This window comes from Amycolatopsis sp. NPDC051716, from assembly GCF_040681595.1.
Lineage (GTDB): Bacteria > Actinomycetota > Actinomycetes > Mycobacteriales > Pseudonocardiaceae > Amycolatopsis.
The window spans coordinates 1-57,671 of the sequence record NZ_JBFAZA010000049.1 but is presented as its reverse complement, the minus strand read 5'-3'; the positions used below and the strand labels follow the sequence as shown (position 1 = coordinate 57,671).

47 protein-coding genes, 1 tRNA gene and 1 riboswitch (1 of these 49 running past the window's edge) are annotated in these 57,671 nt (G+C 70.8%); of the genes, 26 read left to right on the top strand and 22 right to left on the bottom strand.

The features are described 5' to 3' along the window. The 4 genes from rsmI to AB0M30_RS42590 form a co-directional block, all read left to right on the top strand. Nucleotides 1-152: the 3' end of a 16S rRNA (cytidine(1402)-2'-O)-methyltransferase gene (gene rsmI / locus AB0M30_RS42605; protein ID WP_364596839.1), read on the top strand. The gene continues 688 nt to the left of window position 1, outside the view; the window shows 152 of its 840 coding nt (coding positions 689-840); its start codon lies beyond the left edge, outside the window; the stop codon is at nucleotides 150-152. A gap of 228 nt (nucleotides 153-380) precedes the next feature. Beyond that, nucleotides 381-4,523, top strand: a complete 4,143-nt coding sequence (locus tag AB0M30_RS42600) for a LamG domain-containing protein (RefSeq protein WP_364596836.1) — start codon at nucleotides 381-383, stop codon at nucleotides 4,521-4,523. Nucleotides 4,524-4,568: 45 nt separating this feature from the next. Next, complete coding sequence (locus AB0M30_RS42595; protein WP_364596833.1) at nucleotides 4,569-11,342, top strand: RHS repeat-associated core domain-containing protein; 6,774 nt, start codon at nucleotides 4,569-4,571, stop codon at nucleotides 11,340-11,342. Further along, complete coding sequence (locus AB0M30_RS42590; RefSeq protein ID WP_364596830.1) at nucleotides 11,339-12,325, top strand: hypothetical protein; 987 nt, start codon at nucleotides 11,339-11,341, stop codon at nucleotides 12,323-12,325. Before AB0M30_RS42595 ends, AB0M30_RS42590 begins: the two co-directional genes overlap by 4 nt. 6 nt (nucleotides 12,326-12,331) lie before the next feature. Here the strand turns inward: AB0M30_RS42590 and AB0M30_RS42585 are convergent, their stop codons facing one another. Then, nucleotides 12,332-12,865: a QsdR family transcriptional regulator gene (locus tag AB0M30_RS42585; RefSeq protein ID WP_364596827.1), complete on the bottom strand. Its 534-nt coding sequence runs from the start codon at nucleotides 12,863-12,865 to the stop codon at nucleotides 12,332-12,334. A gap of 49 nt (nucleotides 12,866-12,914) precedes the next feature. Between AB0M30_RS42585 and AB0M30_RS42580 the strand changes: the two genes are divergently transcribed. Next, a complete protein-coding gene (locus AB0M30_RS42580; RefSeq protein WP_364596824.1) occupies nucleotides 12,915-13,871 on the top strand; it encodes a zinc-binding dehydrogenase in 957 nt (318 codons plus the stop codon). Here AB0M30_RS42580 and AB0M30_RS42575 read toward each other — a convergent pair. The 5 genes from AB0M30_RS42575 to AB0M30_RS42555 form a co-directional block, all read right to left on the bottom strand. After that, the gene (locus AB0M30_RS42575) at nucleotides 13,848-15,098 is read right to left on the bottom strand and encodes an aminodeoxychorismate synthase component I (RefSeq protein WP_364596821.1); all 1,251 of its coding nucleotides are present in this window, start codon (nucleotides 15,096-15,098) and stop codon (nucleotides 13,848-13,850) included. The two genes, AB0M30_RS42580 and AB0M30_RS42575, sit on opposite strands and share 24 nt — an antisense overlap. A 19-nt stretch (nucleotides 15,099-15,117) precedes the next feature. Then, nucleotides 15,118-15,732 (bottom strand): GH25 family lysozyme, encoded by a 615-nt coding sequence (locus AB0M30_RS42570; RefSeq protein ID WP_103336876.1) that lies wholly within the window; start codon nucleotides 15,730-15,732, stop codon nucleotides 15,118-15,120. 118 nt (nucleotides 15,733-15,850) lie between these two features. Next, nucleotides 15,851-16,615, bottom strand: a complete 765-nt coding sequence (locus tag AB0M30_RS42565) for an ABC transporter permease (RefSeq protein ID WP_364596818.1) — start codon at nucleotides 16,613-16,615, stop codon at nucleotides 15,851-15,853. Next, nucleotides 16,605-17,582 carry an ATP-binding cassette domain-containing protein gene (locus AB0M30_RS42560; RefSeq protein WP_364596815.1) on the bottom strand — a complete coding sequence of 326 codons (978 nt, stop codon included), beginning with the start codon at nucleotides 17,580-17,582 and terminating at the stop codon, nucleotides 16,605-16,607. The genes AB0M30_RS42565 and AB0M30_RS42560 overlap by 11 nt, the downstream gene beginning before the upstream one ends. 82 nt (nucleotides 17,583-17,664) lie before the next feature. Next, complete coding sequence (locus AB0M30_RS42555; RefSeq protein ID WP_364596812.1) at nucleotides 17,665-18,264, bottom strand: PadR family transcriptional regulator; 600 nt, start codon at nucleotides 18,262-18,264, stop codon at nucleotides 17,665-17,667. A gap of 52 nt (nucleotides 18,265-18,316) precedes the next feature. Here AB0M30_RS42555 and metG point away from each other — a divergent pair, with 52 nt between their 5' ends. From metG to AB0M30_RS42510, 9 genes are all read left to right on the top strand, one after another. After that, nucleotides 18,317-20,113 (top strand): methionine--tRNA ligase, encoded by a 1,797-nt coding sequence (gene metG, locus AB0M30_RS42550; protein ID WP_364596809.1) that lies wholly within the window; start codon nucleotides 18,317-18,319, stop codon nucleotides 20,111-20,113. A gap of 9 nt (nucleotides 20,114-20,122) precedes the next feature. After that, nucleotides 20,123-20,959 carry a TatD family hydrolase gene (locus AB0M30_RS42545; RefSeq protein WP_364596806.1) on the top strand — a complete coding sequence of 279 codons (837 nt, stop codon included), beginning with the start codon at nucleotides 20,123-20,125 and terminating at the stop codon, nucleotides 20,957-20,959. A gap of 209 nt (nucleotides 20,960-21,168) precedes the next feature. Further along, entirely contained in the window at nucleotides 21,169-22,596 is a 1,428-nt protein-coding gene (locus AB0M30_RS42540; RefSeq protein ID WP_364596803.1) for a transglycosylase family protein, read from the top strand. 185 nt (nucleotides 22,597-22,781) lie between these two features. Continuing rightward, a complete protein-coding gene (gene rsmA, locus AB0M30_RS42535; protein WP_364596800.1) occupies nucleotides 22,782-23,618 on the top strand; it encodes a 16S rRNA (adenine(1518)-N(6)/adenine(1519)-N(6))-dimethyltransferase RsmA in 837 nt (278 codons plus the stop codon). 129 nt (nucleotides 23,619-23,747) lie between these two features. Further along, nucleotides 23,748-23,838: riboswitch (SAM riboswitch) on the top strand. A gap of 207 nt (nucleotides 23,839-24,045) precedes the next feature. After that, a complete protein-coding gene (locus tag AB0M30_RS42530; protein WP_364596798.1) occupies nucleotides 24,046-25,059 on the top strand; it encodes an ATP-binding cassette domain-containing protein in 1,014 nt (337 codons plus the stop codon). A 69-nt stretch (nucleotides 25,060-25,128) separates the two neighbouring features. Then, a complete protein-coding gene (locus tag AB0M30_RS42525; protein ID WP_364596795.1) occupies nucleotides 25,129-26,091 on the top strand; it encodes a 4-(cytidine 5'-diphospho)-2-C-methyl-D-erythritol kinase in 963 nt (320 codons plus the stop codon). Then, a complete protein-coding gene (locus AB0M30_RS42520) occupies nucleotides 26,088-26,405 on the top strand; it encodes a hypothetical protein (protein ID WP_364596792.1) in 318 nt (105 codons plus the stop codon). The genes AB0M30_RS42525 and AB0M30_RS42520 overlap by 4 nt, the downstream gene beginning before the upstream one ends. A 4-nt stretch (nucleotides 26,406-26,409) precedes the next feature. Beyond that, the gene (locus AB0M30_RS42515; RefSeq protein WP_364596789.1) at nucleotides 26,410-28,176 is read left to right on the top strand and encodes an ABC-F family ATP-binding cassette domain-containing protein; all 1,767 of its coding nucleotides are present in this window, start codon (nucleotides 26,410-26,412) and stop codon (nucleotides 28,174-28,176) included. A 56-nt stretch (nucleotides 28,177-28,232) separates the two neighbouring features. After that, a complete protein-coding gene (locus AB0M30_RS42510; RefSeq protein WP_364596786.1) occupies nucleotides 28,233-29,921 on the top strand; it encodes a fatty acyl-AMP ligase in 1,689 nt (562 codons plus the stop codon). Nucleotides 29,922-30,048: 127 nt separating this feature from the next. Here the strand turns inward: AB0M30_RS42510 and AB0M30_RS42505 are convergent, their stop codons facing one another. From AB0M30_RS42505 to AB0M30_RS42490, 4 genes are all read right to left on the bottom strand, one after another. Further along, complete coding sequence (locus AB0M30_RS42505) at nucleotides 30,049-30,405, bottom strand: DivIVA domain-containing protein (protein ID WP_364596783.1); 357 nt, start codon at nucleotides 30,403-30,405, stop codon at nucleotides 30,049-30,051. Between the two features lie 212 nt (nucleotides 30,406-30,617). Further along, a complete protein-coding gene (locus tag AB0M30_RS42500; RefSeq protein WP_103336889.1) occupies nucleotides 30,618-30,935 on the bottom strand; it encodes a DivIVA domain-containing protein in 318 nt (105 codons plus the stop codon). A 21-nt stretch (nucleotides 30,936-30,956) separates the two neighbouring features. After that, entirely contained in the window at nucleotides 30,957-31,550 is a 594-nt protein-coding gene (pth, locus tag AB0M30_RS42495; protein ID WP_103336890.1) for an aminoacyl-tRNA hydrolase, read from the bottom strand. Between the two features lie 9 nt (nucleotides 31,551-31,559). Beyond that, the gene (locus AB0M30_RS42490) at nucleotides 31,560-32,162 is read right to left on the bottom strand and encodes a 50S ribosomal protein L25/general stress protein Ctc (protein ID WP_364596780.1); all 603 of its coding nucleotides are present in this window, start codon (nucleotides 32,160-32,162) and stop codon (nucleotides 31,560-31,562) included. A 351-nt stretch (nucleotides 32,163-32,513) separates the two neighbouring features. Between AB0M30_RS42490 and AB0M30_RS42485 the strand changes: the two genes are divergently transcribed. Together AB0M30_RS42485 and AB0M30_RS42480 are read left to right on the top strand one after the other, a co-directional pair. Continuing rightward, nucleotides 32,514-33,608, top strand: coding sequence for a hypothetical protein (locus AB0M30_RS42485; protein WP_364596777.1), 1,095 nt, complete (start codon nucleotides 32,514-32,516; stop codon nucleotides 33,606-33,608). A gap of 99 nt (nucleotides 33,609-33,707) precedes the next feature. Continuing rightward, entirely contained in the window at nucleotides 33,708-34,349 is a 642-nt protein-coding gene (locus tag AB0M30_RS42480) for an NAD(P)H-binding protein (protein WP_364596774.1), read from the top strand. Here AB0M30_RS42480 and AB0M30_RS42475 read toward each other — a convergent pair. The 5 genes from AB0M30_RS42475 to AB0M30_RS42455 all read right to left on the bottom strand — a co-directional run bounded on the left by AB0M30_RS42475 (nucleotide 34,343) and on the right by AB0M30_RS42455 (nucleotide 39,740). Then, entirely contained in the window at nucleotides 34,343-35,209 is an 867-nt protein-coding gene (locus tag AB0M30_RS42475) for a TIGR03621 family F420-dependent LLM class oxidoreductase (protein ID WP_364596771.1), read from the bottom strand. The genes AB0M30_RS42480 and AB0M30_RS42475 overlap by 7 nt on opposite strands. A 64-nt stretch (nucleotides 35,210-35,273) precedes the next feature. Next, nucleotides 35,274-36,254 (bottom strand): ribose-phosphate diphosphokinase, encoded by a 981-nt coding sequence (locus AB0M30_RS42470; protein ID WP_360163234.1) that lies wholly within the window; start codon nucleotides 36,252-36,254, stop codon nucleotides 35,274-35,276. After that, on the bottom strand, nucleotides 36,251-37,723 hold the full coding sequence (gene glmU, locus AB0M30_RS42465; protein WP_364596768.1) for a bifunctional UDP-N-acetylglucosamine diphosphorylase/glucosamine-1-phosphate N-acetyltransferase GlmU: 1,473 nt from the start codon (nucleotides 37,721-37,723) through the stop codon (nucleotides 36,251-36,253). The genes AB0M30_RS42470 and glmU overlap by 4 nt, the downstream gene beginning before the upstream one ends. 153 nt (nucleotides 37,724-37,876) lie before the next feature. After that, complete coding sequence (locus AB0M30_RS42460; protein ID WP_364596765.1) at nucleotides 37,877-39,631, bottom strand: GGDEF domain-containing protein; 1,755 nt, start codon at nucleotides 39,629-39,631, stop codon at nucleotides 37,877-37,879. Nucleotides 39,632-39,668: 37 nt separating this feature from the next. Further along, nucleotides 39,669-39,740: transfer RNA gene (locus AB0M30_RS42455), tRNA-Gln, on the bottom strand. 207 nt (nucleotides 39,741-39,947) lie between these two features. Here AB0M30_RS42455 and AB0M30_RS42450 point away from each other — a divergent pair. From AB0M30_RS42450 to AB0M30_RS42440, 3 genes are all read left to right on the top strand, one after another. After that, on the top strand, nucleotides 39,948-40,913 hold the full coding sequence (locus AB0M30_RS42450; protein WP_364596762.1) for an acyl-CoA desaturase: 966 nt from the start codon (nucleotides 39,948-39,950) through the stop codon (nucleotides 40,911-40,913). A gap of 92 nt (nucleotides 40,914-41,005) precedes the next feature. Further along, complete coding sequence (locus AB0M30_RS42445; RefSeq protein WP_103337115.1) at nucleotides 41,006-41,599, top strand: TetR/AcrR family transcriptional regulator; 594 nt, start codon at nucleotides 41,006-41,008, stop codon at nucleotides 41,597-41,599. Between the two features lie 297 nt (nucleotides 41,600-41,896). Then, nucleotides 41,897-42,559 carry a GNAT family N-acetyltransferase gene (locus tag AB0M30_RS42440; RefSeq protein WP_364596759.1) on the top strand — a complete coding sequence of 221 codons (663 nt, stop codon included), beginning with the start codon at nucleotides 41,897-41,899 and terminating at the stop codon, nucleotides 42,557-42,559. Here AB0M30_RS42440 and AB0M30_RS42435 read toward each other — a convergent pair. Together AB0M30_RS42435 and AB0M30_RS42430 are read right to left on the bottom strand one after the other, a co-directional pair. Beyond that, on the bottom strand, nucleotides 42,519-42,911 hold the full coding sequence (locus AB0M30_RS42435) for an NUDIX domain-containing protein (RefSeq protein ID WP_364596756.1): 393 nt from the start codon (nucleotides 42,909-42,911) through the stop codon (nucleotides 42,519-42,521). The genes AB0M30_RS42440 and AB0M30_RS42435 overlap by 41 nt on opposite strands. 232 nt (nucleotides 42,912-43,143) lie before the next feature. After that, entirely contained in the window at nucleotides 43,144-43,647 is a 504-nt protein-coding gene (locus tag AB0M30_RS42430) for an isochorismatase family protein (protein WP_364596753.1), read from the bottom strand. A 30-nt stretch (nucleotides 43,648-43,677) separates the two neighbouring features. Here AB0M30_RS42430 and AB0M30_RS42425 point away from each other — a divergent pair, with 30 nt between their 5' ends. After that, complete coding sequence (locus tag AB0M30_RS42425) at nucleotides 43,678-44,406, top strand: SDR family oxidoreductase (RefSeq protein WP_364596751.1); 729 nt, start codon at nucleotides 43,678-43,680, stop codon at nucleotides 44,404-44,406. Between the two features lie 151 nt (nucleotides 44,407-44,557). Further along, entirely contained in the window at nucleotides 44,558-45,442 is an 885-nt protein-coding gene (locus tag AB0M30_RS42420; RefSeq protein WP_364596748.1) for a serine hydrolase, read from the top strand. Nucleotides 45,443-45,688: 246 nt separating this feature from the next. On the opposite strand, the gene AB0M30_RS42415 is transcribed toward AB0M30_RS42420, so the two are convergent. The 4 genes from AB0M30_RS42415 to AB0M30_RS42400 all read right to left on the bottom strand — a co-directional run bounded on the left by AB0M30_RS42415 (nucleotide 45,689) and on the right by AB0M30_RS42400 (nucleotide 50,100). Next, entirely contained in the window at nucleotides 45,689-46,870 is a 1,182-nt protein-coding gene (locus AB0M30_RS42415) for a PQQ-dependent sugar dehydrogenase (RefSeq protein WP_364596745.1), read from the bottom strand. Nucleotides 46,871-46,886: 16 nt separating this feature from the next. Then, nucleotides 46,887-47,732: an alpha/beta fold hydrolase gene (locus AB0M30_RS42410; protein WP_364596742.1), complete on the bottom strand. Its 846-nt coding sequence runs from the start codon at nucleotides 47,730-47,732 to the stop codon at nucleotides 46,887-46,889. A 46-nt stretch (nucleotides 47,733-47,778) separates the two neighbouring features. Next, nucleotides 47,779-48,435, bottom strand: a complete 657-nt coding sequence (locus AB0M30_RS42405) for a response regulator transcription factor (protein WP_364596739.1) — start codon at nucleotides 48,433-48,435, stop codon at nucleotides 47,779-47,781. A gap of 567 nt (nucleotides 48,436-49,002) precedes the next feature. Then, a complete protein-coding gene (locus AB0M30_RS42400) occupies nucleotides 49,003-50,100 on the bottom strand; it encodes a histidine kinase (RefSeq protein WP_364596849.1) in 1,098 nt (365 codons plus the stop codon). Nucleotides 50,101-50,253: 153 nt separating this feature from the next. On the opposite strand from AB0M30_RS42400, the gene AB0M30_RS42395 reads away from it, so the two are divergent. Both AB0M30_RS42395 and AB0M30_RS42390 read left to right on the top strand, forming a co-directional pair. Beyond that, complete coding sequence (locus tag AB0M30_RS42395; protein WP_364596736.1) at nucleotides 50,254-50,850, top strand: methyltransferase domain-containing protein; 597 nt, start codon at nucleotides 50,254-50,256, stop codon at nucleotides 50,848-50,850. After that, entirely contained in the window at nucleotides 50,822-51,310 is a 489-nt protein-coding gene (locus tag AB0M30_RS42390) for a DedA family protein (RefSeq protein ID WP_364596733.1), read from the top strand. Before AB0M30_RS42395 ends, AB0M30_RS42390 begins: the two co-directional genes overlap by 29 nt. Here AB0M30_RS42390 and AB0M30_RS42385 read toward each other — a convergent pair. Beyond that, a complete protein-coding gene (locus AB0M30_RS42385) occupies nucleotides 51,286-52,059 on the bottom strand; it encodes a helix-turn-helix transcriptional regulator (RefSeq protein ID WP_364596730.1) in 774 nt (257 codons plus the stop codon). The two genes, AB0M30_RS42390 and AB0M30_RS42385, sit on opposite strands and share 25 nt — an antisense overlap. A 74-nt stretch (nucleotides 52,060-52,133) precedes the next feature. On the opposite strand from AB0M30_RS42385, the gene AB0M30_RS42380 reads away from it, so the two are divergent. The 3 genes from AB0M30_RS42380 (at nucleotide 52,134) to AB0M30_RS42370 (ending at nucleotide 57,607) form a co-directional block, all read left to right on the top strand. Further along, on the top strand, nucleotides 52,134-53,051 hold the full coding sequence (locus AB0M30_RS42380; protein WP_364596727.1) for an LLM class flavin-dependent oxidoreductase: 918 nt from the start codon (nucleotides 52,134-52,136) through the stop codon (nucleotides 53,049-53,051). 423 nt (nucleotides 53,052-53,474) lie between these two features. After that, nucleotides 53,475-57,029, top strand: a complete 3,555-nt coding sequence (gene mfd / locus AB0M30_RS42375; RefSeq protein WP_364596846.1) for a transcription-repair coupling factor — start codon at nucleotides 53,475-53,477, stop codon at nucleotides 57,027-57,029. A gap of 128 nt (nucleotides 57,030-57,157) precedes the next feature. Next, on the top strand, nucleotides 57,158-57,607 hold the full coding sequence (locus tag AB0M30_RS42370) for a Scr1 family TA system antitoxin-like transcriptional regulator (RefSeq protein ID WP_364596724.1): 450 nt from the start codon (nucleotides 57,158-57,160) through the stop codon (nucleotides 57,605-57,607). The last annotated feature ends 64 nt before the right edge of the window (nucleotides 57,608-57,671 follow it).

The following is a 57,671-nucleotide window of genomic DNA, read 5'->3' as shown; positions in this document are numbered from 1 at the left end:
CGGTGTCGGTGGCGGACCTGGTGGACGAGGTCGCGGCGCGGGTGGCTGCCGGCGAGCGCCTGAAGTCCGCGGCGGCGGAGGTCGCCGAAGCGACCGGAGTGTCCAAAAAGGAGCTGTACGACGCCGTGCTGGCGGCGCGGAAGTCGCAATGACTTCGCCTGGAGAACGCCGTTCTACTCTGCGTCGCACTGTCCGGGAAGTATGTCCTTTTTGTGGGGATAGGCGGCTCCGCCTGGATTAAGCCTTCTGGCCGCTGGCGCGCGAGGCGTTCATCGGAGATCGTTTCGGGGCGCGGTCCGGGGGTGGTCCGGCCGCACAACGAGGGGGTTCTTCGCGTGTCTTCGTCCTGCCCGAGATCCAGATCCGGCGCCGTTCTGCTCGTGCTGGCCGTGGCTTTCGGGATTCTCCCCGCCACGGCCTTTTCGCGTCCCGCGCCCGCCGCGGCCGACACCGTCGCGCAGGTGCCCGACACCGCGCCGGACGAGGCGACCGCCGCCCGCTACGCCGGACTGGCGCACAAGCGCGTCCAGGCGATGGACCAGACCACCGAGGCCGCCGAAACCTTCGCCAACCCGGACGGCACGTTCACCGCCACCCGTCACCTGCGGCCCGTGCGCGTCAAGCAGGGCGGCGGCTGGGCGGCGCCCGACTCGACGCTCGCACCGAAGGACGGCGTGCTCGCCCCGAAGGCCGCGACCACCGGGATCACCCTGTCGGCGGGCCGGCAGCGCGCGGTGAAGTCCGCCGGCGCGCAGCCCCTGCTGCGGCTGACGCGTGACGGCACGACGGCCGGGTTCGACTGGGCCGGCGCCCTGCCCGAGCCGGTCGTCACCGGCTCCACCGCCACCTACTCCGACGTCTTGCCCGGCGTCGACCTGCGGGTCGAGGTCGACGTCGACACCGTGCACGAGGTCGTCGTGGTCAAGACCCCCGAGGCCGCCGCGAAGGTCGAGACGCTCGGCTTCGGGCTGCCGGTGCAGAACGGCACCGTGGTCAAGGACGCCGACGGCAGCCTCCACGTACGGGACGCGAAGGGCGAAGAGAAGTTCAGCGCCCCGCCCGCGACCATGTGGGACTCGTCCGGCATCGACCCGGACGGCCGCGACTTCACCCGCGGGCCGGCGCCCGGCGGCCACCGGGCCGCGGTCGGCGTGGACCTCGCCGGGACGAAGCTCACCCTCACCCCGGACCGGAAGCTGCTGGCCGCGCCCGACACCGTCTACCCGGTCTACGTCGACCCGACCTGGCACGACATCTACTGCCAGAACTGCGGCCGCAACCACTACCTCGTCCAATACGCCTGCGGTTCGAACAAGTCGCCCGGCGACGCGGTCTGGGACAGCGACGACAACCTTCGCGCCGGGTACGTGAACGACTCGAAGTCGACCTGCAACGGGTCGCACCTCATCACCGCCCGCTCGTTCGTCGAGATGAACCTGGGCGGCCTCGCCGGGAAGAAGATCTACGGCGCCCAGCTGAATCTGGGCCTGACCAACCCGGGCAGCTGCGACCGGAACAACGACGTCGTCTGGTCCGGTGGCATCTCCGCGGGGATGGCGTTCAACAGCGGGCCGTCGTGGTGGAGCCCCATCAGGACCGTCGTGGGCTGCCCGGCGAACGCCGGCTTCGACATCACCGACGTCATCGCGAACGCGGTCGGCGGGAACTCGCCGACCTGGACCTTCGGCCTCGTCTCGCCGAACGAGGGCGATCAGGCGACCTGGAAGCGCTATTCGACGCAGGTCGGGTTCTCCGTCATCTACAACTCCCCGCCGAACCAGCCGGCCAACCTCGCCGTTTTCAACGGCACCCAGCCCTACCCCTGCGTCCAGGGTGCCTCGCGCCCGGTGCTCGGCCCGACCAGCACCGGCTACGTGACCCGGGCCAACGTCTCCGACCCCGACGGCAACGCGCTCGACGCCCGGTTCCGCATCTACAAGGGACTCGTCAGCAAGGGGTCCGGCAACTACACCTGGGACGGCCGGGAGTTCGGCTCGGACAACATCCTGAGCGACGGCAACCAGGCGAACCGGAACGCGGTCACGACCCTGCCCAAGGACGAGATGAACGCCGACGGGTTCTACTCGTGGGACGTCCACTCGTTCGACGGCAAGGACACGTCGTGGGCGGTGCCGTGCGAGGCCGAGGTCGAGCTGACCCCGCCCGCGGTTCCCGGGGTGGCGTCGCAGACCTACCCGTCGGGCGCCTACGGCGGCGGCCCCGGCCGCGCCGGTGACTTCACCTTCACCCCGGCCGGCACCGCGGCCCCGGTCGACCACTACGTCTGGCGGCTGGACAACACGGCCTCGCCGAGCTGCAACGGCACCGAAGCCGGCACGGTGACGCCGAAGGCCCTCAACGGGCCCGGCACCACGGCGATCGCCCCGGGCAGCTCGGGACCGCACGTGCTCAGCGCGTGGTCGTGCAACCGGGCGAAGACCCCGTCGAACCGGGTCGACTACGCGTTCACGGTGAAGGACGCGGCGGCGCCGGCGGCGTCCTGGCAGTTCGAGGGCGACGGCCGTTCGCAGGTCACCGGCCTGCGGTACGCGGGTGCGGGCACGGGCAACTTCGCGGCGGGCAAGCTCGGCCAGGCCGCGGTGCTCAGCGGCCAGTCCGGTGACTACTTCGCGACCCCGGCCCGGATCGTCGACACCGCGAAGTCCTTCTCGGTGTCGGCGTGGGTGAACGCGGCCGACCTGAGCGGCAGGCGCGCGTTCCTCTCCCAGGACGGCGACCAGACCAGCGGGTTCGCCCTGCAGTACCTGGAAACCGGCAAGTGGGCGTTCAGCCTGAGCGGCGCGGACGTGGCGAGCCCGGCGGTCACCTCGGCGGTGTCGGCGGCGGCTCCGGCGGCCGGGACGTGGACCCACCTGACCGGCGTCTACGACGCCACCGCGCACACCGCCGCGCTCTACGTCGGCGGTGCCCTCCAGCAGACGGTGTCCGCGACGGCGGCGAACGTGACCGGCCCGCTCGTGCTGGGCGGCGCGAAGTCGGGTGGTGCCCGCGCCTACCTGGCCAAGGGATCGATCGACGAGGCGGTCGTGGTCGGCCGGGCCCTGTCCGCGAGCGAGGTCACCACCCTGTACGGCGCCAACGGCGTCCCCGCCGGACTGAACGCCGCGCGAGAGTACACATTGGACGGTGACACGAAGGACGCCACCGGCACCGAGAACACCCTCGTGCTGCACAACCTCGCCTACGGCCCGGGGTATTCGGACTCGGCGGGCCAGTCGGCGACCGAGGACGGCATCGGCCACGGGAGCGGCCAGGCCCTGGTCGACCAGGGCCCCGGTTACGCCGCGACGTCAGCGCCGGCCGTCGACAGCTCGCAGAGCTTCTCGGTCTCGGCCTGGGTGAAGCTGAAGGACGCCAACCACTACACGATCCTCGCCCAGCAGGGTGTCCACGGCAACGCCGTCCAGATGAGCAGCTCGCCCGACAACATCGGGATCGGCATGAGCACCACCGACAGCGGCGATCCGAACGCGGCCGGGTGGCGCTGGGCCGCGGTGCCGATCACGCCTCACGTGGGACTGTGGACCCACGTGACCGGGGTCTACGACTCGGTGGCCGCGAAGGAACGGCTCTACCTCAACGGCGTGCTGGCCACCGAGGTGGCGATTCCCGCCGGCACCGTGTGGCGGGGCACCGGGCCGTTCACCGTGGGCAAGGTGGCGGACCAGGACCTGGGGGTCTTCAACGGCTCGATCGACCAGGTCCAGGTCTGGGACCGGGCGCTGCCCGCCACGGAGATCGCCGGGCTCGCCAACACCGCGGTGCTGCGGGCGAACTACCAGCTCGACGGCACGACGACCGACGCGGTGAGCGGCGTGACGGGCACGCCGTCGGGCAACGTCCAGCTGACCACCGACGAGAACGGGGCGAACGTCGCCCGCTACCCGTTCGCGTGGGGCTCGCAGATCGAAGGGCCGCGGCCGCAGAACTTCCGCAGTGACCGCAGCTTCACCGTCGAGGCGTGGGTCAAGAAGACCTGGACGGACGCCGACGCGGCGAAGGAGAAGCAGCGGGATCCGTCCGATCCCGCCGGCGTCGACAAGCCCGGCCGCACCGCGCTCGGGGCGAACGGCGCGTACTACTCGCCCTACCTGCTGGGCCACCGCGGCGTCCAGGACACGAGCGGCGCCTGGCACCCACGCTGGAGCTGGGCGATGTGGATGAAGGAGTCCACCCCGTCGACGCCGGTGTCCGTGCTGGTGACGCCGGACGGGGACGCCCAGCCGAACGTCTGGACGCACCTGGCCGGGACGTACGACGCGGTGCTCCACCGGGCTTGCCTGTACGCGACCACGGACGCCTACCGGTACACGACGAAGTGCGTCGGCAACGTCGTGGGCTGGAACGGTGCGAGCGACGTCGAGGACCTGTTCCTCGGCCGTGGCCGCTTCGAGGGCATGGACACCGACTACTGGTACGGCGACCTCCGCGGCATCCGGGTCTACAGCGGTGTGCTCGACGAGCAGCACATCAACGCGGACACCGTTCTCGACCACCCGTAATCCCGCCGGCTTCTCCCCGCGTTCGCAGAATTGGGCAGGTTTGTCATGCGCAGAAGTGCCAGTCGGGCCCGGCGGGTCCGCTTCTCCCGGGTCACCGCGGTGGTGCTCGCCGCCGTCATGCTCGGCTCCGGCGGCACGGCGGTCGCCGCGCCGATGGGACGGCCCGGAGGCTGGTCGGTCCCGCCGGCACCGAAGGAGAAGAGCATCCCGGTGCACCCGGTCGTGACCGGGAAACTGCCCGAGCTCAAGGTCGGCACGGCGCCGGCCGTGGCGCCGGTCTGGCCGGCCGCCGGGGAGTTCGACGTCGACCTGGCGCCGGCCGCGCAGCAGCAGCGCGTCGCGGACTCCCCGCTGCGGCTCGGCCGGGCCGCGGTGGCCGCCAAGCCCGGCAAGGCGCACGTCAAGGTCGCCGACCACAAGGCCGCCGAGGCGCTCGGGCTCGAGGGCGTCGTCCTGTCGGTCACCGGCGCCACCGACGGCCCCGTCCGGGTCGGGCTGGACTACAGCGGGTTCGCAGGCGCTTTCGGCGGCGGCTGGAGCGACCGGCTCCGGCTGTTCGCGCTGCCGGCGTGCGCACTGTCCACACCGGACAAACCGCAGTGCCGCACGCGCACGCCCATCGCCGGTTCGGCCAACGACGCCAAGGCGAAGCAGGTGAGCGCCGAGGTCGCGCCGAGCGGGCAGACGCAGGTGCTCGCGGCCACGGCCGCCGCGGCCGGTTCGGCCGGCTCGACGACGGCGATGCCGCTCTCGGCGGCCGGTGACTGGTCCGGCGGCGGATCGGGCGGCGACTTCTCCTACAGCTACCCGTTCACCGCGCCCAAGGCCCCGAACGGCGCCGCGCCCAACCTCGCGCTGAGCTACTCCTCGGGCAGCATCGACGGCCTGACCTCGGCGACGAACAACCAGGCTTCCTGGATCGGCGACGGGTGGGACTTCACGCCGGGCGGCTTCATCGAGCGCCACTACAAGGGCTGCAGCGAGGACCTGGGCGGCAACAACGGCCAGACGAAGACCGGGGACCAGTGCTGGGGCCCCGACAACGCGTCGCTCGTGCTCGGCGGCCGGTCGACGCAGCTGATCAAGATCAACGACACGCTGTGGCGGCCCAAGAGCGACGACGGGTCGAAGGTCGAGCTCCTGACCGGCGCGGCGAACGGCGTCTCCCGCGGTCAGCACTGGCGCGTCACCACCGGTGACGGCACCCAGTACTACTTCGGCCTCAACCACCTGCCCGGCTGGGCGAGCGGCAAGCCGGAGACGCAGTCCGCGTGGACGGTCCCGGTGTTCGGCAACAACGACGGCGAGGACTGCTACAAGCCGAACGACTTCGCGCACTCGTGGTGCCAGCAGGCGTGGCGCTGGAACCTCGACTACTCCGTCGACCCGCACGGCAACGTCAGCACCTTCTACTACCAGCCGGAGAAGAACTCCTACGGGCTGAACCTCAACGTCACCTCGGCCGGCACGCCGTACGTGGCGGGCGGCTACCCGCTGCGCGTCGAGTACGGCCTGCGGCTGGTGAACGGCAGCGTCTACGGCAGCGGCCCGACGAACCAGGTTCTGTTCGACACGGCCGAGCGGTGCATCCCGGACGCCTCCTTCGACTGCGCCCCGGCGAAGCTGACCGCCGCGAACGCGGCGCACTGGCCCGACGTCCCGTTCGACCAGATCTGCGCCGACGGCGCGACCTGCGATTACGGCGCGCCGGCCTTCTTCACCCGCAAGCGCCTGACGGCGGTCCGCACCCAGTACTTCACCGGCACCGCCCCGCACGACATCGACCAGTGGGACCTCGTCCAGTCCTACCCCGGGTCGGGGGACAACGCCCCGCCCGCGCCGTGGCTGAACTCGGTCACCCACACCGGCAAGGCGGGGGCCACGCCGATCACCCTGCCGCCGACCCAGTTCGACCGCTACATCTTCCCCAACCGCGTCGACACGCTCGGCGACAAGTACGCGGCGATCACCCGCAGCCGGCTCAAGGAGATCCGCACCGAGACCGGCAGCCGGATCTCCGTGATCTACTCGGCGCAGGACTGCGTCCCCGGCACGAAGATGCCGGCGTCGCCGCAGACGGACAAGTACCGCTGCTACGCCTCCTACTGGAGCCCGCCCGAGGCGAAGGACCCGGTGCTGGACTGGTTCCACAAGTACGTCGTCACCGACGTCACCGAGGACGACGGGCCCGGGGACGCGATCCCGGTCGAGACCCACTACAGCTACCCGGCGGACAGCGCGGCCTGGCACTACGACGACAGCCAGTTCACCCCGGACGACCGCCGCACCTGGAACCAGTGGCGCGGCTACAACGTGGTGACCACGTCCATCGGCGCCCCGGGCGCGACGCAGACCGTGACCGAGTCCCTCTACCTGCGGGGCATGGACGGCGAGGTGGTCACCGACTCCGACGGCGGCACGATCACCGACCAGGACCCGCTGCAGGGCTTCCTGCGCGAGTCGCGGACGAAGCTGGCCGACGGCCGGACCGTCGACTCGGCTTCGGTCAACGACCCGTGGCTGCGCGGCCCGACGGCGACCAGCTCCGACGGGCGCCTCAAGGCGTACCTGATCGACACCGCTTCGGTGCGCGGCCGGACGCTGCTCTCGGACGGCAAGACCTACCGGCGCACGCAGGTGAAGAAGGCGTTCAACGACAACGGGATGACCACCCAGGTCGAGGACCTCGGCGACACCTCGGTGCCCGGCGACGACACCTGCACCAACACGACCTACCTCGCGAACGACGCCGGCATGTTCGACCGGTCGAGCGAGGTCGTGATGTTCGGCGGTACCTGCGCCGGGACCCAGACGGCGGCGAACAGCATCACCGACGTCAAGGTGGCCTACGACCACCAGGCCGTCGGGACGCCGCCGACCAAGGGCGACATCACCGAGCAGGACACCCTCGACACCTGGGACGCCGCCGGTAAGCACTACGTCGCCACGGCGAAGAACGGCTACGACGACCTGGGCCGCGAAACCGAGGCGTGGGACGTCTTCGGCAACCTGACCAAGACCGAGTTCACCGGCGGCCCGGTCACCCAGATCAAGACGACCAACCCGCTCGGCTGGACGTCGACGACCACCCTGGAACCCGCGCGCGGCAACCCGACGACGTCCGCCGACGTCAACAGCGTCCGGACGGACGTCGACTACGACGCGCTCGGCCGGAAGACGGCGGTCTGGAACCCGGGCCGGACGAAGGGCAGCCAGACGGCGAGCGCGACGTTCGAATACGGGCTGAGCCAGACCGGCCCGATCTTCGTGCGCACGAAGACGTTGCAGGACACGAACTCCTACACCGATTCGTACACGATCTACGACAAGCTCGGCCGGCTCCGGCAGACGCAGGTGCCGGCGCAGGGCGGCGGCCGGATCATCGCCGACACCCTGTACGACTCCCGCGGCCTGCAGTTCAAGACGAACGCCCCGTTCTACAACGACGCTTCGGGGCCGAACGAGACCCTCGTCGGTGCCGCCGACGACGTGGTGATGGCGCAGACGGTCACCGAGTACGACCGCCGGGCGCGGCCGACCGCGTCGATCCTGATGTCCAAGGCCGTCGAGCAGTGGCGGACTTCCACCCGGTACGAGGGTGAGCGGACCACGACGATCCCGCCCGCGGGCGGCTCACCGTCCACAGTGGTCACCGACGCGCAGGGGCAGACCGTCCAGCGGCTGCAGTACACCAACGGCTACACCCCGGGCGGCGCGAACCCGGCCGACGTCACGACGTACGCCTACAACGCCGCCGGCGCGATGACGTCGCTGCAGGACTCGTCGGGCAACGTCTGGACGACGAAGTACGACCTGCGCGGCCGCAAGGTCGAGCAGAACGACCCGGACGCCGGGCGCTCGACGTTCACCTACGACCAGGCCGGGCAGCTCAAGACGACCACGGACGCCCGGAACCAGACGCTGGTCTACACCTACGACACGCTCGGCCGGAAGGTCCGCGAGAACAAGGATTCCGACACCGGTCCGCAGCTGGCGAGCTGGACCTACGACACAGTGCTGCACGGGCTCGGCCTGCCGGCTTCGTCGACGCGCTGGGACGGCTCCGACGGCTACACGAACCGCGTCGTCGCCTACGACGGGTTCAGCAGGCCGACCAAGACGGCCGTCGACATCCCCGCCAAGGAGGACGCACTCAAGGGCACTTACGAGTTCTCGACGGCATACACGGCGACGGGCGCCATCGCGAAGACCGTGAGCCCGGCGGCGGGGAACCTGCACCAGGAAAACATCATCCACGACTACACCGACCTGGGCCTGCCGTCGACGACGTACGCGCTCGACGCGTCGACCGGGGCGCGCACGGACCTGGTGTCGTCGACCGGGTACACGTCCCTCAACGAGATGTCGACGCTGCAGCTGGACGGCCTGACGTCGGTGGCGAACGTCGGCGTGACCCAGACCTACGACCAGGTCACCCGGCGCCCGCAGACCACGACGGTCACCCGGGAGACGCAGGTCGCGCCCGAGCTGTCGAAGCGGACCTACACCTACGACCCGGCGGGCAACGTCCGGAAGATCGCCGACACCCCGGCCGGCTCGACGGCCGACATCCAGTGCTTCGACTACGACTACCTGCAGCGGATGTCGGACGCGTGGACCCCGTCGTCGGGCGACTGCGCGACGGCGAAGTCGGCGTCCGCGCTGAGCGGGGCGGCGCCGTACTGGAACACCTACACCTTCGACAAGACCGGCAACCGCAAGACCCAGGTCGAGCACAAGGCGGCCGGCGACGTGACGACGACGTACACGTACCCGGCTTCGGGCGCCTCGGCCGTCCGGCCGCACGCGTTGCAGAAGACGGACACGGCGGGCCCGAACGGCACGGCCACGGCGGGGTACACCTACGACAAGGCCGGCTCGGTGGAGACGCGCAACGTCGGCGGCGACACGCAGACGTTCACCTACGACGCCGAAGGCCGCACGGCGACGGAGGCGGACAAGGGCGGCCAGAGCTCGTACGTCTACGACGCGGACGGCAACCGCCTGATCGCCCACGACCCGACGGGCGCGACCCTGTCGATCGGCGACCTGGAGGTCTTCCAGACGGCGGGCACGCACGCGGCGACGGCGATCCGCTTCTACGCGCACGGCGGCACGCAGGTGGCCGAGCGGGTGGGGACGTCGGGGCTGCGGTGGATGCTGGGCGACCTGCACGGCACGAACGGCCTGTCGATCACGCAGGGGACGCTGCAGCCGAACCAGCGCTACACGGACCCGTTCGGCAACGTGCGCGCGCAGACGTCGACGTGGCCGGACAAGCACGGTTTCGTGGGCGGTTACCAGGACACGACGGGCCTGACGCACCTGGGCGCGCGTGAGTACGACCCGGTGACGGGCCGGTTCACGAAGACGGACCCGGTGCTGACGCCGGACCTGCCGCAGACGTTGAACGCGTACGCGTACGCGAACAACTCGCCGGCGACGGAGTCGGACCCGTCGGGGCTGTCGGCGTGCCACAGCATGGGTTCGGACGGGCTGCTCTGCAACCCGGGTACCCCGCAGGCCGAGGGGTGTTCGTGGAACCCGAGCTGCAACGTGGTGGGCCACCACACGCAGCAGGAGATCGACAAGCGCAGCGGAAAGACCGCCCGCGACCAGTACCTGGCCGCCCACAACGTCAACACGGCGGCCTACCGCGACGCACAGGCGGTGGCGAAGAAGTCCAAGTGGGACGTGTTCGTCGAAGCGGCGGGCGAGCTGATCAAGGGCTTGATCGGCTGGGACGACATCAAGGACTGCGTGACGCAGGGCGCCTTCGGTGCGTGCGTCCGGACGGTCATCAACTTCATCCCCTGGGGCAAGATCCTCAAGGCCGGCGAGATCATCGCGGACTTCTGGAAGGGCGCAAAGGCCCTGATCACGTTCGGCAAGGAGGTGGAGAAGGCCGAGAAGGTCATCGTCGACACGGAGAAGGTCCTGGTCGACGCGGACAAGGCCGCGAATGCGGCGGCTGATGCCGAGCACGCGGTTTCGGAAGTGGCCCACGGGGCCGAGGGGGCCAAGGGCGCCGAAAGCGCAGGTGCCGCTGAGGCCAAGGCGGCGTCGGACGCCTGCAGTTTCCCGGCGAACGTGCTCGTCCTGCTCGCTGACGGCACGACCAAGCCGATCGCCGAGGTGCGTACGGGAGACGTGGTGGTCGCCACCGATCCGGAGACGGGCAGGACCGAGCCGCACGAAGTGGTCGGAACCGACGTCCACGGCAACGAGGTCGAGCGGACGGAGATCACCGTCAGGTCCGGGGCCGGAGAGGGAACGATCTCCGCCACGGACTGGCATCCCTTCTGGGTGAACGACGAGAACAACTGGGTGGAGATCGGGGACCTCGCGGTCGGAGACCACCTGCGATCGGCCGACGGCAGTGATGCGGTCGTCGAATCCGTCCGGCATTTCGAGGACGACTCGCCGGTCTACGACCTCACGGTCGATGAGGTGCACGACTTCTACGTCACTGCCGGCGGCGCGTCCACCCTGGTGCACAACTGCCCGGCAGCTGGTGGCGGCCAGAGCCGGAACGCGCCGATCCTGGGCAAGAAGCAATCCGACCAGTTGGCGCGGGCGCTGGGCTACAGTCCGACCAAGGTCAACTCCGCAGGCAAGACCAAGATCTGGATCAACAAGAAGGCGCCTGCTGCCGAGCGTTACATCACCCAGGACCGGACTGCGCACGCCGGCGCGCTCTACAAGGCCGGCCCGACTGCCGAATCGCTGCAGACGACCGCAAGCACCCTCCGGAGCGGATCGTATGATCTCGGCTATTCAAGAGGTGTGGGTCCGTTCCTGACATGGGTGGCCAAGTGACGTCTGTGGTGCTAGTCGCCAAGTACGACGAGGCGGCGCGCAAAGGTGAGGTCGAGGACTGGACGTCGAACGACGACATCGGGGCCGGATTCGCCGGCGAGGTACTCTCGGCCGCCGAGTACTACCGGGTCGAGGATCGCTATGTCGACTTCGTCCGGTCACTCGCGATGTCTTGCGGCGTCACCGAGTTCGTCATCAGGGCCGCGATGGTGACGAAGGCACTGCCCCCCTGGGTCCCCTCGCTGCGAAGCGGGGTGGTAGTCGATCTGCGGACGGCCATGGAGCTCGTCCGGCGCATGCTTCGGATCGGCGACTTTTCGTGCGTGCTCTGTCATGACGAACTGTCGGTCAGTGTGGAAACGGATTTCTACCTCGCGGTGCAAGCCGACCACGCGAAGCTCGCAGGGTCTGCCCAGCGTTTCGACCTGCACCTGTATCCAGCTGATGGCTGGTCGTGGTTCGAGCTGGAGGACGACGCGGCCGTGCTCGGCAAGCTCGACCACCACCGTTTCCTGGACCACGTACGGCTTTCCCGTGGTGCGGACGAGCCGATCGTTCTCCTGGAACGCTGGGCCAATGGGCCCGGTGGGCAGCGCTGGCATCTCGTTCGTGGTCGCGACTCGCTCGACTGGGTGATGGAGCTACCTCCGGGGGTGGCTCTGGCGGCCCTGCCCGACGTGCGGATCAGGTGGGTCCCCCGGCGGGGCGTCGTCTCGGAAATCGGTGCCGAACTGGGCGATGACGAGCCTGTCGTGGTCGTCGCGCGGCCGCAGGCCGAGGTCGGTTCCGTGCTCGAGGCTGTCGTCCTTTCGGGTGGTGCCTACCAGGCAGAGGATGCCGATCTGCCGCCCGGCGGTGAGCTCGGGTGGTTCGCCTATCCGGACATCAGCGGAGCGGCCGGCCACTCACTCGCCGGAGTGACCTCGGAGCGGAACGGTGAGGTCGACGCACTGTGGGACACAGACCTCACGCTGATCCGCTGACCCGGCTCAGCTCAGCAACGCGGTCACCGCGGCATGCGCCTTCTCCGCATCAGGCGCATCCCCGGTGATCACGTCCGTGTACACAAAGGACTCGCCGATCCGCACCAGCAGGTAAGCCAGGTCCGGCACCGGCAACGGCGGCTCCAGCCGGCCCGCCTCGACCTCCGAGGTCAGCAGTTCGGCGAGCCGGGAGGTCGTCCGCTGCTGGCACACGCTCGCCCGCGTCGTCAGCAGCCGCAGGGCCCGCTCCGGCTCCCGCCGCAAGAAGTCCCGGAACGGCGGTGAGTCGTTCGCGAACCGGACATACCCGCTCACGAAGTCCGCTACTCCCGCGGCTCCACGCCCCGCGCAAGACGGCAACAGCCGAGCGATCGAAGCCGACGACAGCGACCACAGGATCTCCCCGAGCAGCAGGTCACGGGACCCCACTCGCCGGTGCAGCGTCGCCCGGCTGATCGACAGCGCCTCCGCCAGTTCGCCCATGTCGACCCGCCGGCCGGCCAGGAACCAGTCGCGTGCCAGTTCGAACGCGTGAGACATATGTCAGAATGTCTCACATCGAGCAGCGGACGGCGAGAGGGACAGCGACATGCGCGCAGTGCAGGTGACCGAGTTCGGCGGGCCCGAGGTGCTCACCCCCGTCGAGCTGCCCGACCCGGTGGCCGGCCCCGGCGAGGTGCTCATCGACGTCGAGCGCATCGGCGTCAACTACGCCGACACCCACCAGGCCGAGAACTCCTACCTCGCGCCGTCCCAGCTGCCGCTCGTCCCTGGCGGCGAGGTCGTGGGGACCCACGACGGCAAGCGCGTCGTCGCCCTGCTCAACGGCGGTGGCGGGTACGCCGAGAAGGCCGTCGCGCCCAAGGCCACGACCATTCCCGTCCCCGACGGCATCGACGACCTCACCGCGCTGTCCATGCTGGTCCAGGGCACCACCGCCTGGATCCTGCTCCGCAAGAACTCCCACCTCGAACCGGGCGAATCGGTTGTCGTGCACGCCGCGGCCGGCGGCGTGGGGACCGTCGCCGTTCAGCTCGCCAAGGCCTGGGGTGCCGGGCGCGTCATCGCCACCGCCAGCAGCGAGGAGAAGCGCGCGCTCGCCCTCGAGCTCGGCGCGGACGTCGCCATCGACTCGCGTGCCGAGGACATGACCGCCGCGCTCATCGAGGCGAACGACGGCCGCCGCGTCGACATCGTGCTCGACATGGTCGGCGGGACGACGACCGATCAGAGCATCGCCGCGCTCGCGCCGTTCGGGCGCCTCGCCTTCTACGGCATGGCCGGGCGCGAGAACCCGAAGCCGGTCGAACTGCGCAACGTCCTCGGCCACAGCACCACCATCAGCGGCATGTGGCTGCCGCACGTCTTCCGGCTGCCCGGCAACGTCTTCGGGACCGCCTTGACCGACCTGTTCGGGCTCGTCCGGGAAGGCAAGCTCAAGGCGATCCCGGGCGGCGAGTACGCGCTCTCGGACGCCCGGGGCGCGCACGAGGCCCTGCGCTCCCGCCAGACCGTCGGCAAGCTACTGCTCGACCCCGGCAAGTAGGCGTTCCAGGGGTGCCGCCTTGTGGAGGCACTCCTGCCACTCCGCCTCCGGGTCCGAATCCGCCGTGATCCCGCCGCCGACCCCCAGCGAAATGGCACCGGACGCGATCTCGAACGTCCGGATCGCGACGTTCAGCTCCAGCCCGGCCACCGGTGACACCAGCCCGATCGCGCCCGTGTAGACACCGCGTCCGCACGGCTCCAGTGCCGCGATCAGGTCCAGTGCGCGGATCTTCGGCGCGCCCGTCACCGAGCCGGGCGGGAACGTCGCGGAAAGCAGCGCCGAATCCGACACCGAGGGCCGGAGCACCCCGGTCACCGTCGAGTCCAGGTGCCAGACCCCCGGCGCCGGGCGGACCTGCAGCAGCGACGGCACCGTCACCGACCCCACCTCGCACACCCGGCCGAGGTCGTTGCGCACCAGGTCGGTGATCATCACGTTCTCCGCGACGTCCTTGGCGGACTGTCGCAGCAGGACGGCGTTCCCGTCGTCCTCCGGTCCGCGGCGGGGGAGCGTGCCCTTGATCGGCGTCGAGCGCACCGCGCGCCCGTGGCGCTCGAGGAACAGCTCCGGCGAGAACGAAACCACCGATCCCCACGACCCCGCCAAGTAGGCCGCGCGCCGGGGTGCCAAGGAACGCACCCCGGCGGCGAACAACGCCGCGGAAGACCCCGAGAACCGGCCCGTGAACCGCGCGCAGATGTTGGCCTGGAACAGCTCGCCGGCCTCGATCGCGTGCACGCACGCCTTCACCGCGTCCCGGTGCTCCGACGGCAGCGGCCGCCGCAGCGGCTCCGCCGTCCAGGAAAGCGCGGGCACGTCGGCGGCCAGCAGCGACTCCATTGTGGACACCGAGGGGCCGCCGCCGTCCAGGGATTCCAGGTAGCAGGTGCCCGAATCGGACCAGCGCAGCACGTGGTCCGCCCAGCCCCAGGCCGACGCCGGCAGCGCGCCGGTGCGGCCCGAAGGATCCGCCAGGTCGTAGGCCAGGTACCCGAACCACCCGCCGCCGAGCACGCCCGGCGGGGCGTCGACCTCCGGCGCGAAGGGCGGCAGCGCGGACGGGGAGACCGAAAGTGACGGCGCGATCACGGCCCGGGAAGAAAACCAATCCCCGGACAGCATCGCGGGTGGCGGCCACCCCCGGGAAGCGGCGTGGTGGGCGAGTACCGAGAAAGCGCGCGACGGCGTCAGGTTCGTCCGGAGCGGCCTGCTCGTCACGCGCATGGCGACATACCACCACACGTCAGAGCAGCAAGTCGCCCAATGTGAACGGGTACACGACGGCGTTCTGCTCCACCGGCGCGGCGATGCCGGGCACGTCCGGGGCGTACGCGTGCTGGTGCACGCCGAGCCGCGAGTGGAACCAGCCCGCCCGCCCCGGGATGCCGTTGTGCCGGACCAGCCACAGCACGACCTCGCTGTCGGCCCAGCGGTCCGGGTGCAGCCGGTGCTGCCAGCAGTCGAAGTCGGCGTAGACCAGCACCCGCTCGATGCGCGCCGCGTGCCGGACGTGCTTGATCCACGCCTTGACGAACCGGTCGTCGACGCTCGGGGCCGCCACCTCCAGCGCCGGCGCGAGCGAGCCCGGGGCGAACGCGCCGAGCCGGCTGGCCGTCCGCACGAAGAAGTCCGCCTGGTCGTGGACCGCGCCGGGCCGGGCGTAGTGCCGTCCGCCCGCGTGCAGCCCGGCTTCCTGGGCGCCGGCCAGGTTGCGCTCCGCGGCCGGGTTGCTCCAGTTGACGTTCTCGCTGATCGTCACCGACACGAACCGGGTCTGCGCGGCGCGCACGGCCTGCCAGTCGGCCACCTGCTCGCGGTGCGACAGCGAAATGCCGAGTTCACTCTCGGGCTCTGTCACGGTTCCGCCCCCGGCGCGTCGGTGGAGAGCACACCATACGTCGCCGGAGGCGGACCCGCAGTGAACACCCCGCGGTTGATCAGGCCTTTTGATCGGGCCCGTCGATCAGGCCCGTCGATCAGGCATTGTCGCGCTGGAAGGTCCGCGTCCCCCACCACAGGGACAACCCCGCCATCACCAGCACCACGACACTGCCGGTGAACAGGGCGTCCATCGAGAAGTCGCCGGCGAAGCTGTGCCGCTCGACGTCGACGACGTGCCGGAACGGGTTGATCCGCGAAACCGTGTACAGCCAGTCCGGTGCCTGCCCGGCGGTGATCGGCAGCAGGATCCCGGAGAGCAGCAGCAGCGGGATCAGGACCGCGTTGAGCAGGGCCGGGAACGTCTCCTCGCTCTTCAGCGTCAACGCCAGCGCGTAGGAGCACGACGCCAGCGACACCGCCAGCAGGAACACGATCACCAGGCTCAGCAGCACGCCGCCGACGGGGGCGTCGAGCGGGAACACCAGCGCGGCCAGCACGATGATCAGCACGGCCTGGACCACCGCCTGCAGCGCGCCGGCCAGCACCTTGCCCAGCAGCAGCGCGACCCGGCTGACCGGCGTCACGCGGAACCGCTCGACGACGCCGGCGCGGTATTCGGCCAGCAGCCCGAAGCCGACGAACGAGCTGCCGAACAGCGCCAGCTGGGCGATCAGCGCCGGGGTCAGCAGCATCCAGCCGTCCACTTCGGACAGGCCCTGGGCCTGCACGGCCCGGACCATCAGCGGCCCGAACAGGAACAGGTAGAGCAGCGGCTGCATGATCCCGATCAGCACCCAGGTCGGGTTGCGCAGCGCCGCCGTCATTTCGCGGCGGAAGATCAGCCAGGTGTCACGCAGCACGAGTGCCCTCCTCCGCTTCCCGCAGCGAACGCCCGGTCAGGGTCAGGAAAACGTCGTCGAGCGTCGGCCGGTGGACCTGGACCGACAGCATCGGGAGGCCCTTGGCGTCCAGGGCGCGCAGCAGCTCCGGCAGCGCGACGTCGCCGCGCGGCACCCGGAACCGGACCTTCCCGCCGTCGACGGACAGCTCCCGGGCGCCGGCGAGTCGTCCCGCGATCTCCGCGGCGTCCGTGGCCTGGCCGGGATCGAGGCCCACCTCGACGCGGTCGCCGTTGACCCGCGCCTTCAGCGCGTCCGGCGTCCCCTCGGCGACGATCCGGCCGTCGTCGATCACGATCAGCCGGTCCGACAGCGCGTCCGCCTCGTCGAGGTAGTGGGTGGTGAGGAAGACCGTGACGCCCTGGTCGGCGCGCAGCCGGCGGATGTGCTCCCACAGGTTGGCGCGGCTCTGCGGGTCGAGGCCGGTCGACGGCTCGTCGAGGAACACCAGGCCCGGCGAGTGGATCAGCCCGAGCGCGATGTCGAGCCGTCGCCGCTGGCCGCCCGACAGCGTCCTGGTCGGCCGCTGGTCCAGCCCGGTCAGGTCGAGCTGCTCGGCGAGGGCGGCGCCGCGCGCGATCGCGTCGGCCTTGCTCATCCGGTAGAGCCGGCCCTGCAGCTCCAGCTCGTCAGCGACCTTGCTCTCCGGCGCGCTGCCGCCGCCCTGGGCGACGTACCCGATGCGCTCGCGCACGCCCAGCGGGTCGGACAGCAGGTCGCGGCCGCCGACGGTCGCGGTGCCCGCGGTCGGCTCGAGCAGCGTGGTCAGCATGCGCAGCGTGGTCGTCTTCCCGGCGCCGTTCGGCCCGAAGAAGCCGACCAGCTCACCCGCTTCGACGTCGAGGTCGACGCCCTTGACCGCGTGGACTTCGCCCCCGGTGCGGCCTTTGCGGCGGAACCGCCGCTCGAGACCGCGTGCGGTGATCATGAGAACCCCTCTCGATGGGTAGTCAAGCTTGACTAGTCGAAGCGCACACTGTGCCCCAGCGGGATTCGCTAGTCAAACTTGATTACCGGCCGGGCGGTGCGCCGAAGACTTCGCCGGACTCGCCGGCCATCACGTAGTCGCCGGCTTCGAGCCGCTCGATCAGGCGCTGCAACCAGCTCAGGCTCGCGTCGGTGATCCCGCCCCACAGCCGGTACAGCTCGCCCACGTGCTCCGGCGTGCCCAGCCCCATGTTGACCTTCAGCTCCTCGAGCATCAGCCCCGCCTGCCGCTGCTCGGCCTCCAGGTGCACCAGCCGGTGCCGGAGCAGGTTGATCACGCGCGCCCGGGGCAGGGTGGTCATCAGCGAGATCGCGGCCGAGAGGTCGGGGTGGTTGAGCTGGGGATCGGACAGCGCCTTCGAGAGCAGGACCTGGTACTCCTGCTCGCCCTCGCCGGTGAGCCGGTAGGCGGTCCGGTCCGGCCCGCCCTCGCCCGGTTCGACGTCGACCTGCTCCAGCAGGTCTTCGGCGGTCATCTTCTTCAGCGCGTGGTAGATCGACCCGGGCTGGACGTTGGCCCACTTGTCCGCCGACCAGGTCAGCAGCTCGCGCCGCACCTGGTAGCCGTGCGCGCGGCCGTACATCCGCACCACCCCGAGCACGAGCAACCGTGTCGCCGACAACCGGGCCTCCCTCTCGACAATGCGCGTGACGCCCTCCGTAGGCTAATAAGGTATGAGCACCCCTGTGTTGACCGCGGTGGCCTGGCCCTACGCCAACGGCCCCCGCCACATCGGCCACGTGTCCGGATTCGGCGTCCCGTCCGACGTCTTCTCCCGCTACCAGCGAATGGCCGGCAACCGGGTGCTCATGGTCTCCGGCACCGACGAACACGGCACCCCGATCACGGTCCAGGCCGACAAGGAGAACTCCACCCCGCAGCTGACGGCGGACAAGTACACCCGCCAGATCGGCACCGACCTGCAGGGCCTCGGCCTCTCCTACGACCTGTTCACCCGGACCACGACCGGCAACCACGCCGAGGTGACGCAGCAGATCTTCCTGGCGCTGCACCGCAACGGCTACGTCGCGCCGAAGACCACGCGCGGGGCGATCAGCCCGTCCACCGGCCGCACGCTGCCCGACCGCTACGTCGAGGGCACCTGCCCGATCTGCGGGTACGACGGCGCGCGCGGCGACCAGTGCGACAACTGCGGCAACCAGCTCGACGCCGCCGAGCTGATCAACCCGAAGTCGCGGATCAACGGCGAGACGCCGAAGTTCGTCGAGACCGAGCACTACTTCCTCGACCTGCCGGCGTTCACCAAGACCCTCGGCGACTGGCTGGGCACCAAGACCGACTGGCGCCCGAACGTCCTCAACTTCACCAAGAACCTGATCGACGACATGCGGCCCCGGCCGATCACCCGCGACCTCGACTGGGGCGTCAAGATTCCCCTCGACGGCTGGCGCGACCAGCCGCTGAAGCGGTTCTACGTCTGGTTCGACGCGGTGATCGGCTACTTCTCGGCCAGCGTCGAGTGGGCTCGGCGCTCCGGCAACCCGGACGCGTGGCAGGAGTGGTGGAACAACCCCGACGCCCGGTCGTACTACTTCATGGGCAAGGACAACATCACCTTCCACGCCCAGATCTGGCCGGCGCTGCTGTTCGGCCACAACGGCGAGGGCGACAAGGGCGGCGAGCCCGGCAAGTACGGCAGGCTGCACCTGCCGGACGAGATCGTCTCCAGCGAGTTCCTCACCATGAGCGGCTCGAAGTTCTCGACCTCGCGCGGGCGCGTGATCTACGTCGAGGACTTCCTGCGCGACTTCGGCCCGGACACGCTGCGGTACTTCATCTCGGTCGCCGGCCCGGAGACCCAGGACACCGACTTCACCTGGGACGAGTTCGTCCGCCGGACCAACTTCGAGCTGGCCAACGAGTGGGGCAACCTGGTCAACCGGTCCATCTCGATGGCGCACAAGAACGTCGGCGCCATCCCGCGCCCGGAGGCCCCGACGGCAGCCGACGAGGACCTGAAGGCGTTGTCCCGCAAGGCGTTCGACACCGCGGGCGCGCACCTGGCCCGGTCGCGGTTCAAGCTGGCGGCGGCCGAGGCGATGAAGGTCGTCACCGCGGCGAACAAGTACATCTCCGACCAGGAGCCGTGGAAGCTCAAGGACGACCCCACGCGGCGCGACACGGTGCTGCACACCGCGCTGCAGGTCGTCTCCGACGCCAACACGCTGCTGACGCCGTTCCTGCCGCACTCGGCGCAGAAGGTGCACGAGGCCCTCGGCGGCACCGGCGTCTGGGCGGCCCAGCCGGAGCTCAAGGAGGTCGACGACCTCGACATCGACGGCCGGGTCAACCCGATCCTCACCGGCGACTACGCGAGCGAGCAGGCGAAGTGGGAGTCGAAGCCGATCGAGGTCGGCAAGCCGCTCGCCAAGCCGTCGCCGCTGTTCGCCAAGCTCGACCCCGAGCTGGGCGAGACCGGCCCGGAGTGGGCACCGATCGTCAAGGAGTAAGAGGTACGCATGGGTGAAGAGAAGCGCGAGCTGCCGCCGGTCCCGGACCGGCTCCCGGTGTCGGTGGTGGACGCGCACACCCATCTCGACGCGTGCGGCGCGGTCACCGCGGCCGATGTCACGGCCATGGTCGACCGCGCCGAGCGCGCCGGCGTCGCCCGCGTCGTCACGGTCGCGGACGACCTCGCCTCGGCCCGCTGGGCCGTCGAGGCGGCGGGCTGGGACAGGCGCGTCTTCGCCGCGGTCGCGATCCACCCGACCCGGACCAAGGAGTTCGGCGAGGCCGAGCGGGCCGAGGTCGAGCGGCTGGCGGCCGGGGACCGCGTGGTCGCCGTCGGCGAGACCGGCCTCGACTACTACTGGGACTACTCGCCGCACGACGCCCAGCAGGAGGCGTTCCGCTGGCACATCGACCTCGCGAAGCGGCTGGGCAAGCCGCTGATGATCCACGACCGCGAGGCCCACGACGACGTGCTGCGCATCTTGGCCGAAGAGGGTGCGCCGAATGCCGTAATTTTCCATTGCTTTTCCGGGGACGCCGAAATGGCGCGCAAGTGCGTCGGCGCGGGTTATGTCCTTTCCTTCGCGGGCACCGTCACGTTCAAGAACGCCAAAGGTCTCCACGAGGCGGCCCGGCTCTGCCCGCCGGGGCAGTACCTCGTCGAGACCGACGCGCCGTTTCTGACCCCCCACCCGTTCCGTGGGCGGCCGAACGAGCCGTTCGGCGCCGCCTACACCGTCCGTCACCTCGCGGCGCTCAGGGGCGAAGCTGTCCACGTGGTTGCCGAATCGGTCCGGACCACCGCCGAGCGCGTCTACCGACTCCCCAGTGTCACAACGGGTTGAACGCATTGCGACAACAGGGTTCCCTGTTCGGCCACCTGATGGAGTGACCCAGATCACGACACTCCGGGGGGTGTTTGCGGAACCCGCCGCAACCCGTTACTGTCCCGTGATCGTGCCGGTCGGACCTGCGTTCAGCAGTTGCCGATCGTCACGCCCAGTCGTAGAGACGGCGCCCCCGACCGTCGTCTCGTGAAAGGGAACGATCCCCGGTGACAGGTAGCAGACAGGCTGGAGCGCGCTCCGCCGTCCTCGAACGCAGTCATTTCGAGGACACGGCATACGGCCAGCTCGACTTCTCCGACGACCCGAACATCACGCAGCAGGACATCCTCGCCGCACTCGGCCCCGATGCCGACGCGATGATGGCCGAGATCGACGTCGACGTCGACGAGCTGATCCGGCTCATCAACGCCGAGACGACGTACCTGCCGCCGATCGTCATCCCGGACGAGATCGAGGCGGACCGGACCGCGTCCCCGCAGGCCAAGCGGGCCGCGCTCGACGAGGGTCTCCGCGAGACCACCAAGATCTGGAAGCGCCGGTTCCTCAAGGGCGCCGTCCTCAGCGTGATGATCAGCGTCGCCGGTGGCGGCGCGGCCGCGCTGGCGATGAACAAGAGCATCACCGTCGACGTCGACGGCCACCAGCAGACCGTGCACTCCTTCGGCGGCACCGTCGGCGAGGTGCTCGAGGACGCGGGCCTGTCCGTCGGCGCGCACGACTCGCTTTCCCCCTCCCCGCAGGCGGAGGTCGGCGACGGCGGCGTCATCAAGCTCGAGCGCGGGCGCCAGCTGAAGATGATCGTCGACGGCGCGGAGCACACCTCCTGGGTCCGCGCGACCCACCTCGGCGACGCGCTGTCCCAGCTCGGCATGACCGGCATGGACAAGCCCGGCACGTGGATGTCGATGCCGAAGGACGGCGAGCTGCCCCTGCAGGGCGCGACCGTCGAGATCAAGACCCTGAAGACCATCACCCTGTTCGACGGGGCCAACGCGCCGAAGCAGGTGAAGACGACCGCGGTCACGACGAAGGAGTTCCTGGGCGAGTACAAGCTCACCCTGGGCCCGGAGGACCAGGCCGAGGGCGGCCTGGACGTCAAGCTGACCGACGGCGCCGAGGTGCACCTCAGCCGCACCGGCGTCTCGACGGTGACCCAGAAGGAGTCCATCGACCCGCCCGAGCAGAAGGTCGACGACCCCGACCTCGCCAAGGGCAAGACTTCGGTCGAGGACCCCGGCACGCCGGGCGAGAAGATGGTGACCTACAAGGTCACGCAGAAGAACGGCAAAGAGGTCTCTCGCGAGAGCGTCTCCGAGAAGGTCATCACCCAGCCGAAGCCGAAGATCATCCACGTCGGCACCAAGCAGGCCCCGACCCCGGAGATCGGCGACGGTTCCGCGTGGGACCGCATCGCGCAGTGCGAGTCGGGTGGCAACTGGGCCATCAACACCGGCAACGGCTACTACGGCGGCCTCCAGTTCGACAAGCGCACGTGGGACGCCTACGGCGGCGACGAGTACGCCGCGCTGCCGAACCAGGCCTCGCGTGAGCAGCAGATCGCGGTCGCGGAGAAGGTCAAGGCCGGCCGCGGCGGCAGCTACAGCGCCTGGCCCGTCTGCGGCAAGAAGGCCTGACGCTCCACTTCCCGGAACGGCCCTCGTCCACCTCGGACGGGGGCCGTTCCGCGTGTCGTCCCGCCAATCACGCGTGTCGTCCCCTCAATCACGGGTGATGACCCTCCAATCACGCGAGCCGACCCTCCGGGTACATCAACCGACCGTCCGGGTACGTGCTCCGGCCCTCTGGGTAGGCTCGTCCGGTGGTTGAACTGCTGGGACCTGCCGAGATCCGCGGGCTGGCGGCCGAACTCGACGTGCGGCCGACGAAGAAGCTCGGGCAGAACTTCGTGCACGATCCCAACACCGTCCGCCGGATCGTCGAGCTGGCGGCCATCGCCCCCGGCGACGTCGTCCTCGAGGTCGGGCCCGGGCTCGGGTCGCTGACCCTCGGGCTGCTCGCCACCGGCGCCCACGTCGTCGCCGTCGAGATCGATCCCAAGCTCGCCGAGCGGCTGCCCAAGACTGTCGCCGAGCGGGGGCCCGACGCGGCCGGACGGCTCACCGTCATCGGTGCTGACGCCATGCGCATCACCCGCGAGCAGCTGCCCGCGCCGACCGCCCTGGTCGCCAACCTGCCCTACAACGTCGCCGTGCCGGTTGTGCTGCACCTGCTGGCCGAGGTGCCCTCGCTCCGGAAGGGCCTCGTCATGGTGCAGACCGAGGTCGCCGACCGGATGGCCGCCGGCCCCGGCAGCCGGATCTACGGCGTGCCCAGCGTCAAGCTCGCCTGGTACGGGACCGCGCGCAAGGTCGCCGCCGTGCCGCGCTCGGTGTTCTGGCCCGTGCCGAACGTCGATTCCGCGCTCGTCGCCTTCGAGCGCGGCGACACGACGGCGTCCGAAGACCGGGACCTGCTCTTCGGCCTGGTGGACGCCGCCTTCTCACAACGCAGGAAGACGCTGCGGGCCGCGCTCGCGGGCTGGGCGGGTTCGGCCGAACGCGCCGGCGAGCTGCTGACGGCCGCCGGGATCGACCCCCGGACCCGCGGCGAGCAGCTGGGCGTGCACGACTTCGCCCGGATCGCCGCCGCGCGTTAGCCGTTCCACAGTGGAAGCGGCGTGAAAATACGCCCTCGCCGCCCTTGATCCCGCGATTCGGACACCTCCACTCGTGTGATCTGGGCCAACAGGCTTGCGTTCGCTCCTCGGGATCGGTTTTACTCAGTACGTCCATCCCGAGCGACTGAGAGACCTGGCTCGCCGAAGTCGCAGCAACCACCCTCCACAGGGCAGGTGCTACCGCCAGGACCGATGGAGGCCGTTTTCGATGAAGAGGGTAGCTCGCCCCCTGCTCCTGACCAGGCGTCGCGTAGTCGACGAAGGCCGCCGCTCCGTGACCGCATGTCGACGCTCCAACTGAGCTTGTCGTAGCCGGTCCACCTCTTCTTCACGCACCGTCCTAACAGGACGGAACTTGCCTGCGGCCGGGTGCCGCCATGCGTGCACCCCGTTTTCTGGAGCCTTCGTGATCACCGTCGAAAATCTGTCCAAAACCTTTGCCACCAACGGAAACTCCGTCGTCGCGCTCCGGGACGTGAGCGTCGACGTCCAGGCCGGCTCGCTCTTCGGCGTGGTCGGTCCCGCCGGGTCCGGCAAGTCCGTCCTCGCCCGCTGCATCGCGCTGCAGGAGCGCCCCGACCGCGGCGTCGTCCGCCTCGACGGCCTCAACACCGGCACCCTCGACGGCCGCCGCCTCCGCGAGATCCGCCGTCAGCTCGGTGTCGTTTCGACGAAACCGGAGCTGATCGCCGAGCGCACCATCGCCGGCAACATCGCCTCCCCGCTCGAGCAGCTCGGCGTCGACGGCCCGCAGCGCCGCAGCCGGGTCGGCTCGCTGCTCGACCTCGTCGGCCTGACCCCGCGCGCCGCGCAGCGCCCGGGCGAACTGTCCGCCGGTCAGCTCCGCCGCGTCGCGGTCGCGAAGGCCCTGGCGGCGGCGCCCGCCGTGCTGCTCGCCGACGACCCGACCGCCGGTGTCGACCCGGAGGAGGCCGGTGCGGTGCTCGCCGTTCTCGACCGGGCGCGTTCCGAGCTGGGCGTCACCGTCGTCGTCACGACGCCGGACGCGGGCGTGGTCCGCCGGGTCTGCGACGACGTCGCGGTGCTGGAGGACGGCACGGTCGTCGAGCGCGGCACGGTCCTCGACCTGATCTCGGACCCGGCCAGCCGCACCGCGCAGGCGCTGCTGCCGGCCATCGAGACCGTCCGCGCGCAGGCGGCGCGCTACGACCGCTCGGCCGACGTCGTGCTGGTCGGGTTCGCCTCGGTCGGCGCGCTGCTGCCGGAGGCCGCGGGCCGCTTCGACGTCGAGTTCGCCACCATCGGCGGCGGCCTGACCCGCATCGGCGACACCCCGGTCGGCCGCTTCCGCCTCGGCGTCCGCGGCGAACGGGCCGACGCGGCACTGGCGTGGGTCGCCGAGCGCGGCGGCCACGTGACCTACACCGCTCGCGGCCCGCAGGGTGTCGCGGCGGCTTGATCCGGCCACGAGAACGCCCCGATGCGCACGTCGCATCGGGGCGTTTTCGCGGGCACGTAGGCTGGTCGGGTGCTCGCCGTAGTTCCGCCCCCAGTCACCGTCCGGGTCCCGGCCAAGGTGAACCTGCACCTGTCGGTCGACGACCTGCGCGAAGACGGTTACCACGAGCTGGTGACCGTGTTCCAGGCGCTGTCGCTGACCGACGAGGTGACCGTCGCGGTCACCGAAGAGCCCGGCATCGAGGTCTACGGCGAGGGGGAAGGCTCGGTCCCGACCGGTCCCGAGAACCTGGCCTGGCGGGCCGTCGAAGCGCTGGCCGGGCACGTCGGCCGCACCGGGGAACCGAAGATCCGGGTGGTGCTGCGCAAGGGCATCCCGGTCGCCGGCGGGATGGCGGGCGGCAGCGCCGACGCGGCGGCGACGCTCGTCGGGCTGGCGAGCCTCTGGAACCTCGACGTCACCCGCGACGAGCTGGCCGAAATCGCCGCCGGGCTGGGCAGCGACGTCCCGTTCGCGCTCTACGGCGGTACCGCGCTGGGTACCGGCCGCGGTGAGCAGCTGGTCCCGGTGCTGTCGCGGCACACGTTCCACTGGGTGCTGGCCTTCGACGCCGAAGGGCTGTCGACGCCGAAGGTGTTCGGCGAACTGGACCGCCTGCGCGCGGCGGGCAACCCGCCCCGGATCGGCTCGCACACGCCGGTCGTGGAGGCGCTGGCCTCCGGCGACCCGCGCCAGCTGGCTCTCCTGCTGGGCAACGACCTGCAGGCGGCGGCGGTCTCGCTGCGGCCCGGCCTGCGCCGCACGCTCCGGGCGGGGGTCAACGCGGGCGCGCTGGCGGGCACGGTGTCCGGCTCCGGTCCGACGTGCGCGTTCCTCTGCGAAGACGCGCAGTCGGCGGTGGAGGTCGCGGCCGAGCTGTCGGGCGCGGGGGTGTGCCGGACGGTCCGCGTGGCCCACGGCCCGGTCCCCGGCGCCCGCGTGGTCGGCGGCGACGACGCGCCACGCCCGGCGCCGCCGCGGGTGCACGCGTGAAGCACGCCGAGTTCGCGTTCCCCGGCCCGCTGCGCGACAAGCTGGTCGCGGGGATTCCTGCCGGGGAAAAGCTTTCGGCCTCCGCGTGGCCGGCCCGGCGCAGCGGCGAAGCCGGCATCGGAATACGGCTCGGTCGGTGTCGCGTTGTGAGCAGAGCCGCCGAGTCGCAGTGTCGTTCGGGAAGCGGAGTGGGCTCGGCCCGCGCACGCCGGCTTGCCGAACCGTTGCCCGCGTTGAAATATCGCCATTTCGCCGAGACCGCCGAGTCCCGGTTCGTCATCGTGCCGGCACCTCCCAACGAAAGGATCGGCTGAACGGATGGCCAACCTGGTCAATCTCGAGTCGGTGAGCAAGTCCTACGGGGTTAAGCCACTGCTGGACGGCGTCTCCCTCGGCGTCGCGGCCGGGCAGCGCATCGGCGTCGTCGGCCTCAACGGCGGCGGCAAGACCACCCTGCTGGATGTCCTTTCCGGACTCGCCGAGCCCGATTCCGGGCGGGTGAGCCATGTCGGCGGCCTGCGGATGGCCGTCGTCACCCAGCGGACGGAGCTGCCGGACGGCAGCAGCGTCGGCGAGGTCGTGCTCGAACGCTACGGTGCCGAGCACGAATGGGCGGCCGACGCGCGCGTTCGGTCCATTGTGGACGGCTTGGGCATCACCGCGATCGGGCTCGACACGCCGACCGCGAACCTCTCCGGTGGCGAGCGGCGCCGGGTTTCGCTGGCGGCCGCGCTGACCGGTGAGCTCGACCTCGTCGTGCTCGACGAACCGACCAACCACTTGGACGTCGAAGGTGTCCAGTGGCTCGCCGACCACCTGCTCACGCGGCGGATCGCGGTCGTGGTCGTCACGCACGACCGGTGGTTCCTCGACACCGTCGCCACCCTGACGTGGGAGGTCGCGAACGGCCGCGTCGAGCAGTACGAAGGCGGCTACGCCGACTGGATCTTCGCGCGCGCCGAGCGCGCCCGGCTGGCCGCGACGGCCGAGGAGAAGCGGCAGAACCTGGCCCGCAAGGAGCTGGCGTGGCTGCGCCGCGGCCCGCAGGCCCGCTCGTCGAAGCCGCGTTACCGCATCGAGGCGGCCGAAGCGCTGATCGCCGACGTCCCGCCGCCGCGTGACTCCGTCGAGCTGCAGGCGTTCGCGAAGCGGCGGCTCGGGAAGACCGTGCTGGAGCTGGAAGACACGACGTACCAGGTCGGCGAGCGGACGCTGCTCGACCACGTCACCTGGCGGATCGGCCCGGGCGACCGGATCGGCCTGGTCGGCGTCAACGGCTCGGGCAAGACGTCGCTGCTGAAGCTGCTCGGCGGGGACGTCGAGGGCTCGACCGGCCGCCGCGTCGAAGGCAAGACGGTCGCGCTCGCGCACCTGCGCCAGGAGCTCGACGACCTGCCCGGCGACCTGCGCGTGCTGCAGGCGATCGAGCAGGTGGCCGGGCGCGTGGTGTTCGGCAAGCAGGAGATGACGGCGTCGCAGCTGGGCGAGAAGCTCGGCTTCCCGGCGGCCCGCCAGTGGACCCCGGTCGCGGACCTCTCCGGTGGCGAGCGGCGCCGGCTCCAGCTGTGCCGGCTGCTGATGGCCGAGCCGAACGTCCTGCTGCTCGACGAGCCGACGAACGACCTGGACATCGACACACTGCAGCAGCTGGAGGACCTCCTCGACGGCTGGCCGGGCACGATGGTCGTGGTCTCCCACGACCGCTACCTGGTGGAGCGGGTGTGCGACACGATCGTCGCGTTGTTCGGCGACGGCCGGATCACCCACCTCCCGGGCGGCATCGACGAGTACCTGAACCGCCGCGCCCTGGACAAGGAACCGGCGGCCGCGGCGGTTCCGACGGCGGCCAAGGCCGAGGCGAAGAAGTCGGCGGCGGACCTGCGCGCGGCGCAGAAGGAGCTCGGCCGGCTGGAGCGCAAGCTCGACCAGCTGCACGCCAAGGAGGAGAAGCTCCACGCGTCGCTGCTGGAGGCGGCGACGGACCCGGCGAAGCTGATGGAGCTGAACGCGACGCTGAAGGGCGTCCAGGGCGAGATCGAGGACGTCGAGGGGCGCTGGCTGGAGACGTCCGAGCTCTTGGAGTGACCCAGGTTTCCGCTTTGCGCGGCGGGCGTTGACACCGAGACAGTAATGTTCCAGCCATGAGCAGGTTCGTGGACACGCTCGTCGCCACCGCGACGAAGCGGGGGCAGCAGCGCGGCATGGTCACCGGGGAGCCGAAGGAGCCGGTCCGGCGGACCTGGGCCGAGGTGCACGCCGAAGCGCGGCGGATCGCCGGTGGGCTGGTGGCCGGTGGGTTCGAGCGCGGGGGTGCCGTGGCCGTGCTGGCCGCGGCGCCGGTGCTGATCGCGCCCACCGTGCAGGCCGTCTGGCTGGCCGGTGGCAGCGTCACCATGCTGCACCAGCCGACCCCGCGCACCGATCTCGCCGAATGGGCCGAGGACACCGTGCGGGTGCTCGGCATGATCGGCTCCGACCTCGTGCTGCTGGGCGAACCGTTCGACCAGCTGGCGCCCGTCCTGGAGCAGAAGGGCATCGGGTTCAAGCTCGTCACCGAGCTGGCCGCCGCCGAGCCGCTGCCGGACGTCGTCGTCACCGACGAGGGCGACACCGCGCTGCTGCAGCTCACCAGCGGCTCGACCGCCGACCCGAAGGCCGTGCGGATCACCTACGGGAACCTGTACTCCAACGTCAAGGCCATGGTCGAGCGCGCGGAGTTCGACTTCGACGTCGACGTGATGGTGTCCTGGCTGCCGACGTTCCACGACATGGGGATGGTCGGCTTCCTGACCGTGCCGATGACCTTCGGCGTCGAGCTGGTCAAGATCACGCCGGTCGAGTTCCTCTCCGGGCCGCTGATCTGGCCGGAGCTCATCACGAAGTACCAGGGCACCACGACGGCGGCCCCGAACTTCGCGTACGCCATCGTCGGGCGCCGGATGGCCCGCGTCGACGAGGACGACGCCTACGACCTCTCGACGTTGCGCATCGCGCTGAACGGCGCCGAGCCCATCGACGAGACCGCCGTTCAGACCTTCGTGGACGCCGGAGCCCGGTTCAAGATGCCGGCGGAGTGCGTCTTCCCGGCCTACGGCATGGCCGAAGCGACGCTCGCGGTGTCGTTCGCGCCGCTGTTCACCGGCCTCACCCTCGACGTCGTCGAGGCCGACGCGCTGGAGGCGGACAACCGCGCGGTGCCCGTCCCCGAAGGCGACCCGCGGCGCGGCACCGACGGCGTCCGATCGTTCGCGCTGCTCGGCCGGCCCCTCGACGGGCTGGAAGCGGAGATCGTCGACGACGCGGGTTCGCGGCTGGGCGAGCGTCAGGTCGGCGAGATCCGGCTGCGCGGCGAGGCCGTGACACCCGGCTACCTGACCATGGACGGCCCGCTCGCGACGCAGGACGACGACGGGTGGCTGAACACCGGCGACCTCGGCTACCTGGTGGACGGCCAGATCGTCATCTGCGGCCGCCGCAAGGACGTCATCATCATGGGCGGCCGCAACCTGTACCCGACGGACATCGAGCGCGCGGCGACCTCGGTCGAGGGCGTGCGCGCGGGCAACGCGGTGGCCGTCCGGCTGGACGCGGGCAGCCGCCGCGAGCGGTTCGCGGTGGTCGTCGAGTCGAAGCTGGCGGGGGATGCCGAAGCCGAGAAGGACCTGATGAAGCAGGTTTCGGCCCGGGTCCGCGACGCGGTGGACATGCGGCCGTACGCGGTGGTGGTGCTCCCGGCGGGCAGCCTCCCGAAGACGCCGTCGGGCAAGGTCAAGCGCGCGGCGACGGCGCAGCAGTACGCGGACCGGATCAAGAAGAACGCCGACGCCTGACCCGAACGCCCCAATGTGGCCTTGGTTGCGTTGAACGCACCCAATGTGGCCTTGGTTGCGTTGAACGCACCCAATGTGGCCTTCGGTGCGTTCAACGCACCGAAGGCCACATTGGGGCGGTTGAGGGTCAGCGTTGCTGGACGCGCACCGCGCGGAGTGTCGGCGGGGTGGCGCGTTCAGCGGTGGCTTCCGGTGCCGTGCGGGCGCCCGGGAGGTCCGGAGCTTGGCCGGTGCGGGCGGCGAGCTGGTCTTCCACCGCGTCGAGGAACTCGTCGACCTCGCGCTCGTCGTAGCCGCGCTTGCCGATCAGCGGCTTCGCGAACATCACGTGGTGCACTTCGGCGGCGGTCAAGTCGTCCTCGTCGGCGAGCGTCTTGGCGATCCGCCGGACGAACGCGTCCACGTCGTGCTTCGCGTAACCACGGCGGCCGATCGGGGCGTTACCGAAGGTGACCTCGGCGAGGTCTTCGGCGGTGAACGACATGGAACTCTCCGATTCCGGGGTTGGGCGGGTGAGAACTCCCGTACACCGTCCTAACCCGTGAACAGGCTGCCCGAAAGGGGCTGCCCCCAACCTCACCCCGACGGGCGGCCTCGCGCCCGCCTTCGGGTGAGCCGGCGCTACGCAGCGCTGTGTGGCCGGGTTCACACCGTGACACCCAGGGGTCCGGGGCCGAACCCCGAGAAAGAACCGCGTCAGCGGCCGAACCACTTCCGGGGCCCCTGCGGCCGCTGCTGCTCCTCGACTTCCGCCGGCCGCGGGTTGCGCAGCTCCACCAGCGCCGCCTCGGCCTCGTCGAGGAACAGGTCGACCTGGGCCTGGTCGTAGCTGCGCATGCCGACCGGCATGATCGTGAACTCGACGTAGTGGATGTCGTCCGGCGTCAGGATGTTCCGCCCGGCCAGTGCCTCGGCGATGAGGTCGAGGAAGGCGTCCACCTCGTCCTCGTTGTAGCCGCGACGGCCGAACCGGGGTTTGCCGAAGGCGATCGACCGGGCTTCGTCCGGAGTCATGGCTTCACCTCGCCACCCATGTCAGCCCGCGTGGAAGGAGTTCTGCGCGGCCGCGAGGCCGGTGCCGATCAGCGCTTCGGTCGCGTCCGCGCACCGGTCCACCTCCAACGGGAGTTCTTTGCGCTCGACCGTCGAAAAGTCCTTCAGCACGAAGTCCGCCGGGTCCTGGCGGCCGGGCGGGCGGCCGATGCCGAACCGCACCCGGTAGTAGTCGCGGGTGCCCAGCGACTTCGAGATCGAGCGGAGTCCGTTGTGGCCGTTGTCGCCGCCGCCGAGCTTCAGCTTCAGCGCGCCGAAGTCGACGTCGAGCTCGTCGTGCACCACGACGATGCCGGACGGCTCGACCTTGTAGAACCGCGCCGCACCGGCCACCGGACCGCCGGAGAGGTTCATGTACGAGCGCGGCTTCACCAGCACCACGCGGCGGCCGGCCAGCCGGCCCTCGAGCACTTCGCCGCCGGTCTTGTGGGTCTTGAACTTGCCGCCGACGCGGGCGGCCAGCTCGTCCAGCACCATGAACCCGACGTTGTGCCGGTTTCCGGCGTACTGGGGCCCGGGATTGCCGAGGCCGGCGAGCAGGATCAGCTCGCCGGCCCCAGGCAGGTCTTCGGTCATACCGCGATGCTATTCGGCCGCTTCGGCCGACTCTTCGCCTGCCGCCTCGTCCTCGTCGCCGGCCTCTTCACGCTGCGGCTCGTTGACGGCCACGACCAGCGATTCCGGGTCGGTGATCAGGGTGGCGCCCTGGGGCAGCTCGACCTGGCCGGCCAGCACCTGGGAACCGATCTCGAGGCCCTCGATCGAGACCTCGAACTGCTCCGGGATGTGCAGCGCCTCGACCTCGACCTGCAGGGTGTCGACGTCCTGGTTGACCAGGCCGCCCGGGCCGGGGTTGCCGGTCACGACGACGGGGACGTCGACGACGATCTTCTCGCCGCGCTTCACGACCAGCAGGTCGACGTGCTCGATGTAGTTCTTCAGCGGGTGGACCACGATGGTCTTGGTCAGGGCCAGCTCGACCGAGCCCTCCAGGTCCAGCGTGATGACGGCGTTCGAGCCGTTCTCGCGGACGACGCGGGCGAATTCGATCGCCGGCAGCGCGAAGTGCCGCGGGTCCGACCCGTGGCCGTAGAGGACGGCGGGGATCTTGCCGGCGCGACGCGTGCGGCGCGCGGCGCCCTTGCCGAACTCGGTGCGCGGCTCGACGGACAGACGTACCTCGGACACGGTGTGGCACTCCTTCAAATCAAGACAGCATGCTGCGGCGGGGGAAGCCGATGTGTTCGGTTCAAGGAAGTTTCGGCGGCGAGTTTCCGGGCGTGCACGACGACGGGGGCTACTCGAGCCGCCGCGTCGATCACGCCGGGCACCCCAGAAGGGCCCCGCCTCGCCGAGACAACCTCAAGAGTGTAAACCAACCTCATCACGGTGGGTTGCGGCGGGTGCCCGGCCCAGGCTAGAACCCTCCTGGAACCCCGGTACGTGACGACACAAATCCGGTGGCGGGACGACGCCGGCCGAGGTGTGCTCGGTAGCGGGAGAAGCAGGGGGCGGTAAATGCGGGCTCGAGGGAGCAGGGTGGCGGCGGTGCTGCTGCTGGGTGGGTTGCTGGCGGGCTGTCAGGTGGCGGTCGCCGGCACCGCCGGTGTCTCCGCGGCCGACCAGGCGACGGCGGACCGGCGCGCCGAGCAGCGCGACGCGGTCGACGCGGCCCTCACAGCGCTGGGCCAAGCGCCGGCGCTCGCGCTGAAGTCCACGGTCCAGGGTGCCGAACAGCAGTTCCGGATCACCCGCGGCGGTTACGCCGTCGGCGGGCTGCCGCTGGACGGCCGCTTCATCCAGGTGACGGCCGCCGCGGCCCAGTTCTACCTGCAGGCCGACGCCGACTACTGGAAGGCGCACGCCATCGACGAGAGCACGCAGTTCGGCACGAGCTGGGTGCGCTCGCTCGGCTCCGAACTGCCCTTCGACCCGGCGGCCCGGTTCACCCCGCCGGCGCTCGCCTCGGGGCTGCGCAAGGCGCTGACCGGGCTCGACCGGCAGGGTGAGCCGGTCAAGGCGAAGCTGCCGGACGGCACCGAGGTCTACCAGCTCGGCGCCGCGCCCAGCGTCCTGCGCGTCACGACGGCCAAGCCGAACCGCCTGGTCAGCTTCGCCCCGACGCTGCTCGACCCGCAGAACGGCCCGAAGTACGGCGCCGAGTTCCAGGTCGCCGCGCTCACCGGGGACGCGGTGAAGGCGTTCCACACCGACCTCGACGCCGCCGTCGGCGGGCTGGGGCAGCCGTTCGAGGGGCTGGTGCAGGCCAGCGCCGTCGTCACCGACGACCACCTCGACTGCAAGGACTTCGTCGGCTCCTGCACGACCACGGTCGACGTCTCCAACAGCGTCGTCGGCACGCCGGCGTCGGGGGAGAAGAGCGTCGTCCACATCACCCTCTCGGTCGAGGTCAGCGCCGATTCGCTCGGCGCGCAGACGTGCACGACGGCCGGGGACGCGGAGCCGTACAAGACGATCCAGCTGTCCTGCGCGGTGAAGTTCAAGCTGCCCAACCGCACGGCCAGCTACCAGGTGCTGTCGAAGCCGAGCGCGTCGGCGGAGGTGCGCGCGGGCCTGGACGTCGACGCCGTCAAGCAGCGGGTGGCCGCGGAGTTCGCCGGTCTCGGCGGCTGACCTGGACACCTACCCCCGGGTGTGTTGCTTCCGTTGAAGTAGGTGATCTTCCGTTCCTAGCATCGGCCGTGAACGGCCGACAACGAACGAGGAGATCCCATGGCCAAGCTGGTGGTTTTCGGAGCGACGGGGTACGCCGGGGGCAAGATCGGCGCCGAGGCGCTGCGCCGCGGACACGAGGTCGTCGGGGTCGCGCGCAACGCGGGTGCGGTCCCCGAAGGCGTCGAAGCCCGGCAGGGTTCGCTGCACGACGAGGAGCTCGTCGCGCAGGTCGCGAAGGACGCGGACGTCATCGTGGTGGCCACCCCGGCCCGCGAGATCGACGGCAAGAAGCTGATCGACGCCGTCCCGGCCCTGGCCCGGATCGCGGGCGAGAACGGCGTCCGGCTGTCGTTCGTGGGCGGCGCGGCGAGCCTGCACGTGGCCGAGGGCGGCCCGCGGCTGTTCGACACCCCGGAGTTCCCGGCCGAGTACAAGGACGAGGCCGGCAGCCACGCCGAGGTCCTCGGCCTGCTGCGCGAGCAGCCCGAGCGCCTCGACTGGTTCTACGTCAGCCCGGCCGCCGAGTTCGGCGCCTGGACCGCCGGCGAGCGCAAGGGCGAGTTCCGGATCGGCGGCGACGTCCTGCTGACCGACGAGAACGGCAAGTCGCACATCGGCGGCGACGACTTCGCGATCGCCTACGTCGACGAGATCGAGCAGCCCAAGCACCGCCGCGCGCGTTTCACCGTGGCTTACTGAAGCTCGCGGATCACCGGGGCGAAGGTCTCGAGGTCCGGTTCGAAGACCGTGATGTACGAGAAGCCGTAGCGTTCGCGCCGGGCTTCCAGCTGCCCGGCGATCTCCTCGACCGTGCCCAGCAAGAGCTGGGGCGTGTCGAGGAGCTCGCGGGCGTCGGGGACGGCGCTGCGCTCGGTCAGCTCGTGCCACGCCTCGGCGGCTCGGTCGCGGTCGTCGGTGACCTCGACGTGCTGGACCAGCATGTTGTACTCGACCTCGCGGCCGGTCTTGGACCGGAAGAACGCGACCCGCTCGTCCATCGCCTCGGCGTTGTCGAGCCTGAAGGTGCCCGGCGGCTTGCCCGGCTGCTGCCGGAGCCCGGCGAACCCGACGACGTCCGCGTGCTCGGCGGCCAGCTCCAGGACGCCGTCGCTGTTGCCCGCGATGAGCAGCCGCGGGTGGTCGATGCCCTCGTCCTCGAAGTGTTTCCGCAGGTAGCCGAGGCTTTCTTCGAGGTAGCCGATCCGGGCCGCGGCGTTTTGCCAGGGAATACCGGCGGCGTCGAACTCGCGCTTCATGTGCCCGGCGCCGAGGCCGAGGTCGAGGCGGCCGTCGAGCAGCGCGGCCGTCGAGGATGCTTCGCGTGCGAAGAGCGCGAGGTTGTAGAAGGGCACGTTGGACACGAGCGTGCCCAGCCGCGGCCGTTCGGTGACGGCGGCCGCCATGGCCAGCACCGGGAACGGCGCGAACCGGCCGGTGCCGAGGTGGTCGGGCACGGTGATGGCGTCGTAGCCGAGCTCTTCGGCCCGCCGGCACTTGGCGATCCAGGCGTCGCGGCTGCCGATCTCGCGGAAGCTGACGCCGAACTTGAAGTTCCCCATGCCGGCGACGCTAGTGCCGGGAACCCCCGCCGGGCGCGGAGTTTCGCGCCCGGCGGAAGGGTCGTCAGGCGTTGCCGTCGAACAGCGACGTCACCGAGCCGTCTTCGAAGACCTGCTGGATGGCCTCCGCCAGCATCGGGGCGATCGACAGCACCGTCAGTCCGGGGAACCGCTTCTCCTCCGGGATCGGCAGCGAGTTCGTCACGATGACCTCGCGCGCCTTGCACGACGAGAGCCGCTGCGTGGCCGGGTCGGACAGGATGCCGTGCGTCGTCGCGATGACCACGTCGGCCGCACCCTCTTCGATCAGGGCTTCGGTGGCCTTCACGATCGTGCCGCCGGTGTCGATCATGTCGTCGATCAGGACGCAGAGCTTGCCCTCGACCTTGCCGACCACGCGGTTGGCCACCGCCTGGTTGGGCTTGTCCGGGTCGCGCGTCTTGTGGATGAACGCGATCGGGCGGTCCCCGAGCGTCTGCGCCCACTTCTCGGCCAGCCGCACGCGGCCCGAGTCCGGCGAGACGACCGTGATGTCCGCGTCGCCGTAGGTGGCCTTGATGTGCTCGGCCAGCACGGTCTGCGCCATCAGGTGGTCGACCGGGCCGTCGAAGAAGCCCTGGATCTGCGCGGTGTGCAGGTCGACCGTCATGATCCGGTCGGCGCCCGCGGTCTTGAACAGGTCCGCGATCAGCCGCGCCGAGATCGGCTCGCGGCCCTTGTGCTTCTTGTCCTGGCGCGCGTACGGGTAGAACGGCATCACCACGGTGATCCGCTTCGCGCTCGCCCGCTTGAGCGCGTCCACCATGATCAGCTGCTCCATCACGAATTCGTTGATGGGCGTGGTGTGCGCCTGGATGACGAACGCGTCGGTACCGCGGACGGACTCCTCGAACCGGACGAACAGCTCGCCGTTGGCGAACGTGTGCGCCGTCTGCGGGGTGATCGTCACGTTGAGGTGCTCGGCGACCTCTTCGGCGAGCTCGCGGTGGGCCCGTCCGGAGAAGAGCATCAAGTTCTTCTTCGGTGTGCCTTGCTTCGGACTCATGCTGGCGACTCCCCGTCGGTTCCTGCTGCTGAATCGGCGTCGAGGGCGGCCTGGGCCGCCTCCGCCGCGGGCGTACCCGGCCGGCGCCGGATCGCCCAGCCTTCGATGTTGCGCTGCGGCGGCGCCGACACCGCGAGTGTGCCCGGCGGGACGTCTTCGCGGATCACGGCACCCGCACCACTGTAAGCGCCGTCACCGATGTGCACCGGGGCGACGAAGGTGTTGTCCGCGCCCAACCGGACATACGACCCGATAACGGTCCGGTGCTTGTGCACGCCGTCGTAGTTCACGAACACACTGGAACAGCCGATGTTGCTGTGCTCACCGATCGTGGCGTCACCCACGTAGGTCAGGTGGGGCACCTTCGTCCCGGCCCCGATGTCGGCGGCCTTCGTCTCGACGAACGCGCCCAGCTTCGCCTTGACGCCCAGCTTCGTGCCCGGCCGCAGGTAGGTGAACGGGCCGACGTTGACGCCGTCGCCGAGCTCCGAGTCCGACCCGTGCACGCGGACCACCGAGGCGCCCGCGCCGATGGTGACGTTCGTCAGCGTGCTGTCCGGGCCGATCGTGCTGCCCTCGCCCACCGACGTCGTGCCCTTCAGCTGCACGCCCGGCTCGATGACGACGTCACGGGAAAGGGTGACGCCGGCGTCGATCCAGGTCGTGGCCGGGTCGGTGATCGTGACGCCCTCGCGCTGCCAGCGCTGCACGATCCGGCGGTTCAGCTCGGCGCCGAGCACCGACAGCTGCACGCGGTCGTTGACGCCTTCGGTGAGCCACGGGTCGTCGACGACCAGCGCGCCGACTCCGACCCCGTCGCCGTTCGCGATGCCCAGCACGTCGGTGAGGTAGAGCTCGCCCTGCGCGTTGTCGGTCGAGAGGCGCGAAAGGCCGTCGCGCAGCACCGCCGCGTCGAAGGCGTAGACGCCCGAGTTGATCTCGGTGATCTCGGCCTGCTCCGGGGTGGCGTCCTTGTGCTCGACGATCCCGGTGACCTTGCCCGCGCTGTCGCGCACGATCCGGCCGTACCCGGCCGGGTCGGCGACCACCGAGGTGAGCACGGTGACCGCGTTCTTCGCCTCGGTGTGCTCGTCGAGCAGCGCGCCCAGGGTCGCGGTGTCGAGCAGCGGGACGTCGCCGTAGCTGACGAGCACGGTGCCGGTGAGGTCGGCGGGCAGGGTCGCGAGCGCGCAGGACACGGCGTGGCCGGTGCCCTTCTGCTCGGCCTGCACCGCGGTGCCGACGGAGCGCCCGAGCGCGTCCCCGACCGCGGCCAGCCGTTCGCCGACCGCTTCACGGCCGTGCCCGACGACCACCACGAGGTGTTCGGGGTTCAGGCCGGCGGCGGCCCGGACGGCGTGCTCGACCAGGGGCCGCCCGGCGATCGGGTGCAGCACCTTCGGCGTCGAGGAACGCATGCGGGTGCCTTCACCCGCAGCCAGGATCAACGTGCTCAGCGGGCCGGTCAACGGCGCTCCCAACGGGTTACCACAAGATGGCGTCTGTCGGGCACCGATCCTAACTGTGCTGGATATCAGCAATCCGACCGGCAGTCACGGCGGAAAGGGTGCCGGTGAGCGGGCCTGCTCGCCGACCGTTTCCGCCTGCTTTCGGCCGGATTGCTAACTGTGCTCTTCCGCGTCCCACGCGGGGTCGGTGGGCGGCGCCTCGTTCGCCCACGCGGTGGCCGGGTCCGCGGCCATCGAGTTGGCCGACGCCACCTGGTTGCCGCCGCCGCGTTTGGCCTGGTACATGGCCGCGTCCGCGCGGGCGAGGACCTGCTCGCCGCGCTCCTGCGGCCGCAGCGAGACCAGCCCGATCGACAGCGTCACGCCGTGCGAAAGGTGGTGCGGCAGGTTGGAGACCGACTTCACCGCGCGGCCGAGCGCCATCTTCGCCGCGGACGCGGGCGTGCCCGGGAGCAGGACGATGAACTCGTCGCCGCCGTAGCGCGCCACCAGGTCGTCGCCGCGCAAGGCGTCGCGGAGGGTGCTCGCCACGACACGCAGCACGTTGTCGCCTTCGGCGTGCGACTGCTTGTCGTTGACGCCCTTGAAGCCGTCGAGGTCGACCAGCGCGACCGCCAGCGGTTGCGCGTCGGCCGACGACGCGAGCTGACGCAGCTTCTCGTCCAGCGCACGCCGGTTCGGCAGGCCGGTGAGCGGGTCCTGCAATGCTTGCTGGGTGATCGCGCCGTGCTCGGCGGAGAGCCGTTCGTGCTCGCGGCGGGCGTTCAGCGTGGCGATCTGCGACTCGCGCAGGCTCCACATCTCCGACTCCAGGCGGCGCGCGTAGTCGATCAGCGACTCGCTGGCGCCGGAGGCGTAGTCCGGGCTCGTGTCGAGCCGGGCCAGCTCGCGGGCGATGTTCAGCCGCATCGACGGCTGCGAAGTGTCGTCCGAGATCGACTGGCGGGTCTCGCGCAGGACCGTGAGGGCCTCGGTGCGCCGGCCTTCCTTGTCCAGGCAGCGCGCCAGCGCGATCGCGACGATCTCCCGGTCGTGCCCGAACGCGCGCTCGGTGTAGAGGTGCTCCAGCCGTTCGATGTGCTCGGCGCCCGGCTGGTTCAGCGCCGGCGCCGCGGCGAGGACACCGACCTGGTCGATCGCCGCGACGTTCGCCTTGCGCGGGAACAGCGACTCGGCGAACGGGCCTTCCGCGGCCGCCCCCATCGACGCCGCGGTGCGGAACTTCTCGGCGCTCTCGTCGTACTCGTCGATGCGCTCCAGCCGCAGGCCCCAGCCGAGCAGCATCTTGATCCGGTTGATCAGCTGCAGGGCGATGTCGTGCGGGCTCGCGCTCTCGCGGATCGCGGTGGCGGCCCGGCCGATGACCTCCTCGGCGGCTTCGTAGACGCCGAGCTGGTTGAGCACCAGCCAGCAGTCGATCAGCGTCGAGGAGAGCAGCCGGTTCCAGTTGCGCAGCCCGACCTGCCGGTCCGGGATGGTGGAGTCGTCGAGGATGGCCAGCGCCCGGGCGATCTCGGTGAGCGCGGCGTCCTCCTGCGCGGCGATCACGAGCCGGCGCCCGCGCAGGGCGTGCGCGTCCGCCCGCAGCAGGGCGATGCCGTGGCGGCGGGTGTGCGCGAGCATCTCGTCGAGCCGGGGCTCGGCCTCCGCGGCCAGGCCCTTCGTGGCCAGCCGGGCCAGCGCCGACGAGCGCAGCAGCTGGGCCACGAGCAGGGGCTCGCCGCGCCGCTGGGTCTCGTCGAGCAGCTCGTCCATCATCGCGACGATCTCGAGCTGCTGGGTGTACTCGTGCCGCTGGACCGCGGCGTTCAGCTCCCGCGCGCGCCCGACGATCCAGGCGTCGGACATCTCGGCCAGCGCGGGCCGCCTGGCCGTCACCGGGTCGGTCGCCTCGTCGGTCAGCGCCAACCTCCCGGTGTCGTGGGTTTCCGGCTTCTTTCTGCTGCTCCGCCGCCAGGATTCGAACCTGAACTGTCAGAACCAAAATCTGAAGTGCTGCCGATTACACTACGGCGGATCGATCCTGGTCAGGATAGCGACGATCGGGTGTCGTCCGCGCGGGGGATGCGTTACGCGCCCGTCTGCCGGGTACTCCGGTTCCGAAGCACAGGTGTGAGTTCGGGCTCTCCCCAGCGGGCCGAACCTCCTGTACCGTAACTTACGGCATCGTAGGTAAGGGCGCCCTTGGTATGAAGGCGTGCCTGTGTAGGAAGAAGTGAAGCGTATGACGGCCACGCTCGACCGTTCCCAGCCCGCCGGAGAACCTTCGGCCCCCAAGGGCCCCAAACCAGTCACCGAAGGCACGCGCGGCATGGGCGTGCAGCTGTCGGTCTACTTCGGCGTGATCGCGCCGCTGGTGGCCCTCCTGGTCGCCGTGCCGTTCGCGTGGGGCTGGGGACTGAGCTGGGTCGACGTCGGCATCTTCGTGGTGTTCTACGCGATCAGCGGGCTCGGCATCACGGTGTCGTACCACCGCTACTTCACGCACGGCTCGTTCAAGGCCAAGCAGTGGCTGCGCGTGTTCATGGCCATCGCGGGCAGCATCGCCCTGCAGGGCCCGGTGATCACCTGGGTCGCCGACCACCGCCGCCACCACGCGTTCTCCGACCGCGACGGCGACCCGCACTCGCCGTGGGCGTTCGGCACCTCGCCGTGGGCCATCGCCAAGGGCTTCTGGCACGCGCACATGGGCTGGCTGTTCGAGCGCGACCAGACCAACGCCGAGCGCTTCGCGCCGGACCTGGTGAAGGACCCGGCGATCAAGAAGGTCGACGACCTGTTCTGGCTGTGGGCGCTGGTCAGCCTGCTGCTGCCGGCCATCCTCGGCGGCCTGATCTCGTGGTCGTTCTGGGGCGCCGTGACGGCGTTCTTCTGGGCCGGCCTGGTCCGCATCTGCGTGCTGCACCACGTGACGTGGTCGATCAACTCGATCTGCCACATGATCGGCGACCGCCCGTTCAACGCCCGCGACAACTCGGCCAACTTCTGGCCGCTGGCGATCTTCTCGTTCGGCGAGTCCTGGCACAACCTGCACCACGCCGACCCGACGTCCGCGCGCCACGGTGTGAAGCGCGGCCAGATCGACATCTCCGCGCGGCTGATCTGGATCTTCGAGAAGTTCGGCTGGGTGCACGACGTCCGCTGGCCGACGCCGCAGCGCTTGGCCCGTATCGCCACCGAAAAAGCCTAGTCAACTAGGCTGCCCCGATGGCGGGGAGACGACGTTCGAAGCGTGAGCAGGTCACCGGGGCGCGTCCGGCCGCCCCGGTGACCCGGGTCCGGATGACCGGCACCGAGCGGCGTCAGCAGCTGCTGAACGTGGCCCGGGCCCTGTTCGCCGAGAAGGGTTTCGACGGCACGTCGATCGAAGAGATCGCCCACCGCGCCAACGTCTCGAAGCCCGTGGTGTACGAGCACTTCGGCGGCAAAGAGGGCATCTACGCGGTGGTCGTCGACCGCGAGACGCAGCTGCTGCTCGACCGGATGGTTTCGACCCTCCACGGCGGTCACCCGCGGGTGATGCTGGAGCAGGCGGCGACGGCGCTGCTGTCCTACGTCGAAGACTCCCACGACGGGTTCCGCATCCTGGTTCGCGATTCGCCGGTGGCGAGCTCCACGGGGACGTTTTCGACGGTGCTGAACGACATCGCGAGCCAGGTCGAGCACATCCTGGCCCAGCAGTTCGGCTCCCTCGGCTACGACGAGAAGCTGGCCGCGCTGTACGCGCAGGCCCTGGTGGGCATGGTGGCGCTGACCGGCCAGTGGTGGCTGGACGCGCGCAAGCCGAAGCGCGACGAGGTGGTCGCGCACCTGGTCAACCTGGCGTGGAACGGGTTGTCGCACCTGGAGCACAAGCCGAAGCTCCGGCTGGCTTAAACGGTTCGACGGGCCTGCGACAGTGGTGGGCATGGGCGAGTCTCCGACGGCCGCGGACGTGCGGCTCATGCAGGGCCTGGCGCAGCGGATCACCGCCACCCGGCCGGACCTGGTCAACAGCGACGCGTCGTCGGCGAGCTGGCCTGGAACTGGGGCCGGAACCGCGGCGGCGGCGAGCGCCGGCTGTGGTTCTCGGGCGCGGAGCTCGTCGCATGGGGCTGGGCCGAGCTGCCGCGCCGCGTCCGGCGGAACGACGGTTCGGTCAAGGACATCACCGGCGCGTACCTGGCCTACCAGGTGCACCCGGCCCAGTTCGTGCTGGTCGACGACGTGATCGCCTGGTACGAGGCCACGGCTCCCGGCGTCGAGCGCACCGTGCTGCCGTCGGCGGCCGACTCGCACGCCTTGCGGCGCTGGGCGGCGCACGGCCACGAACCCGACGCGCCTGACGCTTGGTCGCAGCTCAACGAGCGCGACCTCACCGACGTCGAAGAGCCGTCGCTGCCGGCCGGGTTCGCGTTCCGCACCGCCTCGGAGGTCCCGCCGGAAGCCGTGGTGCAGGCGCACGTCGACGCCTGGACACCGACGTCGTACACGGCTTCGTCGTACGAAGGCTTGCGGCAGGCCCCGGGCTACCGCGGCGAGCTGCACGTCCTGGTCGAGGCCCCGGACGGGACGATGGCGTGCTCGGCGATCATGTGGCTCGACGAAGCGAACGAGACGGTCGAGTTCGAGCCGGTCGGCACCCACCCGGGCTACCGCCGCCAGGGCCTGGCCCGCGCGATGCTGCTGCACGGAATGCGCCTGGCCCTCGCGGCGGGCGCCCGGCACGCGACGGTCGCCTGCATGGGCGAGCCGGCACCGGCGCGGGAGTTGTACTACAGCGTGGGGTTCCGGGCGTTTTCGCGGGACGCGCCGCTCATCGCAGCTGCCCGGCCTCGCGAAGGTGGTCGAAGATGAGCCGGTCCACCGCGGAAACCCGGCCACGGTCGGCGTAGCCGAGCCACGCGACCTCTTCGATCTCACTGCTCGCCTTCAGGGTGCCGCGGTATTCGGCGGTGTAGCAGGTCATCCGCACCAGCGTCCCCGCGGCGTGGCCATCGGCTTGCGCTTCGAACGTCCCCGCCGCGGCGACCGACTCCGGCGTGATCGCCACGTCGAGTTCCTCGCGGATTTCGCGGACCAGCGTGTCACGGTCGGTTTCGCCGGGCTCGCGCTTGCCGCCGGGGAGGTAGTAGACCTCCTTGCCGCGCGAGCGGGTGCTGAGGATCCGGCCGTCCAGCAGGTGGATCCAGGCGATCTTGTCGATCATCGCGGGGCCTCTTCCCTCGTCACGGCAGCTCGCCGTCGTGGTGCAAGCGGTCGAAGATCAGCTGGGCCACCAGGGAAACCCGCGGCCGGTCCGCGTACGTGAGCCAGGCGATCTCCTCGATCTCCGCGCAGGCCGGTGGCGTTCCCTCGTACTTCGCCGTGTTTGTCCTTGCCGCGCGAACGTGCCGCCCGGATCCGGCCGTCCAGCAGGTGGATCCAGGCGATCTTGTCGATCACGCCAGCGCCGCCAGCGCTTCGTCGGTCGTGACCACCGTGCCCAGGCGTGGGAAGATCTTCGTGATGGCGTTTTCGTGCGAGATATCGGAAAGCGCCGTCATCGCGTCGGACACCGCCACCGTGTCGTAGCCGTGGTCCGAGGCCGCGCGCAGGGTCGACTCGACGCCGAATTCGGTGGCGATGCCGCCGAAGACGACCGTGCGGATGCCCGCGCCGCGCAGGAACTCGTCGAGGTCCGTGCCCGCGAAGCCGCCGATCGTGTACTTCGTGACGATCTTGTCGTCGCCCGCCTCGAAGGCCAGCTCGTTGCCCGGCGGGTTGTCCGGGCGCGACACCTTCACGATCACCACCGGCGCTCCGGCCGCGCGGAACGCGTCCCGCAATCGCAGGGCGTTGGCGAGGACTTCTTCGCCGGTATAAGGGGTGGTCGGCAGCGCCACGATCCGCTCCTGCAGGTCGATCAGCACGAGCGCGGAGGTGGCCGGGTCGATCTTGCTCATCCCCCGATCCTAGGTACTAGGGTCGGGTTCATGGCGAACAACAGGGAAATCGTGGTGACGGGCGGCGGCACGGGCATCGGCTACGCCGTGGCGTCGGCCTTCGCCCAGGCCGGCGAGCGCGTCACGATCACCGGGCGCCGGGAGAAGGTGCTCACCGAGGCCGCGACGCTCGCCGGCGTGCGGCCCGTCGTGTTCGATGCCGCCGACCCCGCGGCCGTCGAAGCCGCGCTGGACGAGTTGCCCGGTCGCGTCGATGTCCTCGTCAACAACGCCGGCGGCAACACCGATTTGCTCGACGGCGACGGCGAAGAGGGGCTGGCCGGCTTCGCGGCCGCGTTCGAGCGGAACCTGCGGTCCAATGTGGTCAGTGCCGCGCTGGTGACGCACGCCCTGCGCGACCGGCTCGCCGACGGCGCGCGGATCATCACCATCGGGTCGATCGCCGCGCACACCGGCGCCGGGTCCTACGGCGCCGCGAAGGCCGCGGTCGAGGGCTGGAACGTGAGCGTGGCCCGGGAGTTCGGGCCGCGCGGGATCACCGCGAACGTCGTCGCGCCGGGGCTGATCGGGGAGACCGAGTTCTTCCACGGGAAGCTGAGCGACCGGCGGCGTGACCGGCTGATCGGCAACACGATGAACCAGCGCGCGGGCACGCCGGACGACGTCGTCGCCGTGGTGACGTTCTTGGCGAGTCCCGCCGCCGGGCACGTCACCGGGCAGGTGGTGCACGTCAACGGCGGCGCCTACCTCGGTAAATAGGGCGGGCGCATCGGCCATCCGGCCGATGTGCGGGCTCGCCGGGGTTCGGTTGTCCACCGGATGGCCAAAACAGCCCGGCTCATCGGGCGATACCCGCGGTCCACCTCCGCAATAGCTTCGGATTCCTCACGAATCCGGCGGAGGTGTCCTGGTGCTCGAGCGACTGAACAACATCAAGGTGCTCGTGGCGATCGCGGTGGTCATCGTGGTCGGAGGCCTGCTCATCGCGTTCGCCGTCAACAGCGGCTCCGGGAGCGACAGCTGGCGCGCCGGGTGCGGCTCGCCGCCGGCCGATCCCGCGGACAACCAGGCGAGCCGCGTCGCCGAAGCCCGGAAAGCGCTGCTGAGCACCGGGAACGACCCGCGCCTCGGGATCGAGATCGTCGACCTCGGCGCCTGTACCGTCGAAACGAGGTGGAAAGCCGACCAGCCGCAGCCCACCGCGTCCGTGGTGAAGCTGCTCATCGCGCTCGACCTGATCGAGCGTTCCGGAGTGCCTTCGGGCAGCGAAGAGACGGCCGTCCGCGCCATGCTCGCCGCCAGCGACGATCACGTCGCCAACCGTCTCTGGCAGCAGAACGGCGGCCCGGACATCGTCCGGCGGCAGGTCGCGAAGCTGGGGCTCACGCACACCACGCCTCCGGCCGACGCCGGCCAGTGGGGCTCCACCGGGATGTCACCCACCGACGTCGTCACGGTCTACCGGTACCTCACCGCGGGGCTGTCCGAGGAAGGCCGCGAGTTCCTCACCGGAGCGATGGAAAGCGCGCCGCGCAACGCCGCCGACGGGTTCGACCAGCACTTCGGGATCCCGCGTGCGTTCACGGGCGCGACGTGGGCGGTGAAGCAGGGCTGGGGCAGCTCCGAGGCCCGGCGGGTGCTCAACACCACCGGGCTGGTCCGGACCGCGTCCCGGACCTACGCCGTCGCGGTGATGGCTTCCTGGAAGGAAACCATCGACTGGCCCACCGCGACCACGGCGCTGACCGCCGCCCTCGGCGCGCTGAAGGGTTCGCTCAGGGCGGCCAAGGCCTGAACCCGATCGGGAGTGGATGCCGGTCCCCGGGTCGCCAGGTCGGCGATGGCGCCCGGGGACCGGCGCGGTGCTGCCGCGGGAACGCTTTCTTCGGACCACGTCCAACACGCGTCGGGGGTGGCGAAACTTCTGGTACCCACCATGTTCCGCGCTCCGTCACCCCGGCGGAAGTGTCCACGGCACCCGGCGGCCGTGGCTTTTGCATGTCCCGGTCGCATGGTCGGGTTCCCTGTTCCGGTTGCCGGATCAGGCGGGCGTGACCTTCAGGAGCTTGTCGTCCGTCCCGTCCGACGTGGTCACGTACAGCGCACCGTCCGGGCTGCTGCGAACCGCGCGCAGGCGGCCGAACTTGTCGTCGAACTCCGGGGGCAGCGTGACGTCGAGGACCTTGCCCGCCGGGTCCAGGTGGTACAGCAGCAGTTTCTGGCCCTTGAGCGCCACCACGACCAGCGCGCCGTCGTTCGTGCCCCACTGCGCGCCGGTCAGGAAAGCGTCGCCGCTGATCGCCTCGGTGATGCTGCCCGAGGTCCACAGTGGACTCACCGCGTCCGGGAACCGCTTGAGGTCGGTCATCGGCACGCTCTCGTCGTAGCTCGTCCCGGTGCCGCCCTTCGACGGGTCCCAGCCGTAGTTCGCGCCCGGCTTCAGCAGGTTGACCTCGTCGTCGAACGTCGGCCCGTGCTCGGCGGTGATCACCTGACCGCTGCCCGGCCGGATGGCCACGCCCTGGACGTTGCGGTGGCCGTAGGTGTAGATCAGCCGTTCGTGGGGGTCGCTCGAAGTGATGAAGGGGTTGTCCGGCAACGCGTTCCCGGTCTTCGCGTCCAGCCGCAGCACCTTGCCGCCGAGGGAGTGGCGGTCCTGCGCGATCGACGCGCGCGCGGTGTCACCGGTGCCCACGAGCAGCGCGCCGTCCGGGGCGAACGTCGGCCGGCAGCCGGAGTGCCGTCCGCTCGGGTTCACCGGCAGCCCGGTGAGCAGGTTCTTCACCTTCGACGCGCTCGCCCCGTCGGCGGCCAGCTTCCACGTGACCAGCCGGATGTCGACGGCCTTGCCGCCTTCCTGGTGGTCCTGGCAGGTGATGAACTCCCGGCTGGTCGCGAAGTCCGGGCTGATGACCAGGCCGAGCAGCCCGCCTTCGCCCTGGACGAGGACGTCGGAGAAGTCGGCGCGCACCTCGGCCGCCTGCCCGTTCCGGACCAGCGCGAGCTTGCCGGGCCGCTGCGGCACGAGGATGCCGCCGTCGGGCAGGAAGCCGACGTCCCAGCCGTGCTGCAGCCCGCCGGTCACGGTCTCGACCTTGAACTTCCCGCTCGCGGCGGCCGGCGTGGCCGCGGGCGGGACGTTCTGCACCGGCTCGCTCGCCGCCCCCGAGCAGCCCAGGACCAGCAGGGACACCACACCGATGAGACCCAGCGAACGCCGCATACGCCTCATCCTGCCATCAAGTGGTGAAATCGCCGTTCGCCGCCGAGCGTGTCAAGAAGTCCAGGTCCGCGTCGCCGGGGAGGTAGTGCCCGGTGCCGGGGAGCAGGTCCACCACGGCACCGGCCGCTTCGAGACGCCGTTTCGTCGTCACGGAGTCGACCATGGCGTCGTCCGCCCCGGCGACGGCGTACACCGGCATGGTCAGCCGTCCCAGCACCTCGTCGCCGAAAACGGGGAACGGGCCGGTGCGGTACCGGTAGTTCGCGGCCACCAGCAGCTGCTGCGCCACGACCGGCGACGACTCGGGCTCGCCCACCGCGCCGGCGACGGCCTTCCGCCGTCCCTTCTCGCCGAGCAGCCCCAGCAGCACGGCCTTGACGACGAACCCCTTCTTCATCGGGCCGAGGCCGACAGGGCACCGCAGCGCCAGCGCGGCGACCCGCCCGGGCCGCCGGATCGCGAAGTCGAGCGCGACCCAGCCGCCGAACGACGACGCCAGGAAGCCGGCGCGCCCGACACCGAAGTGGTCCAGCACCGCGTCCAGCCACCGCGCATACCGGTCACCGTCGAGCGGCGGCCGTGCCTCGGCGCTCAGCCCGGGCTCGCCGATGATGTCGACGGCGTACACCCGGAACCGCCCGGCCAGCGCCGGGATCCGGGCGGTCCACTCCGAGGAGTTGCTGCCGGAGCCGTGCAGCAGCACCAGCGCCGGGGCTTCGGCCGGGCCGGAGACCAGCACGAACGTCTCGCCTTCGGACGTCGGGACGCGCACTTCGTCATGGGGGACGGGCCAGCTCTGCAGGGTGTCGAGGTACCGCTCACGGAGGAGGGCAGCGCCTGCCTCGGACTTGTATATCGTCATGCAAAGTACTCTAAACCTCCGCATCAAAGGGTTAAATAGGGAGTGATCAGGAACCCGGGCGCACCAACCCGGACTCGTAGGCGAAGACCACCGCGTGCACCCGGTCGCGCAGCCGCAGCTTGCCGAAGACCCGGCCTACGTGCGTCTTCACGGTCGTCTCGCCGATGTACAGCTTCGCGGCGATCTCCGAGTTCGAGAGCCCGCGCGCGATGAGGCCCAGCACGTCCTTCTCCCGTTCGGTCAGCACCCCGAGCCTCGCGACGTCCACGGGGTCGCGCTCGTCGGCGAGGTACCGGTCGAGCAGCCGCCGCGTGACCGACGGCGAGACCATCGAGTCGCCCCGCAGCACGCCCCGGATCGCGACGAGCATCTCTTCCGAAGGCGCGTCTTTGACCAGGAACCCGCTGGCCCCACCCCGCAACGCGGCGTACGCGTACTCGTCGAGGTCGAAGGTGGTGATGATCAGGACGCGCACGTCCGGCAGTTCGGCGCAGATCCGCGCGGTCGCGGCGACGCCGTCGAGCACCGGCATCCGCACGTCCATCAGCACCAGGTCGGGCCGCAGGTCCCGGGCGAGGGTGACGGCTTCATCGCCGTTGGCGGCCTCGCCGACGACGGTGAGGTCGTCCTGGCTTTCGACGATCATGCGCAGGCCGACGCGGACGAGTTGCTGGTCGTCGCAGAGGAGGATGCGGGTGGTCATGGGGTCACCGCCGGGTTCGCGGATCGGTGGCGGTCGCCGGGGTGGGGTGGGTGCGTGGCGCCGGCGCTGCGATCGGGGGCGGGTGGTTCCGGACCGCGCTGGGCCGTGGGCAGCCGCGCGGCCGTCGGTGCCTGGTCGGGCCGCTGTTCTCGGGGCAGTGCGGCACGGACGAGTTGTTGGTCGGCGGAGGGCAGGAGTCGAGTGGTCATGGGGTTGCCGCCGAGGTCGCGGGTGCGCGGTGCTCGCCGCCGGGGAGTGGCCGGCATGCATCGGCGCGGCGATCTTGGAGCCCGGGTGCCGCGGCCGGTGTGGGTGCGTGGCGGAGGTGTCGTGGCCGAGCGCAGGCGGTGGCAGACCGACCTGACCCGTGGGCCGCGCGTTTGGCAGACGCGCTTCCACCCGCGCCCGGGCCAGCCCGCGGGTCCCGGGTCAGAGTCGCTGCTCCACCCGTCAGCGACTGGCCGGCCGCCGCTCCCAGGCCGCCGTCGCCCGCCGCGGTGCGGCCGCACAGGCCACTAGCAATCACCCTCGGGCCGACCCGCACGAGCGGCATCAGGAGCCCGGTGGTCATGGGCCCACCAGCAGGCTCGCCGACACGCGGTAGCCGCCGTCCGGGAGGGGGCCCGTGTTCAGCTCGCCGTGGTACATCTCGACTCTCTGGCGCATGCCCGCCAGGCCGCGGCCGGATGAGGGGAGCGCCGGGGCCGGTGGTGCGTGGCCGCCCGTGTTGGTCACCTCGATGCGGACCTCCGGGGGCTCGAAGGCGACGCCGACGCGGCCGGTCGCGTCGGCCGGGGCGTGCTTGATCATGTTGGTCAGTGCCTCCTGGACGATCCGGTACGCCTGCAGCGCCGCGCTCGCGGGCAGGGTGCCCGGGTCGCCGGTGACGTCGAGCGTGACGTCCCGGCCGGACTGGTCGACCAGCTCGCGCAGCTCGGCGAGCGTCGGCTGGGGACTGCGCGCCGCCTGGCCGGCGTGCAGGACTTCGAGGAGCCGCCGCAGCTCGCCCAGCGCGTCCCGGCCCGTGTGGACGATCGTGTCGAGCGTGCGGTCGACGGCTTCGGGGTCGCGGTGCCGGGCGAGCTTCGCGCCCTCGGCGTTCAGCACGATCACGCTCATGCTGTGCGCCAGGACATCGTGCAGCTCGCGCGCGATCCGGGTGCGCTCCTCCGCGACCGCCGCGCGCGTCTGGGCTTCGTCGCGCTTCTTCTCTTCGGCCGTGAGCTCCTCCTGCTTGCGGAAGAACTCGCCGAGCGCCCAGGCCGCGATGTGCAGCGGCAGGATGCCGACCAACGACAAGGTCGGGTAGTCGGTTTCCGGCGCGTAGAGGGTGACCCACTGGACGTCGAGCACGATGATCGCGAAGGCGATCGCCGCGGCGAACCACCGCCGGCCCAGCTTCACCAGGTTGAACAGCACCACCGCCATGGCCAGCTCGGTGCGGCCGCGGTCGTAGGCCCAGACGTCGTCGAAGTACACCACCGCCGCCCCCACGATGATCAGCACCGCCACCGTGCGCGGGAACCGGCGGCGCAACAGCAGCGGGAGCAGGAACAGCATCGGGACGGCCCGGGCGGCGTACGAGCCGGAGCCGACCCAGTTGGGGGCGAGGAAGATGAACACGGCGTACAGCGGCAGGTCCACCGTCCACCGGTGCCTGCGCATCCACACGACGATTCGTTCCACGCCACCGAACTTAGTGCCGGGGATGGGCTCGGGGCGTCATCCCTTCGGCCCGACCGTGTCCTCCCTTGGGAGGATCAGCCCGGCCGGCGCAGCGGATTCGGGGCCACCCCGGCCGTTCCTAGCGTCGGGATCATGTCGATCACCAGGGAATTCCTCCGCCATCCCGTCCTGACGGGCGCGATCGCGCCGAGTTCGCCGCGGCTGGCCGAAGAGATGACGGCGGGCCTCGGCCTGGAACGCGCGACGTGCGTCGCCGAGCTCGGGCCGGGCACCGGCGTGTTCACCGAAGCGGTCCTCGCACTGCTTCGCCCCGAAGCACGCCTCACGGCCATAGAGATCAACCCGCGTTTCGCGGCCGTCCTGACCGAACGCTTCCCCCAAGCCGACGTCGTCACCGGCTCGGCGGAACACCTGGCGCTGGAGGGCGTCGACGTCGTCGTCTCCGGTCTGCCGTGGACGGCCATGACCGCGTCCCGGCAGCAGCGCATCCTCGACGCGGTCACCGCCGCACTCGCCCCGAACGGGCGGTTCACGACGTTCGCGTACGCCCACACGGCCTGGACCCCACCCGCGCGCCGCTTCGCCGCGTCGCTGCGAAGCCGGTTCGCGGTCGTGGAGCGCACGCAGGTCGTCTGGGGCAACCTGCCGCCCGCGTTCGTCTACCGCGCGGCGCTGCCGGTGGCGGTCGGGAGGGAATGGCGTGGACAGCCTGCTGCGGCCCCTGCTTGACGCGCCCCCGGCGGTCGTCTACCTCGTCTGCGCCCTGGTCATCACGGCGGAAACCGCGCTGCTGCCGGGAATCGTGCTGCCGACGTTGTCGACACTGCTGCTGATGGGGTTCCTCGCCGAGCGGGGCACGCTCCACCTCGGACTCGCTTGGGCGGTCGCCGTCGCCGCGGCCGTCCTCGGCGACCAGCTCGCCTACCTCGAGGGGCGCCGCTGGGGACCGCGCCTGGCCCGCCGCGTCGGCCGGGATCGCTGGGGGCGCGCGGAAACGGCGCTCGCGCGCTACGGCGTCCCGGCGGTGATCGCGGGCCGCTGCCTGGCCGGCGTGCGGACGCTGGTGCCGCGCGTCGCGGGCTCGGCGGCGATGCCGTACCGCCGGTTCGCGGCGGGCAGCGTGGCGGCGGCGGTGCTGTGGGCGAGCGCGGAACTGCTGGTGGGTCACACGACGGGGCTGGTGGTGTGAAGCCGTTCGGCGGTCTCGGCGTCCGCGGGCAGGAACGTCTCCAGCTTCAGTTCCGACACCGTCACGTCCGCCGCCGTCGCGAACGTGGTGATCGCGGTGATCAGCCGCAGCTCGCCGGCCGAGGTGGCCAGCCGGACCGGCACCGCGAACCCCAGGTGCTCCGGGCCGGGCGCGGACGGCGGCGGCAGGTACCCCTCCAGCTCGGCGAGCTGGGCGGCCAGCCGGTCGTCCGGGGTGCGGGCCAGGTCGCTGCGCAGGCGTTCGAGGATGTGCCGCGCCCAGTCGTCGAGGTTGCGCACGCGCGGCGCCATCCCCTCCGGGTGCAGCGCCAGCCGCAGCGTGTCGACCGGTTCGCGCAGCAGCTCCGGCGCGACACCCTCGGTGAGCAGCCGGAACCCGTCGTTCGCCGCGACCAGCACGCCGTAGCGGTCGACGACGATCGCGGGGTAGGGCCGGTGGCCGTCGAGCAGCCGCCGCAGCCCGTCGAGCACCGGCCGGATCGCCGGGTCGTCGAGCCGCGTTTCGGGGTACGACGGGGCGAAACCGGCGGCGAAGAGGAGGCCGTTGCGCTCGCGCAGGGGCAGTTCCAGCGACTCGGCGACGCGCAGCACCATGCCGCGGCCGGGGAGCGAACGCCCGCTCTCCATGAAGCTCACGTGCCGCTGCGTCGTCCCGGCCCGCAACGCCAGGTCGAGCTGGCTGAGGTGCCGCCGCGTGCGCCAGTCCTTCAGCGCGGTTCCGAAGTTCACGGTCCCATCCTGCTCGCCCGCGCCATTCCCCGCGGGGAATTGAGGGCATTCCCCGGCCCGGCCAGGCTCGCCGCATGACGAACTACGGCCTGGTCATCCCGACCTACCAGCCCATCCTCGACGCCGGGCGGACCGCGCCCGAGCTGGTCGCCACCGCCGTCTCCGCGGAGGAGCTCGGCCTCGACTCGGTCTGGGTGGGCGACACCCTCGCGCGGGCGCCGCTGGACGCGCTCGCCGTCCTGGCCGCTTTCGCCGCCCGGACTTCGCGCGTGACCCTGGGGACGTCCGCCCTGCTCCCGGCCCTGCGGAACCCGCTGCTGACCGCGAATCAGCTGCTTTCGATCGACCTGCTGAGCTCCGGCCGTCTCACCGTGGCCGTGGGGGCGGGGTTCGCCGGGCGCAGCGAACCGGAGTTCGCGTTCGCCGGTGTGCCGTGGGAGCGCCGCCGGGCCCGGCTGGACGACATCGTAGCGCTCTGGCGGGCGATCTGGCGTGGTGAGTCCTCCTTCCACGGTTCGGTGCTGCACCACGACTCGCTGCCGGTGTTCCCGGCCCCGGCTCGGCCGGGCGGGCCGCCGGTGTGGCTGGCGGCGTACACCCCGGGGGCGCTGGAGCGCGTCGGCCGGCTGTACGACGGCTGGCTGCCCTACCCGCCGGATCCTGCGGACTACGGCACCGGGCTGGCCCGGATCCGCGCGGTCGCCTCCCGCCCGGTGACTCCGGCGCTGTTCGCGACGGTCCTCGTGGAGGACGACGCCGACCGCGGGCAGGCGTTGCTGGAGGAGTACTGCGAGCGCAACTACGGGCGCCCGGCGGCGTTCGTGCAGGGGATCCAGATGCAGGTGTGCGGCAGTGCCACGGAAGTGGCGGCGCAGCTGCGGAAGTACGAAGGGGTGGAGCACTTCCTGCTGCGGATCGCGAGCACGGACCCGAAGGTGTTCGACGAGCAGTTGCCGCGGGTGGCGGAGGTGGTGAACCTGCTGCGCTCTTGAGTGACAGGGTTCCGCTGCGCCGACTCACCCACATGGGCAAGGTGAACTGGACGGAGCTCACCTGGCGGGGAACTGGCTCGGCGCTGTCGGCTACATGATGATGTTCGACCAAGCCGGCAGCGCCTACCGGTTGGCTGGCGGCCCGCCGGAGCAAGGTCCGTCGTTCGTGGGCGCTGAAGTCTTTCGCGGCCGGGGCCGGTGAGCTCGGTGGGACGGACAGCTCGGCCATTGCCGTATGTCCAACGCGACCTGGGTCACTCGCGATTCGGCCGAGGAAGTGTTCACCCGGCTGGTGGATCTCCACGAGCCATGACCGTCCGTCCCGGCCTGCGCGTGGTCGAGCCGTGAACCTGCTGCGCGACCAGCCGTGATCGGAAACCTGTCGGGGGTGGCACGTAGGCTGGGACCGTGACCGACGCTCCACTGTCCGGACTCCTCACCGCCATCCTTCCCGACCCGGCCCTGCGCGGTGTGGTCGAGCGCGCCGGTGCGCCGCTGCTCGAGCTGCAAGGCCCGATCGCCGCCCGGCAGCTCGTTGCCGCCGCGCTCGCCGCCGATGATGGTGGCGGCAAGCCCGTGCTCGCCGTCACCGCCACCGGGCGTGAGGCCGATGAACTGACCGCTTCGCTCAAAGCGCTCATCGGCGAGGGCCGGGTCGCCGACTTCCCGAGCTGGGAGACCCTTCCGCACGAGCGGCTCTCCCCGCGCGCGGACACCGTCGGCCGCCGGCTCGAGGTGCTGCACCGGCTGAAGACGGGCGATGACGACCTGCGGGTCGTCGTCGCCACCGTGCGCAGCCTGATCCAGCCCATGGCGCCCGGGCTCGGGTCGCTCGCCCCGGTCGACCTCGTCGTCGGCGAGGAACAGAGTTTCGAGGGCCTGCTCGAACGGCTGGTCGAGCTGGCCTACACCCGCGTCGACATGGTCGAGAAGCGCGGCGAGTTCGCCGTCCGCGGCGGCATCCTCGACCTGTTCGGGCCCACCGCGCAGCACCCCGTCCGGGTGGAGTTCTGGGGCGACGAGGTCAGCGAGATCCGGGCGTTCGCCGTCTCCGACCAGCGGTCGCTGCCCGGCGAGATCGCGCGGGTCACCGCGCCGCCGTGCCGCGAACTGCTGCTCACGCGGCCGGTCAGGGAGAAGGCCGCGGAGCTGGCGAAGACCTACGAGGCCGACGCGCACCTGGCCGAGATGCTCACCAAGCTCGCCGACGGCATCCCGGTCGAGGGCATGGAGGCGCTCATCCCGGTCCTCTGCGAAGGCGAGCTCGAGCTGCTCACCGACGCGATGCCGGTCGGCACGCACGTGCTGCTCACCGACCCGGAGAAGATCCGCGCCCGGGCCGCCGACCTCGTCCGCACCGGCCAGGAGTTCCTCGAAGCGTCGTGGACGACGGCCGCGGCGGGGGGCCAGGCTCCGATCGACCTCGGCGCGTCGGCCTACCGCGGGCTCGACGAGATCGCGTCCCACGCGCAGGACACCAAGCGCGCCTGGTGGACCATCACCCAGCTGACCAGCGAAGACCCCGACGTCTACCGCGTCTCGGTCGAGGCCGCGCCCGCGTACCGCGGCGAGCTCGAGCGCGCGACGGCGGACCTGCGCGCGCACACGGCGGCGGGCGGCACGGCGGTGCTCGTCGTCGCCGGGCACGGCACCGCGGCTCGCGCGGTCGAGCAGTTCTCGGCCGCCGACGTCCCGGCCTCCCTGGCGGGCGACGGCCTGAAGGGCTCGCCGGCGCCGGGCGTCGTCACGGTCACCTGCGGCGGCCTGACCGACGGCTTCATCTCGCCGGAGCGCGCGCTGGTCGTGCTCACCGAGGCGGACCTGACCGGCCGCGGCTCGGGCGCCGGAACGTCCACAAAGGACCTCACGACCAAGATGCCGTCCCGGCGGCGCAACGCCGTCGACCCGCTCGCGCTCAAGTCCGGTGACTACGTCGTGCACGAGCAGCACGGCATCGGCCGGTTCGTCGAGATGGTCCAGCGGACGGTCGCGGGCGCCACCCGGGAGTACCTGCTGCTGGAGTACGGCTCGTCGAAGCGCGGGCACCCCGGCGACCGGCTGTTCGTGCCGACCGACCAGCTCGACGAGGTGTCCAAGTACGTCGGCGGCGAGCTGCCGACGCTGAACAAGCTCGGCGGCTCCGACTGGAAGAACACCAAGGCCAGGGCCAAGAGGGCGGTCAAGGAGATCGCCGCCGAGCTCGTCCAGCTGTACGCGGCGCGCCAGGCCGCGCCCGGGCACGCGTTCGGGCCGGACACGCCGTGGCAGGGCGAGCTGGAAGACGCCTTCCCGTTCACCGAGACCAACGATCAGCTCGCCGCGATCGACGAGGTCAAGGCCGACATGGAACGCGGCGTCCCGATGGACCGCGTCATCTGCGGCGACGTCGGCTACGGCAAGACGGAGATCGCCGTCCGCGCCGCGTTCAAGGCGGTGCAGGACGGCAAGCAGGTCGCCGTGTTGGTGCCGACGACGCTGCTCGCCCAGCAGCACCTGAACACCTTCCACGAGCGGATGCGCTCGTTCCCGGTGACGATCAAGGGCCTGTCCCGGTTCACGAACAAGACCGAGTCGGACATCATCCTGGAACAGCTCGCGAGCGGCGAGGTCGACATCGTCATCGGCACGCACCGCCTGCTGCAGACGGGGATCCGCTACAAGGACCTCGGGCTCGTGATCGTCGACGAAGAGCAGCGGTTCGGCGTCGAGCACAAGGAACACATCAAGGCGCTGCGCACGCACGTCGACGTGCTCACCATGTCGGCGACCCCGATCCCGCGCACGCTGGAGATGTCGCTGGCCGGCATCCGCGAGATGTCGACCATCCTGACCCCGCCGGAAGATCGCCACCCGATCCTGACCTACGTCGGCTCGTACGACGACAAGCAGGTCGGCGCGGCCATCCGGCGCGAGCTGCTGCGCGACGGCCAGGTCTTCTACGTCCACAACCGGGTGTCTTCGATCGAGAAGGCGGCGCGGCGGATCCGGGAGCTGGTGCCGGAGGCACGGGTCGTCACCGCGCACGGGCAGATGAACGAGGACAAGCTCGAAAAGATCATCCAGGGCTTCTGGGAGAACGAGTACGACGTCCTGGTGTGCACCACGATCGTCGAGACGGGCCTCGACATCTCGAACGCCAACACGCTGCTGGTCGAGCGCGGCGACCTGCTGGGGCTGGCGCAGCTGCACCAGCTGCGCGGTCGGGTCGGGCGAGGGCGTGAGCGCGGGTACGCGTATTTCCTGTACCCGCCGGAGGCCCCGCTGACGGAGACCGCGCACGACCGCCTGGCGACGATCGCCCAGAACACCGAGCTGGGCGCGGGCATGGCGGTCGCGATGAAGGACCTCGAGATCCGCGGCGCGGGCAACATCCTCGGCGCGGAGCAGTCGGGGCACATCGCCGGTGTCGGTTTCGACCTGTACGTGCGGTTGGTCGGCGAAGCGGTCGACGCGTTCAGGCGGCACGCGGGCGCGGAGCCGGCGGAGGAAGAGGAGATGGCCGACGTCCGCGTCGACCTCCCGATCGACGCCCACATCCCGCACGACTACGTGCCCGGGGAAAGGTTGCGCCTGGAGGCGTACCGCAAGATCGCGGCGGCACCGGACACCGAGGGCCTCGACGCGGTCCGCGAAGAACTCATCGACCGGTACGGCCAGCCGCCGGCCCCGGTCAACCGGCTGCTGTCGGTGGCGAAGTTCCGGCACACGTGCCGCGAGGCGGGCGTGACGGAGGTGGCGGTCCAGGGCAACACGATCCGGTTCGCGCCGCTGCCGTTGCTGGACTCGCAGATGGTGCGGTTGAAGCGGCTGTACCCGAAGGCGGTGTTCAAGGCGGTGACGAACACGGTTTCGGTGCCGAAGCCGACGGAGGGGCCGGCCGGTGGGCGGATCGGTGCGCCGACGTTGCGGGACGAAGCACTGCTGGAGTGGTGCACGAAGCTGCTGGTCCAGCTGACGAAGAAGCCCGCGGCTGTGTAGGGGCACGGTGTCAAGGGGCCCGGTGTCAAGGGGCACGGTGTAAAGGGGAGCGGACACCCGGCGCCATTTCGGGGGACTTTCCGTTGTGGCGCCTGGGTTTCCGGTTGCGGTGGTTTTAGGTTCGCTCCATGGCGGAATATCGCGAGCCGAACATCCGGGCCCGGCAGCTGGGCGAACGGCTCCTCGAACGCATGGCGGAGAAGGGCTGGGGAGTCCGGGAAATGTCCCGGCGCCTGGAGATGAGCGCGCAGTGGGTCTCGGCGGTGACCCGCGGCCGCGCCCGGCCGAGCCCGGTGCACCTGGCCCGATTTTTGACGACGCTCGGGTTTCGGGGTGAGGAATACCGCGCGCTGATGGCCATGGGTGACGAAATGCGCAAGCCGGGACTGCTCGAACGTTCCGAGGTTCTCCGGACCTTGATCAGTCACGAAGAACACGCCACCGCCATCTCGGTCTTCCAGGCGAGTGTGGTCCCCGGTCTGCTTCAAACGGGTGACTACGCGCGCAATCTTGCGGTCGAAATGGGCAATCGGCTGGAACCCGACAAGGTGACTGTTCAGGTCGTTTCTGGGCTGTGAACGGGACTGTGGGATGATCTTGTTGTGGGGGAAGGTGTTCGTCCGTCGTATGATGAGCTGGCCG

Excerpts from the sequence above, each read along its gene's own strand:
- AB0M30_RS42595 (WP_364596833.1), top strand. The coding sequence starts at position 4,569 with ATGCGCAGAAGTGCCAGTCGGGCCCGGCGGGTCCGCTTCTCCCGGGTC.
- AB0M30_RS42585 (WP_364596827.1), bottom strand. The coding sequence starts at position 12,865 with ATGTCTCACGCGTTCGAACTGGCACGCGACTGGTTCCTGGCCGGCCGG.
- AB0M30_RS42580 (WP_364596824.1), top strand. The coding sequence starts at position 12,915 with ATGCGCGCAGTGCAGGTGACCGAGTTCGGCGGGCCCGAGGTGCTCACC.
- AB0M30_RS42575 (WP_364596821.1), bottom strand. The coding sequence starts at position 15,098 with ATGCGCGTGACGAGCAGGCCGCTCCGGACGAACCTGACGCCGTCGCGC.
- AB0M30_RS42560 (WP_364596815.1), bottom strand. The coding sequence starts at position 17,582 with ATGATCACCGCACGCGGTCTCGAGCGGCGGTTCCGCCGCAAAGGCCGC.
- metG (WP_364596809.1), top strand. The coding sequence starts at position 18,317 with ATGAGCACCCCTGTGTTGACCGCGGTGGCCTGGCCCTACGCCAACGGC.
- AB0M30_RS42545 (WP_364596806.1), top strand. The coding sequence starts at position 20,123 with ATGGGTGAAGAGAAGCGCGAGCTGCCGCCGGTCCCGGACCGGCTCCCG.
- AB0M30_RS42515 (WP_364596789.1), top strand. The coding sequence starts at position 26,410 with ATGGCCAACCTGGTCAATCTCGAGTCGGTGAGCAAGTCCTACGGGGTT.
- AB0M30_RS42510 (WP_364596786.1), top strand. The coding sequence starts at position 28,233 with ATGAGCAGGTTCGTGGACACGCTCGTCGCCACCGCGACGAAGCGGGGG.
- AB0M30_RS42505 (WP_364596783.1), bottom strand. The coding sequence starts at position 30,405 with ATGTCGTTCACCGCCGAAGACCTCGCCGAGGTCACCTTCGGTAACGCC.
- AB0M30_RS42500 (WP_103336889.1), bottom strand. The coding sequence starts at position 30,935 with ATGACTCCGGACGAAGCCCGGTCGATCGCCTTCGGCAAACCCCGGTTC.
- pth (WP_103336890.1), bottom strand. The coding sequence starts at position 31,550 with ATGACCGAAGACCTGCCTGGGGCCGGCGAGCTGATCCTGCTCGCCGGC.
- AB0M30_RS42480 (WP_364596774.1), top strand. The coding sequence starts at position 33,708 with ATGGCCAAGCTGGTGGTTTTCGGAGCGACGGGGTACGCCGGGGGCAAG.
- AB0M30_RS42475 (WP_364596771.1), bottom strand. The coding sequence starts at position 35,209 with ATGGGGAACTTCAAGTTCGGCGTCAGCTTCCGCGAGATCGGCAGCCGC.
- AB0M30_RS42470 (WP_360163234.1), bottom strand. The coding sequence starts at position 36,254 with ATGAGTCCGAAGCAAGGCACACCGAAGAAGAACTTGATGCTCTTCTCC.
- AB0M30_RS42450 (WP_364596762.1), top strand. The coding sequence starts at position 39,948 with ATGACGGCCACGCTCGACCGTTCCCAGCCCGCCGGAGAACCTTCGGCC.
- AB0M30_RS42445 (WP_103337115.1), top strand. The coding sequence starts at position 41,006 with ATGACCGGCACCGAGCGGCGTCAGCAGCTGCTGAACGTGGCCCGGGCC.
- AB0M30_RS42435 (WP_364596756.1), bottom strand. The coding sequence starts at position 42,911 with ATGATCGACAAGATCGCCTGGATCCACCTGCTGGACGGCCGGATCCTC.
- AB0M30_RS42430 (WP_364596753.1), bottom strand. The coding sequence starts at position 43,647 with ATGAGCAAGATCGACCCGGCCACCTCCGCGCTCGTGCTGATCGACCTG.
- AB0M30_RS42425 (WP_364596751.1), top strand. The coding sequence starts at position 43,678 with ATGGCGAACAACAGGGAAATCGTGGTGACGGGCGGCGGCACGGGCATC.
- AB0M30_RS42415 (WP_364596745.1), bottom strand. The coding sequence starts at position 46,870 with ATGCGGCGTTCGCTGGGTCTCATCGGTGTGGTGTCCCTGCTGGTCCTG.
- AB0M30_RS42410 (WP_364596742.1), bottom strand. The coding sequence starts at position 47,732 with ATGACGATATACAAGTCCGAGGCAGGCGCTGCCCTCCTCCGTGAGCGG.
- AB0M30_RS42405 (WP_364596739.1), bottom strand. The coding sequence starts at position 48,435 with ATGACCACCCGCATCCTCCTCTGCGACGACCAGCAACTCGTCCGCGTC.
- AB0M30_RS42400 (WP_364596849.1), bottom strand. The coding sequence starts at position 50,100 with ATGCGCAGGCACCGGTGGACGGTGGACCTGCCGCTGTACGCCGTGTTC.
- AB0M30_RS42395 (WP_364596736.1), top strand. The coding sequence starts at position 50,254 with ATGTCGATCACCAGGGAATTCCTCCGCCATCCCGTCCTGACGGGCGCG.
- AB0M30_RS42380 (WP_364596727.1), top strand. The coding sequence starts at position 52,134 with ATGACGAACTACGGCCTGGTCATCCCGACCTACCAGCCCATCCTCGAC.
- AB0M30_RS42370 (WP_364596724.1), top strand. The coding sequence starts at position 57,158 with ATGGCGGAATATCGCGAGCCGAACATCCGGGCCCGGCAGCTGGGCGAA.